57 protein-coding genes, 1 tRNA gene and 1 other RNA gene (1 of these 59 cut by a window edge) are annotated in these 56,834 nt (G+C 45.4%); 24 read left to right on the top strand and 35 right to left on the bottom strand.

Annotated features, from left to right (window positions below):
* Window positions 1-365: 365 nt before the first annotated feature.
* Window positions 366-788 carry an OsmC family protein gene (locus CBI31_RS05440; protein WP_088525385.1) on the top strand — a complete coding sequence of 141 codons (423 nt, stop codon included), beginning with the start codon at window positions 366-368 and terminating at the stop codon, window positions 786-788.
* Here CBI31_RS05440 and rnpB read toward each other — a convergent pair.
* From rnpB to CBI31_RS05505, 13 genes are all read right to left on the bottom strand, one after another.
* Window positions 789-1,095: RNase P RNA component class A (rnpB, locus tag CBI31_RS05445), an RNA gene on the bottom strand.
* 56 nt (window positions 1,096-1,151) lie between these two features.
* A complete protein-coding gene (gene pyrC, locus CBI31_RS05450) occupies window positions 1,152-2,207 on the bottom strand; it encodes a dihydroorotase (RefSeq protein ID WP_206075455.1) in 1,056 nt (351 codons plus the stop codon).
* Window positions 2,208-2,209: 2 nt separating this feature from the next.
* Window positions 2,210-3,550 (bottom strand): glycerate kinase type-2 family protein, encoded by a 1,341-nt coding sequence (locus tag CBI31_RS05455; RefSeq protein WP_088525387.1) that lies wholly within the window; start codon window positions 3,548-3,550, stop codon window positions 2,210-2,212.
* Between the two features lie 9 nt (window positions 3,551-3,559).
* Window positions 3,560-5,383, bottom strand: coding sequence for an ABCB family ABC transporter ATP-binding protein/permease (locus CBI31_RS05460; RefSeq protein WP_088525388.1), 1,824 nt, complete (start codon window positions 5,381-5,383; stop codon window positions 3,560-3,562).
* 9 nt (window positions 5,384-5,392) lie between these two features.
* Window positions 5,393-5,842: a dihydroneopterin triphosphate diphosphatase gene (gene nudB, locus CBI31_RS05465; protein ID WP_420812064.1), complete on the bottom strand. Its 450-nt coding sequence runs from the start codon at window positions 5,840-5,842 to the stop codon at window positions 5,393-5,395.
* A gap of 27 nt (window positions 5,843-5,869) precedes the next feature.
* Window positions 5,870-7,669: an aspartate--tRNA ligase gene (gene aspS / locus CBI31_RS05470; protein ID WP_088525390.1), complete on the bottom strand. Its 1,800-nt coding sequence runs from the start codon at window positions 7,667-7,669 to the stop codon at window positions 5,870-5,872.
* Between the two features lie 16 nt (window positions 7,670-7,685).
* Window positions 7,686-8,339 (bottom strand): DUF502 domain-containing protein, encoded by a 654-nt coding sequence (locus CBI31_RS05475; RefSeq protein ID WP_088525391.1) that lies wholly within the window; start codon window positions 8,337-8,339, stop codon window positions 7,686-7,688.
* A gap of 52 nt (window positions 8,340-8,391) precedes the next feature.
* Window positions 8,392-9,978, bottom strand: a complete 1,587-nt coding sequence (gene ubiB / locus CBI31_RS05480; protein WP_088525392.1) for a ubiquinone biosynthesis regulatory protein kinase UbiB — start codon at window positions 9,976-9,978, stop codon at window positions 8,392-8,394.
* Between the two features lie 3 nt (window positions 9,979-9,981).
* On the bottom strand, window positions 9,982-10,602 hold the full coding sequence (locus CBI31_RS05485) for a ubiquinone biosynthesis accessory factor UbiJ (RefSeq protein ID WP_088525393.1): 621 nt from the start codon (window positions 10,600-10,602) through the stop codon (window positions 9,982-9,984).
* A 53-nt stretch (window positions 10,603-10,655) separates the two neighbouring features.
* Window positions 10,656-11,567 (bottom strand): Tim44 domain-containing protein, encoded by a 912-nt coding sequence (locus CBI31_RS05490; RefSeq protein WP_088525394.1) that lies wholly within the window; start codon window positions 11,565-11,567, stop codon window positions 10,656-10,658.
* A 66-nt stretch (window positions 11,568-11,633) separates the two neighbouring features.
* Window positions 11,634-12,377 carry a bifunctional demethylmenaquinone methyltransferase/2-methoxy-6-polyprenyl-1,4-benzoquinol methylase UbiE gene (ubiE, locus tag CBI31_RS05495; RefSeq protein ID WP_088525395.1) on the bottom strand — a complete coding sequence of 248 codons (744 nt, stop codon included), beginning with the start codon at window positions 12,375-12,377 and terminating at the stop codon, window positions 11,634-11,636.
* Window positions 12,377-12,763, bottom strand: coding sequence for a gamma-butyrobetaine hydroxylase family protein (locus tag CBI31_RS05500; RefSeq protein WP_088525396.1), 387 nt, complete (start codon window positions 12,761-12,763; stop codon window positions 12,377-12,379). Before CBI31_RS05500 ends, ubiE begins: the two co-directional genes overlap by 1 nt.
* On the bottom strand, window positions 12,763-16,602 hold the full coding sequence (locus CBI31_RS05505; RefSeq protein ID WP_088525397.1) for a DUF3683 domain-containing protein: 3,840 nt from the start codon (window positions 16,600-16,602) through the stop codon (window positions 12,763-12,765). Before CBI31_RS05505 ends, CBI31_RS05500 begins: the two co-directional genes overlap by 1 nt.
* Window positions 16,603-16,736: 134 nt before the next feature.
* Here CBI31_RS05505 and ilvA point away from each other — a divergent pair, with 134 nt between their 5' ends.
* The 3 genes from ilvA to queF are packed head-to-tail and all read left to right on the top strand — an operon-like array spanning window position 16,737 to window position 20,021.
* A complete protein-coding gene (ilvA, locus tag CBI31_RS05510; RefSeq protein WP_088525398.1) occupies window positions 16,737-18,257 on the top strand; it encodes a threonine ammonia-lyase, biosynthetic in 1,521 nt (506 codons plus the stop codon).
* A gap of 15 nt (window positions 18,258-18,272) precedes the next feature.
* Window positions 18,273-19,181, top strand: a complete 909-nt coding sequence (locus CBI31_RS05515; RefSeq protein ID WP_088525399.1) for a 5'-nucleotidase — start codon at window positions 18,273-18,275, stop codon at window positions 19,179-19,181.
* 12 nt (window positions 19,182-19,193) lie between these two features.
* Window positions 19,194-20,021, top strand: coding sequence for an NADPH-dependent 7-cyano-7-deazaguanine reductase QueF (gene queF, locus CBI31_RS05520; RefSeq protein ID WP_088525400.1), 828 nt, complete (start codon window positions 19,194-19,196; stop codon window positions 20,019-20,021).
* A 72-nt stretch (window positions 20,022-20,093) separates the two neighbouring features.
* On the opposite strand, the gene ssb is transcribed toward queF, so the two are convergent.
* Window positions 20,094-20,549: a single-stranded DNA-binding protein gene (gene ssb / locus CBI31_RS05525; RefSeq protein ID WP_088525401.1), complete on the bottom strand. Its 456-nt coding sequence runs from the start codon at window positions 20,547-20,549 to the stop codon at window positions 20,094-20,096.
* Window positions 20,550-20,629: 80 nt separating this feature from the next.
* Window positions 20,630-21,814 carry an MFS transporter gene (locus CBI31_RS05530; protein WP_088525402.1) on the bottom strand — a complete coding sequence of 395 codons (1,185 nt, stop codon included), beginning with the start codon at window positions 21,812-21,814 and terminating at the stop codon, window positions 20,630-20,632.
* A 37-nt stretch (window positions 21,815-21,851) separates the two neighbouring features.
* Here CBI31_RS05530 and uvrA point away from each other — a divergent pair, with 37 nt between their 5' ends.
* Window positions 21,852-24,740, top strand: coding sequence for an excinuclease ABC subunit UvrA (gene uvrA / locus CBI31_RS05535; protein ID WP_088525403.1), 2,889 nt, complete (start codon window positions 21,852-21,854; stop codon window positions 24,738-24,740).
* A 24-nt stretch (window positions 24,741-24,764) separates the two neighbouring features.
* Here the strand turns inward: uvrA and CBI31_RS05540 are convergent, their stop codons facing one another.
* A complete protein-coding gene (locus CBI31_RS05540) occupies window positions 24,765-26,747 on the bottom strand; it encodes a monovalent cation:proton antiporter family protein (protein ID WP_088525404.1) in 1,983 nt (660 codons plus the stop codon).
* 11 nt (window positions 26,748-26,758) lie between these two features.
* Here CBI31_RS05540 and CBI31_RS05545 point away from each other — a divergent pair, with 11 nt between their 5' ends.
* The 9 genes from CBI31_RS05545 (at window position 26,759) to rapZ (ending at window position 33,202) form a co-directional block, all read left to right on the top strand.
* On the top strand, window positions 26,759-27,751 hold the full coding sequence (locus tag CBI31_RS05545; protein WP_088525405.1) for a KpsF/GutQ family sugar-phosphate isomerase: 993 nt from the start codon (window positions 26,759-26,761) through the stop codon (window positions 27,749-27,751).
* Between the two features lie 22 nt (window positions 27,752-27,773).
* Window positions 27,774-28,346, top strand: a complete 573-nt coding sequence (locus CBI31_RS05550) for a KdsC family phosphatase (RefSeq protein WP_088525872.1) — start codon at window positions 27,774-27,776, stop codon at window positions 28,344-28,346.
* A gap of 3 nt (window positions 28,347-28,349) precedes the next feature.
* The gene (gene lptC / locus CBI31_RS05555; protein ID WP_088525406.1) at window positions 28,350-28,991 is read left to right on the top strand and encodes an LPS export ABC transporter periplasmic protein LptC; all 642 of its coding nucleotides are present in this window, start codon (window positions 28,350-28,352) and stop codon (window positions 28,989-28,991) included.
* The gene (lptA, locus tag CBI31_RS05560; protein ID WP_088525407.1) at window positions 28,992-29,561 is read left to right on the top strand and encodes a lipopolysaccharide transport periplasmic protein LptA; all 570 of its coding nucleotides are present in this window, start codon (window positions 28,992-28,994) and stop codon (window positions 29,559-29,561) included.
* Window positions 29,558-30,325: an LPS export ABC transporter ATP-binding protein gene (lptB, locus tag CBI31_RS05565; protein WP_088525408.1), complete on the top strand. Its 768-nt coding sequence runs from the start codon at window positions 29,558-29,560 to the stop codon at window positions 30,323-30,325. Before lptA ends, lptB begins: the two co-directional genes overlap by 4 nt.
* Window positions 30,326-30,506: 181 nt before the next feature.
* Window positions 30,507-30,830, top strand: a complete 324-nt coding sequence (gene hpf, locus CBI31_RS05570; protein WP_088525409.1) for a ribosome hibernation-promoting factor, HPF/YfiA family — start codon at window positions 30,507-30,509, stop codon at window positions 30,828-30,830.
* Between the two features lie 33 nt (window positions 30,831-30,863).
* A complete protein-coding gene (locus CBI31_RS05575) occupies window positions 30,864-31,325 on the top strand; it encodes a PTS sugar transporter subunit IIA (protein WP_088525410.1) in 462 nt (153 codons plus the stop codon).
* Window positions 31,326-31,333: 8 nt separating this feature from the next.
* Window positions 31,334-32,308 carry an HPr(Ser) kinase/phosphatase gene (hprK, locus tag CBI31_RS05580; RefSeq protein ID WP_206075471.1) on the top strand — a complete coding sequence of 325 codons (975 nt, stop codon included), beginning with the start codon at window positions 31,334-31,336 and terminating at the stop codon, window positions 32,306-32,308.
* A 3-nt stretch (window positions 32,309-32,311) separates the two neighbouring features.
* The gene (gene rapZ, locus CBI31_RS05585; protein ID WP_088525412.1) at window positions 32,312-33,202 is read left to right on the top strand and encodes an RNase adapter RapZ; all 891 of its coding nucleotides are present in this window, start codon (window positions 32,312-32,314) and stop codon (window positions 33,200-33,202) included.
* On the opposite strand, the gene mutY is transcribed toward rapZ, so the two are convergent.
* The gene (mutY, locus tag CBI31_RS05590; protein ID WP_240553754.1) at window positions 33,147-34,277 is read right to left on the bottom strand and encodes an A/G-specific adenine glycosylase; all 1,131 of its coding nucleotides are present in this window, start codon (window positions 34,275-34,277) and stop codon (window positions 33,147-33,149) included. The genes rapZ and mutY overlap by 56 nt on opposite strands.
* Window positions 34,277-35,113 (bottom strand): bifunctional DNA-formamidopyrimidine glycosylase/DNA-(apurinic or apyrimidinic site) lyase, encoded by an 837-nt coding sequence (mutM, locus tag CBI31_RS05595; RefSeq protein WP_088525414.1) that lies wholly within the window; start codon window positions 35,111-35,113, stop codon window positions 34,277-34,279. The genes mutY and mutM overlap by 1 nt, the downstream gene beginning before the upstream one ends.
* Before the next feature lie 35 nt (window positions 35,114-35,148).
* Here mutM and CBI31_RS05600 point away from each other — a divergent pair, with 35 nt between their 5' ends.
* From CBI31_RS05600 to pth, 6 genes are all read left to right on the top strand, one after another.
* A complete protein-coding gene (locus CBI31_RS05600; protein ID WP_088525415.1) occupies window positions 35,149-36,636 on the top strand; it encodes a lipoprotein insertase outer membrane protein LolB in 1,488 nt (495 codons plus the stop codon).
* On the top strand, window positions 36,629-37,504 hold the full coding sequence (gene ispE / locus CBI31_RS05605) for a 4-(cytidine 5'-diphospho)-2-C-methyl-D-erythritol kinase (RefSeq protein ID WP_088525416.1): 876 nt from the start codon (window positions 36,629-36,631) through the stop codon (window positions 37,502-37,504). Before CBI31_RS05600 ends, ispE begins: the two co-directional genes overlap by 8 nt.
* Before the next feature lie 5 nt (window positions 37,505-37,509).
* Window positions 37,510-37,586, top strand: a tRNA-Gln gene (locus CBI31_RS05610).
* Between the two features lie 54 nt (window positions 37,587-37,640).
* Window positions 37,641-38,609 (top strand): ribose-phosphate pyrophosphokinase, encoded by a 969-nt coding sequence (locus tag CBI31_RS05615; protein WP_088525417.1) that lies wholly within the window; start codon window positions 37,641-37,643, stop codon window positions 38,607-38,609.
* Window positions 38,610-38,745: 136 nt separating this feature from the next.
* Window positions 38,746-39,408 (top strand): 50S ribosomal protein L25/general stress protein Ctc, encoded by a 663-nt coding sequence (locus tag CBI31_RS05620; protein WP_088525418.1) that lies wholly within the window; start codon window positions 38,746-38,748, stop codon window positions 39,406-39,408.
* A gap of 98 nt (window positions 39,409-39,506) precedes the next feature.
* A complete protein-coding gene (pth, locus tag CBI31_RS05625; protein WP_088525419.1) occupies window positions 39,507-40,097 on the top strand; it encodes an aminoacyl-tRNA hydrolase in 591 nt (196 codons plus the stop codon).
* Here the strand turns inward: pth and CBI31_RS05630 are convergent.
* Genes CBI31_RS05630 through CBI31_RS05650 form a run of 5 tightly spaced genes read right to left on the bottom strand, consistent with a single transcriptional unit; the run spans window position 40,094 to window position 44,224 of the window.
* Window positions 40,094-40,360 carry a YfhL family 4Fe-4S dicluster ferredoxin gene (locus CBI31_RS05630; protein WP_088525420.1) on the bottom strand — a complete coding sequence of 89 codons (267 nt, stop codon included), beginning with the start codon at window positions 40,358-40,360 and terminating at the stop codon, window positions 40,094-40,096. The genes pth and CBI31_RS05630 overlap by 4 nt on opposite strands.
* Window positions 40,361-40,375: 15 nt before the next feature.
* Entirely contained in the window at window positions 40,376-40,873 is a 498-nt protein-coding gene (gene coaD, locus CBI31_RS05635) for a pantetheine-phosphate adenylyltransferase (protein WP_088525421.1), read from the bottom strand.
* A gap of 36 nt (window positions 40,874-40,909) precedes the next feature.
* A complete protein-coding gene (gene rsmD, locus CBI31_RS05640) occupies window positions 40,910-41,527 on the bottom strand; it encodes a 16S rRNA (guanine(966)-N(2))-methyltransferase RsmD (protein WP_088525422.1) in 618 nt (205 codons plus the stop codon).
* Window positions 41,520-42,857, bottom strand: coding sequence for a M16 family metallopeptidase (locus tag CBI31_RS05645; RefSeq protein WP_088525423.1), 1,338 nt, complete (start codon window positions 42,855-42,857; stop codon window positions 41,520-41,522). Before CBI31_RS05645 ends, rsmD begins: the two co-directional genes overlap by 8 nt.
* The gene (locus tag CBI31_RS05650; RefSeq protein ID WP_088525424.1) at window positions 42,857-44,224 is read right to left on the bottom strand and encodes a M16 family metallopeptidase; all 1,368 of its coding nucleotides are present in this window, start codon (window positions 44,222-44,224) and stop codon (window positions 42,857-42,859) included. Before CBI31_RS05650 ends, CBI31_RS05645 begins: the two co-directional genes overlap by 1 nt.
* A gap of 64 nt (window positions 44,225-44,288) precedes the next feature.
* On the opposite strand from CBI31_RS05650, the gene ftsY reads away from it, so the two are divergent.
* Both ftsY and rpoH read left to right on the top strand, forming a co-directional pair.
* Entirely contained in the window at window positions 44,289-45,179 is an 891-nt protein-coding gene (gene ftsY / locus CBI31_RS05655) for a signal recognition particle-docking protein FtsY (RefSeq protein WP_088525425.1), read from the top strand.
* A gap of 92 nt (window positions 45,180-45,271) precedes the next feature.
* Window positions 45,272-46,201, top strand: a complete 930-nt coding sequence (gene rpoH / locus CBI31_RS05660) for an RNA polymerase sigma factor RpoH (RefSeq protein WP_088525426.1) — start codon at window positions 45,272-45,274, stop codon at window positions 46,199-46,201.
* A gap of 36 nt (window positions 46,202-46,237) precedes the next feature.
* Here rpoH and CBI31_RS05665 read toward each other — a convergent pair whose 3' ends face one another.
* The 5 genes from CBI31_RS05665 to CBI31_RS05685 are packed head-to-tail and all read right to left on the bottom strand — an operon-like array spanning window position 46,238 to window position 50,282.
* Window positions 46,238-46,828 carry an SCO family protein gene (locus CBI31_RS05665; RefSeq protein ID WP_088525427.1) on the bottom strand — a complete coding sequence of 197 codons (591 nt, stop codon included), beginning with the start codon at window positions 46,826-46,828 and terminating at the stop codon, window positions 46,238-46,240.
* Between the two features lies 1 nt (window position 46,829).
* Window positions 46,830-47,723 carry a heme o synthase gene (gene cyoE / locus CBI31_RS05670; RefSeq protein ID WP_088525428.1) on the bottom strand — a complete coding sequence of 298 codons (894 nt, stop codon included), beginning with the start codon at window positions 47,721-47,723 and terminating at the stop codon, window positions 46,830-46,832.
* Window positions 47,720-48,844 (bottom strand): COX15/CtaA family protein, encoded by a 1,125-nt coding sequence (locus tag CBI31_RS05675; RefSeq protein ID WP_088525429.1) that lies wholly within the window; start codon window positions 48,842-48,844, stop codon window positions 47,720-47,722. Before CBI31_RS05675 ends, cyoE begins: the two co-directional genes overlap by 4 nt.
* Window positions 48,844-49,500 carry a hypothetical protein gene (locus tag CBI31_RS05680; RefSeq protein ID WP_088525430.1) on the bottom strand — a complete coding sequence of 219 codons (657 nt, stop codon included), beginning with the start codon at window positions 49,498-49,500 and terminating at the stop codon, window positions 48,844-48,846. Before CBI31_RS05680 ends, CBI31_RS05675 begins: the two co-directional genes overlap by 1 nt.
* On the bottom strand, window positions 49,497-50,282 hold the full coding sequence (locus CBI31_RS05685) for an SURF1 family protein (protein ID WP_240553758.1): 786 nt from the start codon (window positions 50,280-50,282) through the stop codon (window positions 49,497-49,499). The genes CBI31_RS05680 and CBI31_RS05685 overlap by 4 nt, the downstream gene beginning before the upstream one ends.
* Window positions 50,283-50,306: 24 nt before the next feature.
* On the opposite strand from CBI31_RS05685, the gene CBI31_RS05690 reads away from it, so the two are divergent.
* The gene (locus CBI31_RS05690) at window positions 50,307-50,519 is read left to right on the top strand and encodes a twin transmembrane helix small protein (protein WP_088525431.1); all 213 of its coding nucleotides are present in this window, start codon (window positions 50,307-50,309) and stop codon (window positions 50,517-50,519) included.
* Window positions 50,520-50,587: 68 nt separating this feature from the next.
* Here the strand turns inward: CBI31_RS05690 and CBI31_RS05695 are convergent, their stop codons facing one another.
* The 7 genes from CBI31_RS05695 to CBI31_RS05720 all read right to left on the bottom strand — a co-directional run bounded on the left by CBI31_RS05695 (window position 50,588) and on the right by CBI31_RS05720 (window position 56,173).
* On the bottom strand, window positions 50,588-51,442 hold the full coding sequence (locus CBI31_RS05695) for a cytochrome c oxidase subunit 3 (RefSeq protein WP_088525432.1): 855 nt from the start codon (window positions 51,440-51,442) through the stop codon (window positions 50,588-50,590).
* A 29-nt stretch (window positions 51,443-51,471) separates the two neighbouring features.
* Complete coding sequence (locus CBI31_RS05700) at window positions 51,472-51,666, bottom strand: DUF2970 domain-containing protein (protein WP_088525433.1); 195 nt, start codon at window positions 51,664-51,666, stop codon at window positions 51,472-51,474.
* Entirely contained in the window at window positions 51,663-52,247 is a 585-nt protein-coding gene (locus tag CBI31_RS05705; RefSeq protein ID WP_088525434.1) for a cytochrome c oxidase assembly protein, read from the bottom strand. The genes CBI31_RS05700 and CBI31_RS05705 overlap by 4 nt, the downstream gene beginning before the upstream one ends.
* A gap of 14 nt (window positions 52,248-52,261) precedes the next feature.
* Window positions 52,262-52,408: a cytochrome oxidase small assembly protein gene (locus tag CBI31_RS10585; protein WP_338047332.1), complete on the bottom strand. Its 147-nt coding sequence runs from the start codon at window positions 52,406-52,408 to the stop codon at window positions 52,262-52,264.
* On the bottom strand, window positions 52,377-53,996 hold the full coding sequence (gene ctaD / locus CBI31_RS05710) for a cytochrome c oxidase subunit I (RefSeq protein WP_088525435.1): 1,620 nt from the start codon (window positions 53,994-53,996) through the stop codon (window positions 52,377-52,379). Before ctaD ends, CBI31_RS10585 begins: the two co-directional genes overlap by 32 nt.
* Window positions 53,997-54,036: 40 nt before the next feature.
* Window positions 54,037-55,194 carry a cytochrome c oxidase subunit II gene (gene coxB, locus CBI31_RS05715; RefSeq protein ID WP_088525436.1) on the bottom strand — a complete coding sequence of 386 codons (1,158 nt, stop codon included), beginning with the start codon at window positions 55,192-55,194 and terminating at the stop codon, window positions 54,037-54,039.
* A gap of 193 nt (window positions 55,195-55,387) precedes the next feature.
* Window positions 55,388-56,173: a class I SAM-dependent methyltransferase gene (locus tag CBI31_RS05720; RefSeq protein WP_240553760.1), complete on the bottom strand. Its 786-nt coding sequence runs from the start codon at window positions 56,171-56,173 to the stop codon at window positions 55,388-55,390.
* 23 nt (window positions 56,174-56,196) lie between these two features.
* Between CBI31_RS05720 and CBI31_RS05725 the strand changes: the two genes are divergently transcribed.
* On the top strand, window positions 56,197-56,834 hold the 5' portion of the coding sequence (locus CBI31_RS05725; RefSeq protein WP_088525437.1) for a ComF family protein. 112 nt of this gene lie beyond the right edge of the window; 638 of the gene's 750 nt are visible here — the first part of the coding sequence; the start codon lies at window positions 56,197-56,199; the stop codon falls past the right edge of the window.

Here is a 56,834-nt window from a genome sequence, read left to right on the forward strand (position 1 = left end):
CCTTGGCCCTGCTTATGTTTGCAAGCTCGCAGATTCTGAAATCTAACTGGTAAAACAATCACCGCTGACTAGTTCGGTAATTCAGTAAAGCCTTGAATTGTATCCTAAAAAAAGCCCAGGAACGAGTCCTGGGCTGGAATCCACCTTTGTTTGGGTGGAGGAGACACTGGGAGGTAAGTCATAGTCTTGTATAAGACTGACTGCCAATACGGTTATTGTATCGAGAACGATGGTGCGATGCAAGAAAATTGACCAAAATCAAGTTTTTGATGTTTTTTGGTCAAAGTCAGGCACTCACTAAAATCAATAGAAATTGGTAAACTATTGATAATATTGATTAATTTAGTAAGTTAGGGATCACTAATATGGAATGTCGAGTATCTTGGTTAGGTAATGGGGGAATGGCTTTTTCTGCTGAAACCGGCAGTGGTCACCTGGTCAATATGGACGGCGCCCCTGAAGCTGGGGGGAGAAACTTGGCGCCCAGACCAATGGAGCTTCTTTTAGCTGGAGCGGGGGGCTGCTCTGCATTTGATGTGGTTTTAATCCTACAGAGGTCTCGCCAGGCCGTCAGCGGCTGCGAGGTCACCCTTCAAGCAGAACGGGCCACAGAAGACCCTAAAGTCTTTACCAAGATCAATTTGCACTTTAAGATCAAAGGAAAAGATCTAGATCAGGGAAAGGTGGATCGTGCGGTGAAGCTTTCACATGAAAAGTACTGCTCAGCCACCATCATGCTAGCCAAAACAGCTGAACTGACTTACAGCATCGAAGTCATTTCGGAATAAGTGCAGAGTCAATCGATAAGCCGGATTCTGTCGCCTAGATTTGCATCTAGGGGCAATCATTCCTCTAGGCCGGCAGTTACCTGACGGCTCAAGCTCCCTACCCGCAGACTCAGCGGGACGCCTCATCGCCTGCTTACTTGGGATTGCTCCGGGTGGAGGTTACCGCGTTTCACCGTAACTAAATACGCTCGTCTCTGTGGCCCTATTCCTCACGTTGCCGTGGATGGCCGTTAGCCATCACCCTTCCCTATGGAGTCCGGACTTTCCTCCCCCTCAATAAAGAGGCGGCGATTGCCCAATTGACTCTGCGCCTGCAGTCTAACGCAGTCGGACTATTTTGGTTGAGGAATTAAAAGTTTTGGATCAAACAAGTGACCATGCAATCGTTTCACCGGCACGCAGCGGAACAATCGTGGCATCACCAAAAGCTAGCTCCTGTGGAATCCTTTGGGCTTGCTTCTTGAGGGTAATTTTTTTGCTATTGCGTGGCAAAGAATAAAAATCGGGGCCAAAAAAACTCGCAAAGCCCTCTAATTTATCTAACTTAGCAACACTTTCAAATGCTTCAGCATATAAACCCAAGACATTAAAGGCGCTGTAGCAACCTGCACAACCACAGGCTGCCTCCTTGTCTCCCTTAGCGTGAGGCGCACTATCGGTACCTAAAAAGAAGCGAGAATTACCGCTAGTGGCCGCCTCTAGGAGTGCAACACGATGCTCTTCGCGCTTGAGCACTGGCAAACAGTAATGATGAGGACGAATACCGCCAGAAAAAATCGCATTACGATTCATGAGTAAATGTTGTGGGGTAATCGTAGCCGCTATAGTATTTCCCGTTGCAACAGCGTCACGCACATAGTGCGCAGCTTGTTTGGTGGTGATATGTTCAAACACAATTTTGAGCTGCGGAAAATCTTTACGCAATGGCTCTAATATCTGATCAATAAAGACTGCTTCACGATCAAAGATATCGATCTCGGCATGAGTCACTTCGCCATGAACCAACAAAGGCATCCCAACATCCTGCATTGCCTCAAGCGCTTTGTAGCAATGCTTGATGTCAGTTACTCCAGCATCGCTATTCGTTGTGGCTCCAGCCGGATAAAGCTTAAAGCCGATAATTCCTTCAGACTTAGCCTTGCGCACTTCATCAGCTGAAGTATTGTCAGTCAGGTACAAAGTCATTAAAGGCTCGAAGTGATTGATGCCTAGGGATGTCAAATTAGCCTCTATCCGTGATCGGTAGGCCTTTGCCAATTCCACTGTAGTCACTGGCGGCTTTAAATTTGGCATGATGATGGCACGGGCAAATTGACGGACCGTGTCAGCCAATACATCCTTCATTAAAGCCCCATCTCGAATATGCAAATGCCAGTCATCTGGTTGGATGAGTTCAATTTGTGTTGGACTATTCGGCATGATTATTGATTGAGCAAAATGATACGGAAATCATTCACATTCGTAAGTGTAGGGCCAGTTTCTACTAAAGCACCCAATTCTGCAAAGAATCCATAGCAATCGTGAGAAAGCAAGAATGGCTCTGGAGCAATCCCTTTGGCGAGACTGCCTTTACGAACATCGCCTGTAAACCACGCGCCCGCATTTTTTTCACTACCGTCAATACCATCAGTATCTGCAGCTAAAGCTGCCAAATGGGGTAAGTCTTTCGACGCTGCAAAGAGTGAGAGTAGATACTCACTGCAACGACCTCCACGGCCTTTAATGCCTGCAGGAATAGTGACAGTACATTCTCCGCCAGAAATGATTGCCAGAGGCTTATCACCTTTAGCTAAATGCTCACGAGCTAGATCTGCTTGCGTACGCCCAACCGCTTGCGCTTCACCGGTAATCGTATCGCCTAGAACAATGGGCTCATAACCTTGGCTTCGAACATAATCTGCCGCAGCTTCCAAGCTTTTATAGGCAGTGGCAATCACATGATTTGCTACTTGAGCGTTCACCAAATCTGCATCTTTTAAAGTCTCTGGCTTTTTTCCCGCAAGGCCTTGCGCCAGATGATTGAGTACTGATGCTGGAATCTCATCCTCACCCAAACGATATTTTTCAAAGATAGCTAAGGCATCTTGATAAGTCGAATAATCAGCTGCACAAGGGCCACTGGCAATATCTGCTGGTGAATCACCGGTCACATCAGAGATCAGCAATGCTTCTACACGTGCCCCATGAGCAATGGCAACTCTTGCTAAATTGCCGCCCAAAATTGCAGATAAATGTTTGCGGACAATATTCATTTCCTCAATCGGGGCACCGCTTCGTAAGAGCGCTTCAGTAGTCTTGCGCATGTCATCGATAGAGATTCCCTCTTGAGGCAAAGTCAGTAGACTTGAACCGCCGCCAGAAACTAATGCAATCAATACGTCACCTGGTTCCAGCTCCTGAGTTAGCGCATAGATTGCTTTGGCGCCATCCATACCCGCTTGATCAGGCACTGGATGACCAGCTTCAATAATTTGAATATGAGCAGTAGGTGATGCATGACCGTAGCGGGTCAAGACTACGCCCTTTAGCTTTACTTGAGGCCAGTGTGTGCCTGCATAGGCCTCAAGTGCACTAGCCATAGAAGCGCTAGCCTTACCAGCACCCACTACCAAACATCTGCCCTTGGGCTCTTGTCCAGCAGGGAAAATCTTGGCTAAATATTGTGGAACGATAACCTGGGGATCAGCCACAGCCACAGCGGCTGCAAAGGCATTTTTTAGAATCTCTTGTATAGAAGTTGGTTGATTATTTTTTTGAGTCATCAAGCTATTCTAATCAAGAGCGGCACGTTCTTGCATTTGCCACATCTCGGCATATTTGCCTTGCGCTGCCAGCAACTCTAAATGGGTTCCCCGCTCGACGATTTGCCCATGCTCCATCACCAAAATTTGATCAGCATGAATAATGGTCGATAGCCTATGGGCAATGATGAGAGTAGTGCGATTTTTAGCCAAACTGAGCAATTCTTCCTGAAAAGCCCACTCAGTTTTGGAGTCTAAGGCGGAAGTAGCCTCATCAAAAATGAGCATCGCTGGCTTTTTCAACAAAGTTCGCGCAATCGCCACGCGCTGTTTCTCGCCTCCAGAGAGCTTTAAACCCCTCTCGCCGACTTGGGTATCGTAGCCATCTGGTAAGCGCTTGATAAAGCCATCAATTTGCGCAGCTCTTGCTGCCTCATACACCTCGTCGATAGAGGCAGAAGGATCGCCATAAGCTATGTTGTAACCAATAGTGTCATTAAATAAGACGGTATCTTGCGGAACGATACCAATTACCTTACGCAAACTGGCTTGAGTGACATCTTGAATATTTTGCCCATCAATCAAAATTTTTCCAGACTGCACATCATAAAAACGAAATAACAATCTGGCTAAGGTGCTCTTACCTGCACCACTTTGTCCAACCACAGCAGTGATTGTTCCCGCCGGAATATTAAAGCTTACATCATGAAGGATTTCTCGTTTGGCGTCATAGTGAAATGAAACGCTCTCAAAACCGACAGCAGGCCCATGACCATAATTTTCAATATGAAGTGGCTTAGCATTTGGTGTGTCTGCAATTTCTTTATCGGTGTTCAGCAAAGAAAACATGCGCTCCATGTCCGTTAGTGACTGTTTAATCTCGCGGTAAATCACGCCCAGAAAATTGAGCGGAATATACAACTGAATCATTAAGGCATTAACAAGTACGAGGTCTCCTAGCGTCATGCTGCCGTCAACAACACCGAGCGTAGCGCGCCACAAAATTAAGACTAAGCCAATAGCAATGATTGTTTGCTGGCCAAAATTAAGAACCGCTAAGGATTTTTGCGACTTAATGGCGGCAGCTTGATACCGCACTAAATTTTTGTCATAACGACTTGCTTCAAAAGCTTCGTTACCAAAATACTTCACGGTCTCAAAGTTTAATAAAGAATCAATTGCTTTCTGATTTGCCTTCGAATCCATGTCATTCATGGTCTTACGAAAATGAGAGCGCCACTCTGTTACTACTACAGTAAATACAATATAGAAAACCAAGGCGCATAAAGTAATTGCTGCAAACCAAATATCATATGAGTAAGCCAAATAACCCAACACCAAAATAAACTCAACAAGTGTCGGCAGGATGCTATAGAGTGAATAAGAAATTAGCGACTGAATACCGCGTGTACCACGCTCAATATCACGGCTTACTCCGCCAGTCTGTCTAGCCAGGTGAAAACTCAGCGCTAAAGAATGTAAATGTTCAAAGACTTGAAGAGCCACTTTACGGATAGCATTTTGGGTCACTCTAGCAAAGAGAAACTCGCGTAGTTCGGCAAACAAGGAAGCAGACATCCGTAGGAGCCCATAAGCCAAAATGAGTCCTACCGGAACCAGGAGCAAGGCTTGTGGAGAATCTGCCCGGACGTTTAAATCATCAATTAAGCGCTTGAGCAAAACAGGGATGCCTAGATTGGTAACCTTAGCAGCAACCAAGCAAGCCAGGGCAATCGCAACTCTAAATTTATATTCCAGTAGATAGGGAATTAAATCGCGAATGACCTTCCAATCGCTTCCCTGAGAAGGCTTGGAATCTCCTCCTGAATGATGGTGCCCTGATGAAGGTCTCATTACTTGATCTTATTCCTTATTCTCTGAGAACAATTTCAGAATTGCCTCACCATTGCTTGGAGAAAAACATTTCTTAGCTGCCTCTGCAAACGGTAACCATTGATATGCCACATGCTCTCTTGGGGAAAGCTTGACGGGGGTGTCGTCAGGAACTTGTAATGCAAACCAATGTTCAGTGTTTTTGGTAACGCCAGGCGCATAACGAAAACGCCAATCTGGATAAATTTCGTATTCAATTTGATGATGCATATTACGCAAAGCATCCATAGCTAACTGATCAACGGCAATGCCTGTTTCCTCAAATACCTCGCGGGCGGCTGCTAAGGCAAGATCCTCATTCAGTGCATCAAGACTGCCGGTCACAGATTGCCAGAAGTTATTTCTATCTGCGCGCTCTATTAATAAAACATCCCCATTCAATTTATAGATAACAACTAAAACCGAAATAGGAATTTTCAAGATGGGGATGGGTATTGCTTTGCTTGTTTAGGCAGCGGGAGCGGCTTGGCGTAAACGAATATGTAATTCACGCAATTGACGCTCATCTACTGGACTAGGGGCCTGTGTCAATAGGCATTGCGCACGTTGTGTTTTAGGAAAGGCAATCACATCACGAATCGACTCAGCACCCGTCATCATCGTCACAATACGATCCAAGCCAAATGCAATACCGCCATGTGGAGGTGCGCCATACTGAAGTGCATCCAATAAGAAGCCAAACTTAGCTTGCGCTTCTTCAGGGCCGATCTTCAAAGCGCGGAATACTTGACTTTGAACTGCTTCTTGGTGAATACGTACTGAACCACCACCAATTTCGCTACCGTTGAGCACCATGTCATATGCTTTTGCCAAACACTTACCCGGATCAGTCTCCAGATACTTCATATGTTCGTCTTTAGGACTTGTAAATGGATGATGGCAAGCAACCCAACGCGCTTCGCCTTCGTCGTAATCAAACATTGGGAAATCGACTACCCACAATGGTTTCCATCCTTCGGCAAAGAGACCATGCTCTTTACCCCAAGCAGAATGACCAATGCGTAGACGTAAATTACCAATTGCGTCATTCACCACTTTTTCTTTATCAGCGCCGAAGAAAATAATATCGCCATCTTTAGCGCCAGTACGTTTTAAGACGCCTTCAATGGCTGCGTCATGTAAATTCTTGACGATCGGAGATTGCAAACCATTACGACCTTCAGCAACCGAGTTCACCTTGATCCAAGCCAAACCTTTGGCACCATAGATGCTCACGAACTGGGTATAGTCATCAATCTCACTACGGCTAATCTCAGCACCACCAGGGACACATAAGCCCACTACACGACCGCCCTCTTGGTTAGCAGCGCCTGAGAAGACCTTGAAATCGACATCTTTCATCAAATCAGTCAACTCAGTGAACTCAAAGTTCACACGCAAATCTGGCTTATCCGATCCAAAGCGCGCCATACCCTCTGAATAAGGCATGGTTGGGAATGGATTAGGTAATTCAACGTTCATAGTCTTCTTGAAAATATGACGGATCATGTTTTCAAAGAGCTCCCGAATCTCTAGTTCGCTTAAGAAAGCTGTTTCACAGTCAATCTGAGTAAATTCAGGTTGGCGATCAGCACGCAAATCTTCATCACGAAAGCATTTAGTAATTTGGTAGTAACGATCAAAGCCAGCCACCATCAATAGTTGTTTAAATAACTGTGGAGATTGTGGCAAAGCAAAGAATTGGCCATCATGCACGCGGGAAGGGACCAAGTAATCACGGGCACCTTCTGGCGTACTCTTGGTCAACATCGGAGTTTCGATATCAATAAAGCCAGCCTCATCTAAATAGCGGCGACACTCCATTGCAACGTTGTAACGCAAACGCAAATTCTTTTGCATTTGTGGACGACGTAAATCTAAGACGCGATGAGTGAGGCGAGTTGTCTCAGATAAGTTCTCATCATCAATCTGAAATGGTGGGGTTACTGAGGCATTCAAGATCACAAGGCTATGACAAAGGATTTCTACTTTTCCGCTAGCTAGCTCATTATTTTCAGTTCCGGCTGGGCGTGCGCGCACAAGACCTTTAATCTGAATACAGAACTCACTTCGTACTTGCTCAGCTAAAGCAAACATCTCAGGGCGATCTGGGTCACATACTATCTGGACAAAACCTTCACGGTCACGCAAGTCAATAAAGATCACGCCTCCATGGTCACGGCGACGATTCACCCATCCAGCAAGAGTCACTTCTTTACCAATCAGTGAATCGGTTACCTGTCCACAGGTATGGCTTCGCATCGACATAACAATTTCCTATAAATCAGAGATGGCGTGGTGACTGTGATGTAGTCAATCCACTAGAACTATTGGGAGGCACAGAGCCCATTGAAACGATGTGTTTCAAAGCTTCCTCTACGCTCATCTCCAGTTCGATCGTTTGTGCGCGCGGCACAATCATGAAAAAACCAGAGGTAGGATTTGGAGTAGTGGGCAAGAATACGTTTACATAGTCCTCACCCAATTTAGTAGTCACTTCTCTTGCAGGCACACCCGTTTGAAAAGCGATTACCCAAGAATCAGCGTGAGGGTAGCGGATCAATAAAGCCTTACTAAAGGCCTGACCACTTCCAGAAAATAAAGTAGATGAAACCTGCTGAACACTGGAATAAATCGAACGCACAATCGGAATGCGATTAACAAACTTATCCCAAATCTTCAACCACCATTGACCGGCAAAACTAATCGCCAGTAATCCGGTAAACATAATGACTGCAATCACAATCAATATTCCAACACCCGGAAGGTCACGGAAATGCTGAAAATCTAATGCGGTCTCACTTGGAAGGACCACAATAATGGCGTGCATTACTGAGCCATATACGCTGTCGAGCAAACCTAAGCCCCACCCAATCACCCAAACGGTGATTGCTAGCGGTGCCCAAACCAGGATGCCTGCGATAAAGTATTTTTTCATGTGTTCTACCTAGCCCGCTATTTTAGCGGTTTAGAGCCCAAGCAAGCAAAGACTAGTAAATACCTAGGCTGATAATCAAAATTCCAGCCAAAAAACCACCGGCAAAGAGCAAGGCCCCTGCCACAAGACGGTGAGTACGCCTTTCTTCGAGTAAAAGGGCTTTTAGGACCTCTAGCTCGCCATTTTGATCTTTTGTTTGATTGCCGCCTTGAGTAAGGGCATCAGCAATCAAGCGAGGCAAAGTTGGCAGAATCTTGGCCCAAGTCGGCGCCTCTTCTTTAAGGCCATCAATTAAGCCCCGCCAACCCAACTGCTTACTAATCCACTTTTCCAGAATCGGCTTTGCAGTCTGCCAAAGATCGAGATCTGGATCCAGCTCACGGGCCAGGCCTTCGACATTCAATAAGGTCTTTGATAACAGGGACAGTTGCGGCTGGACTTCCACCTTAAAACGACGAGATGTTTGAAATAAGCGCACTAAAACAATGCCTAAGGAAATTTCTTTTAAAGGTCGATCAAAGTAAGGCTCGCAAACCGAGCGTACTGCACCTTCTAATTCTTCCACACGGGTATCGGCAGGTACCCAACCTGATTCAACATGCAACTCTGCAACCCGACGGTAATCGCGATTAAAGAAAGCCAAGAAATTAAGTGCTAAATAATTTTTATCGGATTCGCTCAGTGCACCAACAATGCCAAAGTCTAAAGAAATAAAGCGGCCAAATGTTTCTGGCTCAAGACTAATCATGATATTCCCGGGATGCATATCTGCATGGAAAAAACCATATTCAAATACTTGAGTAAAGAATATCTCTACGCCCTCTGCTGCTAATTTTTTGAAATCTACTCCAGCAGCACGTAATTCATCAAAACGTCCAATAGATATGCCATTCATCTTTTCCATCACGATGACATTGGTATGGCATAAATCCCAATACATTTCTGGAATCATCAGCTTATCTGAGTCAACAAAATATCTTCTTAACTGACTGGCATTTGCAGCCTCGCGCATGAGATCAAGTTCATCATGTAAATGCCTATCAAACTCAGCAACGTTCTCAGTGAGTTTTAAACGGCGACCATCAGAAGATAATTTTTCGATAACTTTTGCTAGGTCGTACATTAAAGCGATATCGCTCTCAATGATGGGAAGGATGCCTGGACGTAGTACTTTGATCGCAACTTCACGCCCACTCCATTCTGGATGCCTCTCGGTAGCACGTAAAACTCCAAAATGTACTTGTGCAACCGAGGCGCTCGCTACAGGTGTGGCATCAAAGCTGATGAAGACTTCTTCGATCGGCTGGTCAATTGCTTTCTCAATTAAGCGCCGCGACTCTTCATTTGAAAATGGCGGAACTTGGTCCTGAAGCTTTGCTAACTCATTGGCAATGTCTTCTGGCAATAAATCTCGACGGGTTGAAAGCACTTGTCCAAATTTCACAAAGATTGGACCAAGCGCTTCTAGCGTCAAACGAATGCGCTCACCTCTTGGCAAGCTGACACCAGGCGAGGTCCAACAAATAACCGTGAGAGCGCCCCTACTGATGCCTGGCTTGAGAATGTCCCGCAAGAGGGGCAATAAGCCATAGCGCCAAGCGGTAAAGAAAATAAAACAAAGACGAGCAATTCGACGCACGATTTATCTAGCCTTTTGCTCTAAGAGTTGAATGCGCTTTTCGATTCGATCCACTGATTCGCGCAGGTCATTTAATTCGGATTTGTGGGTCATAAAGTCGCGTTTATTTAAGAGTACTTTTCTTTCTTCACTGACATACTCAACAACATTGTCCAGCAAATCAGAGGCGGCAGAACGAGTGGCAGAGACAAATTTCTTACCTTGACTCACCGCAAAGTTTGCCGGCGCATCGCCGACTAAACGAGCTAAATCTTCTTCGTACTCCCAACGAAGCTGACCGGCTAAGCGGCCTATTAATTGAGCTAAGTCTGCATCACCAGTTAACTTAACAGCTTTAAAGGCTTGTTCACGCAAACTACCTGAACTGGCTGCTAAATCACTCAATGCTTTGCTTGAAACCTCTAAAGTCAAAGAAGGGCTATCAGCTTCTTTTAAGGCATTTAATAAACCAGCAGCAGAAATCTCAAAACCAAGATCGCCTAAGGGCAGCTGGAGCAAAATCGTTTTGCCAGCATGTTTAGCCAACTCCGCAGATGCCCACGGCTCACTCCCTAATACATGGTTGATCCCGCGGCAAGCAGCCCCAGCAGCAATGGTATGGGTAGAAGATAAATGCGTATTCATGAGTGTAAAAAACCCGCACAAGTGCGGGTTTTCCAATGGAAAGTACCTAGAGCTTAAACCAACTGCGAGATACCCGCTAGTACCCAGCCTCCTGGGCCCTCTACTGGCTTACTTAAATTCCAGATTTCGGAGAAGTCGCTTGCCGGAGCGCCTACTTGCTCCCGAATCATGCCACTGAACTGAATGCTACAGAAATAATGCGCATCCGCAGTCTCAATACCAATGAGCTGGGCATTAATCGTAACTACATCGGTTTGATTCGTGGTGTCGGTCCGACCTGCTAGATCCTGTTGAATGGTGGCGAACATATCCGGTGTCGTAAATTCACGCAAAGCAACAAGATCGCCCTGATCCCACGCTTTTTGCAAAGTAGAGAAGTACTGCTTTGCGTTCTCCAGAAAACTCCGCTCATCAAAGCCAGGTGGTAATGTTGATTGAAATGCCGACGGCTCAGCGCTCACGCCACCAAAAGCATTTGCTGCTGGCGTAAAGACGGGCTCATGTCTAGGAGACTGCTCAATACTAGTTCTCTGTAGACCACCCGCTGGAGCATTAGCAGTGCTACCTGCACCAGAAAACGCTGGAAGCAATTTACGAATCACAAACATGATGGCAAAGCCTGCCAACACAGCAATTAATAGTCCAGTAATCATGGAGGATGCTGCCTCTCCTAAACCGAAATGCGATAAGAGATAGCCAATACCCAAGCCAGCAGCTAAACCGCCTAAGAGGCCACCCATGCCACCAAAGCGACTAGGTGCTGGTGCCTGAGGAGCTGGAGCTGGAGCAGCTGGCTGAGCTTGCTGTGCAGGCTTTTGTGCTGGAGCAGCCTGCTTTTGCATTGGTGCGCTTGGCGCTTTTCCAACGCTCTTGCCATTACCCAAACGGGCAGCATCAACATGGCCAACAGTTGCAAATACCAAAGTAAGACTTAGTAGAACTGCTTTGAAAAAATGCTTATTCATCTTTATGACTCCCTCTAATAACTTCTGAACTACTTTATTTATAAGCGCTTAAAAGCTATATAACTGTCAGTATTTAACACCAATATGTAAGGCAACGATACCCCCAGTCATCCTGTGGGTTTCTACTTCATCAAAACCCACGCCCAGCATCATTTCTTTGAGGGTTTGCGCATCGGGGTGCATCCGGATGGATTCTGCCAAATAGCGATAGCTTTCTGAATCTTGTGCAATCTTATCGCCTAACCAAGGTAAGACCTTGAAAGAATAGGTGTCATAAACGGGCTGCAAAAATGCATCTGGCTTGGAGAACTCCAGCACTAGAACACGGCCACCTGGCTTAATCACGCGGCACATTTCACCAAGGGCAACTTCTTTATGGGTCATGTTGCGCAAACCAAATGCTACGGTGACAACATCAAAATGATTATTTGGAAACGGAATCTTTTCAGCATCAAACTGCACGCAAGGTAAAGCCATGCCGCGATCTAACAAGCGATCACGCCCCACACCCAACATCGACGCATTAATATCGCTTAACCAAACTTGAGCATCAGGATTGCTACCCCAATCTGCTGCTTTGGCAAAAGCTGCTGCAAGATCGCCCGTACCTCCAGCAATATCTAAAACTTTTTGTCCTGACCGCACATTTGCACGCGCAATCGTGATTTTTTTCCAGACACGATGCAAACCAAATGACATTAAGTCATTCATCACATCATATTTGCTTGCTACGGAATGAAATACCTCAGCAACCTTGCCGGCTTTTTCAGCCTCATCAACGCTTTGATAACCAAAGTGAGTTTTACTCATTAGTGACTTCCACAAGACTGGCCAGCTACATTCATTGGAGCATCACGATCAAGCCCTGCAGCTGCTAATTTATCCAAATGCTCTTTCCATAACTGCTCTTGATTCTCACAGAGGTACTGTAAGTAATCCCAAGAATAGAGACCTGAATCATGGCCATCAGAAAAGCTAGGCTTCAGAGCGTAATGCCCAACAGGCTCAAGATTGGCAATCAAAACATCACGCTTACCGGTTTGCAAAGTCTCCTGCCCTGGTCCATGACCCTGAACTTCTGCTGAAGGTGATAGCACTCTTAAAAACTCAAAAGGTAAACGATAGGAACTACCGTTCTCATAAGAGAGTTCAAGCACCTTGGATTGCTGATGTACTACAACATTATTAGGAATCATTAAACGAGAACCCTTTCAATACCACCCTGATTTGCTTTAGCAACATAATCTTGCATCCAATTTTCACCAAGTAATTTATTGGCCATCTCAACCACAATGTAATCAGCGGTAGTATCGCTATCTGAATCGAAACGGCTTAAGCCCTGCAAACAAGATGGGCAGCTTGTCAATACTTTGACATCGCCAGCAGGACTGTCCTTACGTAATTCATTCGCAGCCTTTTCCATCTCAATTTGCTTGCGAAAGCGAACCTGAGTCGAGATGTCTGGCCTTGTAACGGCCAAGGTTCCAGACTCACCACAACAACGATCATTCTTCAAAATAACTTCACCATCTTCTAGTTGAATCAATTCGTTTACAGTTTTCAAGGGGTCCTGTAGCTTCATTGGAGAATGGCAAGGATCGTGATACATATACTTCACCCCAGTTACTCCAGAGAGCTTGACGCCTTTTTCTGCCAAGTACTCATGAATATCAATAATGCGGCAACCTGGGAAGATCTGATCAAACTGATAGCCAGCCAACTGGTCATAGCAAGTTCCACAAGAAACTACGACGGTCTTGATATCCAAGTAATTCAAAGTATTCGCAACACGGTGAAATAACACGCGGTTATCCGTAATCATCTTGTCAGCTTTGTCAAAATCACCATTGCCACGCTGCGGATAGCCGCAACATAAATAACCTGGCGGTAATACCGTTTGTACACCAACGTTCCACAGCATTGCTTGCGTTGCTAAACCTACTTGTGAGAAGAGGCGTTCAGATCCACAGCCAGGGAAGTAAAACACAGTTTCGGTATCAGCAGAAGTTGTTTTTGGATCCCGAATAATTGGTACATAGTTTGCGTCTTCGATATCTAACAAAGCACGCGCCGTTTTTTTAGGCAGATTGCCTGGCATCTTCTTATTGACAAAGAAAATAACCTGCTCAGTAATGGTTGGCTTACCCACGGTTGCAGGGGGATGAGCAGTTTGCTTTTTAGCAAACTTACGCAAAACATCATTACCTAAGCGCTGTAACTTATAACCCCAACCAATCATAGCCGTACGAACCAGATTAATAGTCTCTGGACTGGTAGCATTCAAGAAAAGCATTGATGCTGCCGTACCTGGGTTAAAACGTTGCTGACCCATCTTACGCATGAGGTTGCGCATATTCATAGTCACATCGCCAAAATCGATGTTGACCGGGCAAGGGGTCAAGCATTTATGGCACACAGTACAGTGTGCCGCCACATCATCAAACATTTCCCAATGACGAATGGAAACACCACGACGGGTTTGCTCTTCGTACAAGAAGGCTTCTATTAATAATGAAGTAGCCAAAATTTTGTCGCGTGGGCTATACAGTAAATTAGCGCGTGGGACATGGGTTGCACAAACTGGCTTGCACTTACCGCAGCGCAAGCAATCCTTTACGCTGTCGGCAATCGCTCCGATATCACTTTGCTGCATGATGATGGACTCATGCCCCATTAAGCCAAAACTCGGTGTATAGGCCATGCTCAAATCCGCATGCGGCATGAGCTTACCTTTGTTGAAGCGCCCTTCAGGGTCAACACGATTCTTATAGCTCCGGAAATCTTTGAGTTCCGCTTCAGTTAAATACTCCAGTTTCGTAATACCAATACCGTGCTCACCAGAAATCACGCCATCTAAAGAGCGAGCCAATTTCATAATACGATCAACTGAGTGATGTGCATCTTGCAACATCTCATAATCATCTGAGTTCACTGGAATATTCGTATGTACATTGCCATCACCAGCATGCATATGTAGAGCGATGAATACTCGTTTGCGCAAAATAGTTTTATGAATTGCTTCAAGCTTAGTAAGAATGGGTTCGAATGCGAGGCCGCCAAAAATAATGCGTAATTCCGAACGCACCTCCTCTTTCCATGAGGCACGCAAACTGTAATTTTGTAGTTGTGGGAAATAGGTATCCATCTGCGTCAGCCAATCAGCCCAGCGAGTACGCACCTTAGTAATGAGGTCTAGAGCCTGCTGAACACGATCCCCCAGTATTTCTGCAGTAGGGATCTCATATGCTTCCTCGCTCTTACCTAATGGCAAAGCGTTTTTTTTCAAAAACGATTCAAGGCCATCAAGCACTTGTAATTTGTTCTTTAGAGACAATTCAATATTGATGCGATCAATGCCATCGGTGTACTCGCCCATCCGCGGCAATGGAATCACAACGTCTTCATTGATCTTAAATGCGTTGGTATGGCGAGCAATAGCTGCTGTACGGGCGCGATCTAACCAAAACTTTTTACGAGCCTCTGCACTGACTGCAACAAAGCCTTCGCCAACACGCAAGTTCGCCATCCGGACTACTTCACTAGTAGCTGCAGCTACTGCTGCTTCATCATCGCCAGCAATATCGCCAATTAAAACCATCTTGGGTAAGCTGTTGCGCTTAGATTTTGTGGAATAGCCAACCGCTTTTAAATAACGATCATCTAAATGCTCTAGCCCAGCTAGAATGGGGCCGCCCTGTTTGCTTAGGCCGTCTAAGTACGCTTTAATTTCCACAATACTCGGAATAGCCTCGCGTGCCTGCCCAAAGAATTCGAGGCAAACCGTACGTATGAACGCAGGCATGCGATGCAAAATCCAAGTTGCGCTAGTAATTAATCCGTCGCAACCTTCCTTCTGAATACCAGGTAAGCCAGATAAAAATTTATCTGTTACGTCTTTACCTAAGCCTTCTTTACGGAAACGCTTGCCTTCAACTTCTAATAATTCGGTTTTCAGAATGCGCTGGCCAGGCTCACTATTGCCATCAGACCATGTGAGTTGAAAGCGGACAGTGGCAACATCATGAATTTTGCCGAGGTTGTGCTCAAGACGCTCCACATCTAACCAATTACCTTGTGGATCAACCATGCGCCAGCTTGCAAGATTATCTAAAGCAGTTCCCCAAAGAACTGCTTTTTTTCCGCCAGCATTCATCGCGATATTGCCACCAATACAGCTTGCATCTGCAGAAGTAGGATCTACTGCAAATACAAGTCCGGCCCGTTCTGCAGCATCAGATACACGACGGGTTACAACTCCTGCGCCAGTAAAAATAGTGGGCACATCATGATCAAGACCAGGCAAACGCTTACTCTTTACAACATCTATTTGCTCGAGTTTCTCAGTATTAATCACCGCAGACATCGCATATAGAGGAATAGCGCCGCCGGTATAGCCAGTGCCGCCTCCCCGAGGAATGATCGTGAGACCTAATTCAACACAGGCTCTAACTAAGCCCGGAATTTCAGACTCGTAATCAGGCTTCAGAACAACCAATGGGTACTCCACCCGCCAGTCAGTTGCATCTGTCACATGTGCAGCACGTGATACACCATCAAAACAAATATTGTCACTAGCAGTGTGGCGTCCTAATTCCTTATTGGCACGCTTACGAATTTGCTCAACTTCTTTAAAACCGTTTTCAAAACTTTCAATCGCGCCATAAGCAGCACTTAATAAAATTTCTACTTGATCAGCTGAGTCACCACTATTCCGTTTTTTTACTTCGCCCAGACGATGCCATAAAGCATCGATCAATTGTTTGCGTCGATCAGGGCTATCTAATAAATCATCCTGCAAGAATGGATTGCGTTGAACTACCCAAATATCACCCAAGATTTCAAACAACATCCGTGCAGAGCGGCCAGTTCGTCGGACGCCACGCAAATCATTCAGAACGCGCCATGACTCCTCGCCCAACAAGCGAATAACAATCTCTCGATCAGAAAAGGAGGTGTAGTTATAGGGAATTTCACGAAGACGGGGGGAATCCGCCTCAGCGTCCAACAACTGGTTCAAAGCTAGTGGGGCATTCATAGCGACATATTTGGTAAATAAGCATTTTAATTGAGCGAACCTGATAGTGGCAGGAAAAGGTGAAAGTCGCTCCCCAAAGAGATAAAACCTTGCAAATCTAAGGGCTTAGGAGCCATCCGTGGTACGCTCATCGGATGGCAACGAACTATTTAAAGAAAATTTTATCGGCTCGCGTCTATGACGTAGCCAGAGAAACTGAGCTACAGCTCGCGCCTGAGCTCACCAAACGTTTGGGCAATCATGTTCTCTTAAAAAGAGAGGATAACCAACCAGTTTTCTCATTCAAACTCCGTGGTGCCTATAACAAGATGGCTCATTTATCCCCGGAAGCCATAAAACGCGGGGTAATTGCCGCTTCCGCAGGAAACCATGCCCAAGGGGTGGCTCTCTCAGCAGCCAAAATGAAATGTAAAGCCGTCATCGTGATGCCGGTAACTACGCCTAGCCTAAAAATTGATGCAGTGAGGGCCAGGGGCGGCTCTTGGGTAGAAATCATCCTGCATGGTGAGTCTTATAGTGATGCCTTCAAGCACTCAGAACTCTTGGGCAAAAAACGGGGTCTGACTTTTGTCCACCCATTTGATGACCCTGATGTCATTGCCGGTCAAGGAACAATCGCGCAAGAAATTTTTTCACAACACCAAGAACCAATCGATGCAATTTTTGTTGCCATCGGTGGTGGTGGCTTAATTTCTGGTATCGGCGAATACACCAAAGCAGTTAGCCCAAAGACTAAAGTCATTGGTGTACAAGCTTCCGACTCCGATGCTATGAATCAATCTCTCAAAGCAGGCAAACGTATCGAAATGAAAGATGTTGGTCTTTTTTCAGATGGTACTGCGGTGAAATTGGTTGGCAAAGAAACTTTCCGTATTTGTAAAAAGGTAGTTGACGAAATCGTCACTGTTGATACTGATGAAATCTGCGCAGCCATTAACGATGTCTTTACTGATACCCGCAGCATCCTTGAGCCTGCTGGCGCACTAGCAATTGCAGGGATGAAGAAGTATGTTCAGAAAAAGCGTATCCAGAAGAAAACACTTGTAGCAGTTGCTTGTGGCGCCAATATGAACTTTAGTCGTCTACGCTTTGTAGCAGAACGTGCAGATGTTGGTGAGTTTCGTGAAGCAGTATTTGCTGTGACTATTCCTGAAGAGCGAGGATCGTTTAAGCGTTTCTGCCAATTACTCGGCAAGCGTAACGTGACAGAATTTAACTATCGCATTGGCGATCAAAGCGAAGCGCATATTTTTGTTGGTGTCAGCACTCAAAAAGCGGGCGACAGCGAAGCAATTTCAAAACATTTCCGTAAAGCGAAGTTTGCAACGATTGACTTAACGCATGATGAGCTGGCGAAGTCTCACCTACGTCATATGGTGGGTGGTCACTCTGTACTTGCTAAAGATGAATTACTTTACCGCTTTGAGTTTCCAGAACGTCCGGGGGCTCTAATGAAATTCTTAACCAGCATGGCACCAAACTGGAATATTAGCTTGTTCCATTACCGTAACCATGGTGCGGACTACGGCCGCATTCTAGTAGGTATACAGGTCCCCAAAAATGAGCAAAAGAAATTCCAAGTATTTTTAGAGAAATTAGCCTATCCGCATTGGGATGAAAGCAATAACCCTGCTTATCGTCTTTTCCTGAAATGAAACTGAATACGTAAGATGTCATATACGCTCACCGGAAAACTTGTCGTTGCGATTTCTTCGCGCGCCCTGTTTGATTTTGAAGAAGAGAATCGCATCTTCGAATCGGCCGATGACAGCGCCTACATGAAGTTACAACTTGAGCGCCTAAGTGAGGCAGCTCAAAAAGGTGTGGCATTTCCCTTGGTCAAAAAACTTCTTGCCTTTAATGACGAGGGTATGCAACGCGTTGAGGTGGTAATCCTCTCCCGCAATGATCCAGTCAGCGGCTTAAGAGTATTCCGCTCTGCAGAACACCATGGCTTACATCTTGAACGAGGTGTATTTACAAGAGGTCGTCCTCCATATCACTACCTACGCTCATTGCACGCTAATCTTTTCTTATCTGCCAATGAAGATGATGTGCGAGCCACCATTGATGCAGGCTTCCCAGCAGCACGCGTCTATCCAGAATCAAGCAAAACAGCAGAATCACATCCAAATGAGATTCGTATTGCATTTGACGGAGATGCAGTACTTTTTTCAGATGAGGCAGAGCAGGTTTTCCAGAAAAAAGGTCTTGAGGCTTTTGTAGATCATGAAAGCAAGAAGGTCGATATTCCACTGCCGCCAGGGCCCTTCAAACCCTTACTGGAAGCACTTCATAGTCTGCAACGCTCCACTAGCGAGAACGGTATGAGGATTCGTACTGCCTTGGTTACTGCACGCTCCGCTCCTGCACATGAACGCGCCATTCGGACTCTGATGGCATGGGGCATTGATGTAGATGAAGCAATGTTCCTCGGTGGTTTATCAAAGAGTGAGTTCTTAAGAGAATTCGAGCCAGACTTCTTCTTCGATGATCAAACTGGTCATTGCCAATCAGCAGCATCTGTTGCGCCTACTGGCCATGTGGTATCAGGTGTATCGAACAAACCTAAGAAGTAAGCAAATATATTAATGGCAACAATATCTCTTGGACAAGCAACTCAATATCCAGATCAATATGATCCGAGCTTGCTCTTTCCGATTCCTAGAATTGAGAACCGCAAAAAACTAGGCCTTCAAGAAGGTCGAGTATTGCCTTTCGTTGGTGTTGATATTTGGAATGCTTTTGAACTCAGCTGGCTCAATAAAAAAGGTAAGCCTCAAATAGCATTAGCAGAGTTTCAAATTCCTACGGGCTCCCCTAATATGGTTGAGTCTAAGTCCTTCAAGCTTTATCTCAATAGCCTAAATAGTACTCGCTTCGAAGATGAGAATGAAGTCAAAGAAAGGCTCACCACTGATTTATCAGCAATCGCTGGCAGTAAGATCACAACCCGCATCAACCCAACTGAACTAATTGCTAAAAAAGGTATGCAAGAAATGGGAGGCATCCTAATGGATCGCCTGGATATTGAAATAGATCCGAATCTCCCTGCAGACCCAAGCCTGCTTGGAGTCAATGAATCATTTGGGCCAATTGAACAGTGCTTAGTTTCCCATTTACTGAAATCGAACTGTCCCGTAACAGGGCAGCCAGACTGGGCTAGCGTGCAGATTCGTTATCAAGGGCGCCCAATTCTTGAGGAAGGTTTATTACGCTACCTCATTGGCTTCAGACAATTAGGAGAGTTTCATGAGCACTGTGTTGAAACGATCTTCACCGACATCAAGCGCCAGTGCAAACCGGAAAAACTCTCTGTCTATGCGCGCTACACAAGACGGGGTGGACTCGATATCAATCCATTTAGAACGGATCACAACTCACCGTGGCCTGAAAATATTCGGCACGCACGCCAATAAAATACGAGTAGGTAAATAAAAACCCCTTCTAGGAATTCCTAGAAGGGGTTTTTGCTATTACGGTTTTACTATTTAAAACGGAATATCGTCATCCATTGCACCGAGTGATGCGGCATTAGATGATGCTGGAGCAGACTGCTCAGCCGGCTTTGAACGAGCATAGCTCTCGCCACCATCACCACTTCCACTTACTGGCTTACCACCAAGCATTTGCATTGTTTCTGCAACGATCTCAGTAGAATACTTTTCTTGCCCACTGGCATCCGTCCATTTACGTGTTCGTAAACGGCCTTCACAATAAACTTGGGAACCTTTTTTGAGGTATTGACCGGCGATTTCTGCGAGCTTACCAAAGAACGCAACACGATGCCATTCTGTGGTTTCTTTCATTTCACCAGTTTGCTTATCTTTGTAGCGATCAGATGTTGCTACTGAAATGTTTGTAACGGCATCGCCGCTTGGCATGTAACGTGTTTCTGGATCGCGCCCTACGTTACCTACGATGATGACTTTATTTACCGAAGCCATGTTGTCTCCCGAAGAAAAATACTGCTGTTATTGCTGCTCGAAATGTACTGCTCGTTTTAATTTAATCAATAGTGCTACGGCTATGTCTTTAGGGCTACATCCTTTGAGTCTGTTGCTCTCGCCGGCATTTCACCCATCGACCAAGCGATTATAAGCCAGCAAACTAAGAGGACTGTGCCGGCTGCAAAGACCGATAAATCACCATGGCTATCCATCAACCAACCCCCTAATAAGGCACCAGAAAAGAGACCAATGGATTGGGTTGTGTTGTAAACCCCTAAAGCCGTTCCCTTCGACTCTTTTGCATAACGCGTCACTAATGAAGGTTGTAAAGCCTCTAGTAAGTTAAAGCCTACGAAATAAATCAGTAATGCGACTGTGATTAGCGTCACAGTTGAGGCTTGAGTAAAGATAATTTCGGCAATAATCAGAAGAATGATGGCGATTAATAAGACAAGTCGTATGCGCTGTTTTTTCTCGCCATAAATTAAAAGTGGCACCATAAAGACAAAAGAAAGCAGCACGACTGAGAGATAAATTTGCCAATGTGAAGCTAGCGGAAATCCAGCCTGCTCTAATAAGCGCGGTACTACTAAAAACATTGCCACTTGAGTGGCGTTTAATACAAATACTCCAATATTGAGACGCATCAGCTCTGGCCGTAGAAACACCACTTTGAGTGAATCTTGTTGCACAGGAACTTGAGGTTTGTTATCTGGTAATACAAAATAGGTCACAACCATTGCTATCACGCCTAAGATTGCGAGCACCACAAACATTCCGCTCAAAGTAATCATGCGGTACAGAGGAGCAGCAACAACCAAGGAAATAGCAAAAGATAGAGAAATGCTGGCACCAACCAAAGCCATGGCTTGACTACGTACTTGTTCCCGGGTTAGATCGGCAACCCAAGCAGAAACAGCCGCAGAAATGGCTCCAGCACCCATAACGCCTCTACCAATCGAGATCCACAGCAAATCATCTTTAGAGGCGCAAATTAAGGCTCCAGCAACAAATAAGGATAGGCCCCATAAAACGACTGTTTTTCTACCAATTCGGTCGGAAAGTCTGCCCAAGGGAATATGGAAGCAAGCCTGAACAATATTGAAAATTCCCAATGCCAGCCCAATAAAGAAGGCTTGTTCGCCCCCAGGCAAGTCTTTGGCATGAATGCTAAAGACAGGCAAAAGCAAGAAAAGGCCCAGCATACGCAGGCCAAAGATGCCTGCCAAGGCTAGAGAGGAGCGAAGTTCAGAAGGATTCATGGGAAAGAGCTATATTAACAAGTTACGCTAAAAAATCATGACTAACGAAATTAAAATCCGCGGTGCCCGCACCCATAACCTCAAAAATATCAATCTAGACATCCCTAGAGAGAAACTTGTCGTCCTGACTGGCCTATCTGGTTCAGGTAAAAGCTCGTTGGCTTTTGACACGCTCTATGCCGAAGGTCAGCGTCGCTATGTCGAATCGCTCTCTGCCTACGCGCGGCAGTTTTTGCAGCTCATGGAAAAGCCAGATGTCGACACCATAGAAGGTTTATCACCTGCAATTTCGATTGAACAAAAAGCAACTAGCCATAACCCACGCTCAACTGTGGGAACTGTTACTGAAATTCATGATTACCTACGCCTGCTGTTCGCACGAGCAGGTACACCCCATTGCCCCGACCATGATCTTCCATTAGAAGCGCAAAGTGTTTCGCAAATGGTAGACACCGTGCTGTCCATGCCAGAAGATACAAAATTAATGATTCTGGCGCCGGTTGTCAGCGAACGCAAAGGCGAGTTTGTAGATCTCTTTCAAGACCTGCAGGCTCAAGGCTTTGTGCGCTTTCGAGTGCGCTCTGGTGGTGGCACGGCCAATGCCGCAAAAGCAGCAATCTTTGAAGTAGATCAATTACCCACGCTGAAAAAAAACGATAAGCACTCCATTGAGGTAGTAGTGGATCGCATTAAAGTGCGCCCTGATATTCAGCAGCGTCTTGCGGAATCTTTTGAGACAGCTCTGCGACTAGCAGATGGCAAAGCCATGATTGTCGATATGGATAGTGGTAAAGAAATGATTTTCTCAAGCAAGTTTGCTTGCCCAGTTTGCTCATACTCCCTTCAAGAACTGGAGCCACGCCTCTTCTCATTTAATAATCCAATGGGTGCTTGCCCATCATGTGATGGCCTTGGTCATCAATCCTTTTTTGATCCAAAACGGATCGTTGCCCATCCAGATTTATCCCTGGCTTCTGGTGCGATCAAAGGCTGGGACCGTCGCAATCAGTTTTACTTCAAGTTACTGCAGACCTTGGCTAAGCACGGTGGCTTTGATGTGGAGAAGCCTTTTGAAACACTCTCTAAGAAACAGCAAGACCTCATCCTGCTGGGCTCAGGCGATGTGACTATTCCTTTTGAGTACATCAACGAGCGTGGAAAAAACACGACGCGAGAGCACGCCTTTGAAGGCATCATTGCCAACTTTGAGCGTCGCTATCGTGAAACAGACTCCATGACTGTGCGTGAAGAGTTATCGCGCTATCAAAATGTACAAACTTGTCCAGTATGTAATGGCACCCGCTTACGTAAGGAAGCGCGTTTTGTCAAAGTCGGCGAGAAAAAACAATCACGTGCTATCTACGAGATCAGCGCATTACCCCTCAAAGAAGCAAAAGAGTATTTCGAAGCTCTAGAACTCAAAGGGGCTAAACGAGAAATTGCTGACAAGATTGTTAAAGAGATTAGTGCACGCCTACGCTTCTTAAATGATGTAGGACTTGACTATCTTTCTCTTGAACGTAGCGCGGACACCCTTTCTGGCGGTGAAGCGCAGCGTATTCGCCTTGCAAGCCAGATTGGCTCTGGCTTAACCGGAGTCATGTACGTTCTAGATGAACCATCTATTGGACTACATCAACGTGATAACGATCGTTTGATTGGCACACTCAAGCACTTACGCGATCTTGGTAATAGCGTCTTAGTCGTTGAGCATGATGAGGATATGATTCGGGCGTCTGACTGGGTCATCGACATTGGTCCTGGTGCCGGCGTGCATGGTGGCGAGATTGTGGCTCAAGGCACTCCTGCTGAAGTTGAAGCAAATCTGAATTCTTTAACTGGTGCCTATCTTTCTGGTCGCGAAGCCATTGCAGTTCCAGAAAAACGCATTCCAGTTAATGATCGATTCTTAGAAATTCTCGGCGCACGTGGCAATAACTTGCAATCTGTGCACGCCAAAATTCCTGTAGGGCTACTGACTTGTGTTACTGGTGTTTCAGGGTCTGGTAAATCCACATTGATTAATGACACCTTGCATCATGCGGTGGCACAGCACCTTTATGGCTCTAACGCAGAACCAGCAGCACACGATTCAATGAAGGGCTTAGAACATTTTGACAAAGTCATTAGCGTAGATCAGTCACCGATTGGCAGAACACCGCGCTCTAACCCAGCAACCTATACAGGGCTATTTACACCGATTAGAGAACTCTTTGCAGGTGTTCCAGCGTCACGTGAGCGTGGCTATGAAGCTGGCCGCTTCTCTTTTAACGTTAAGGGTGGTCGCTGTGACTCTTGTGAAGGGGATGGTGTACTGAAAGTAGAAATGCACTTCTTGCCAGACGTGTATGTGCCTTGTGATGTTTGTCATGGCAAGCGTTACAACCGCGAAACTTTAGACATTCGCTACAAGGGTAAGAACATTCATGAAGTTCTGTCGATGACCATCGAACAAGCACATAAATTCTTTGAGGCTGTTCCGATTGTTAAACGTAAACTCAAAACTCTGCTTGATGTTGGCTTAGGTTATGTCAAGCTTGGGCAGAGTGCTACCACCCTATCTGGCGGTGAGGCACAACGTGTCAAGCTCTCACTTGAGCTCTCTAAACGCGATACCGGTAGAACCCTATATATCCTGGATGAACCGACTACTGGTTTACATTTTCATGATATCCAGCTATTGCTTACAGTAATTCAGACATTGAAAAAGCAAGGCAACACTATCGTCATCATTGAGCACAACTTTGATGTGATCAAGACTGCCGACTGGATTATTGATTTAGGACCTAAGGGTGGTGCTGGTGGTGGGCAAATTATCGCTACCGGAACACCAGAAGATGTGGCTAAAAATGCAGCCAGCTTTACTGGTCATTATTTAGCACCATTACTAACGCGCAAGTCTGTTGCAGCTAAAAAGAAAAAATAATATCGGCTGAAGTAGTGATTGATATCAGAGTAATTTAGCTTCAGCCAAATCAGTCGCTTCTGAATTGCCTGAGATCACTAAAATATCATTCGCCTCAAGCTTCAGTTCGGGAGCAAGTGTAAGCTGCACATAATCAGCGCTTGCTGTTTTTCGACGGACAGCCTGAACACTGACTCCCTCATTTTCAAGATCAAGAGCGCCAAGGGTTTTACCAACAGCTTGGGAGTGCGGTAATAGCGTAATCGCATGCAAACGCCAAGACTCGTTTGACCCAAAGTCATCATCTGCAGAGCCCCGGAAATAACCCCTCAATAAGCTATAGCGCTCTTCACGAGCAGTAGTAATTCGTCTGACCACCTTGCGCATCGGTACGCCCATGATTAGTAAGACATGAGAAGCAATCATGAGGCTACCCTCAATGAGCTCCGGAATGACTTCAGTAGCACCAGCGGCCTGTAATTTAGCAATATCAGCATCATCCCTAGTACGAACCAATATCGTCATGCCTGGACGCAAGTGCTCTACTTGTCTTAGGACGCGTATGCTTGCCGCAGTATCTGCATAGGTAATGACTACCGCTTTTGCTCGAGAGAGGCCGGCAGCAATCAAATAGTTCTCACGACTAGCATCGCCATAAACAACGTTATCACCAGCAGCAGCCGCTTCTTTAACGCGATCAGGATCCAAATCCAAAGCAATGTAAGGAATCTTTTCTTGATCTAGCATCCTTGCCAAACTTTGGCCTGAGCGACCAAAACCACAAATCACAACATGGTTTTCATTGCGCACACTCTTTGCTGCCACCCGGGTCAAAGCGAGTGATTGCAATAGCCATTCATTACTAGAGAAGCGCATTGCAATACGATCGCTATATTCAATTAAGAAAGGCGCACAGAACATCGAGATCAGCATTGCTGCTAACACTGCCTGACTCAAAGTGGGATCAATTAAATCTAAGCCATCAATTTGAGTTAGCAAAACAAAACCAAATTCGCCTGCCTGAGCCAGACATAAGCCGGTTCGAATGGAGATCCCAGTGCTAGAACCAAATGCTTTAGAGAGTAAAGCAATGAGGCCGAATTTGAATACCAGCGGGCCTATTAGCAAGGCCAAAACTAAGATCCATTGCTCTCGAATGACATTGAAATCGAGCAGCATACCAATCGTAATAAAGAAAAGTCCAAGCAAGACATCGCGGAAAGGTTTGATGTCTTCCTCAACTTGGTGGCGATAGGGTGTCTCGGCAATCAACATGCCCGCCAAAAATGCGCCGAGCGCTAAAGACAAACCGAAGTGCTCAGTCAAGCCCGCCATGCCCAAAACAATTAATAAAAGATTGAGCATGAATAATTCTTGAGAGCGCAACTTGGCAACTAACTTGAACCAGCGGCTCATCAGTGTTTGACCGATAAAGAAAATCAACACTAATGCAATCATGATCTTGACTGATGCAGCAGTAAGTGCAACAAATAAGTCTGTAGGATTTTTTCCAAGCGATGGCAGCAAGATCAACAAGAAGACGACTGCTAAATCTTGAAATAGCAAAATACCAATCACATTACGACCGTGCTCTGTCTCTAACTCAGCCCGATCAGAAATCAATTTAATTACGATGGCAGTCGAAGACATTGCTAAAGCGCCGCCCAAAGCAATTGCCGCATGCCAAGAGATGGGATAAATCCAGTTCATCAGCAAACTAGCTGGAACTGCCAAAAGTATGGTCAAAATTACCTGGCTAGCGCCAAGACCAAATACGATCTTGCGCATTGCCCTCAGCTTATTGAGGTTAAATTCCAGGCCGATTGAAAACATCAAGAAAACAACCCCAAATTCAGCCAAATACTTTACCGTGGCAGAGTCGCTTGCTAGACCAAGGGCATTAGGGCCAATCAGGACACCAATGGCTAAATAGCCCAAAATAGGGGGTAAGCCAAAATAGCGGAAAATAACCACTCCGGCCACACCAGAGGCCAAGAGAATGAGAGTTAATTGAAGGGCTGACGGCATATACTTACCCGATGATAGCTAAGACTCGAGAACGAACCCTAAAGCTTGCACGCGATACCCTCACTATTGAGGCTGCCGCACTGCAAACGATGCGCGACCGCCTTGAAGGGCCTAATGCTGATGCCCTTGTGCTGGCGGTTGAACTACTCCATGGCTGCAAAGGCAGAATTGTGGTGTCTGGCATCGGTAAATCTGGTCACATTGCACGCAAAATTGCTGCCACCTTTGCCTCTACTGGTTCCCCTGCTTTCTTTGTTCACCCAGCTGAGGCCAGTCATGGTGACTTAGGAATGGTAACTCGGGATGATGTTTTTGTAGCACTCTCAAATTCTGGTGAGACCGATGAACTACTAACCATTGTTCCCATCATCAAGCGTACTGGGGCAAAACTGATTGCATTAACTGGTGCACCGAATTCATCTCTTGCAAAACTGGCTGATGCACACATAGACACTAGCGTTGAAAAAGAAGCTTGTCCACTCAATCTTGCACCAACAACGAGCACTACCGCAGCATTAGCAATGGGAGATGCCTTAGCAGTTGCCTTGTTAGATGCAAGAGGATTTGAAGCGGAGGATTTCATCCGCTCGCATCCAGGTGGCAGACTTGGTCGTAAACAACTTATGCATGTCAGCGAAGTGATGCGCAGCTTTGATGGCACACCAAAAATTTCCGTTGAAGCTTCATTACAAGATGCTTTGCTAGAGATGACCTCTAAGCGGATGGGTATGGTTGTTGTCTTAGATCAAGACAACAAAGTATTTGGCATTTTGACCGATGGCGATCTACGCCGCCTGTTAGAAAAGAAAACTAATCTTGATGGCATCACCTTAAAAAGTGCCACCACACCTGGGCCCCGCACCATTCCACCTGAGCTTCTTGCAGAAGAGGCAATTGAGATGATGGAGAAACATCGCATTAATCATTTGGTTGTCAGCAATAGCAATGGGCAACTATTAGGCGCACTCAATCTGCATGATTTGTTTGCAGCAAAAGTTATTTAATCTTTCATCTAATTTAATTACGATGCCGAGCGCTTTTACTCCACACAATACGAATCCTCTAGCTCAATACCCACAAGCCTGGGAGCGTGCTAGCAGAGTCAAGCTCTTGGTTCTAGATGTCGATGGTGTCTTAACCAATGGGCAAGTATGGATGGGTGCCGATGGCAAAGAGTCTCTGAAAGCGTTTGATATTCAGGATGGCCTGGGCATTAAATTACTAGAGCAATGCGGAATACCAACTGCCATCATCACCGGCAGAAATTCAAAAATGGTCTTAGCGCGCTGCGAAGAATTAGGCATTAAACACCTCCACATGGGCGTAGAAAACAAAGCCATTGCCTTGGCCCAGGTGATCAAAACCTTAGATCTTTCTCTCTCAGACTGTGCTGTCATGGGTGATGACTGGCCGGATTTACAAATGATGAAAAATGCTGGCTTTAGGATTTGTCCTGCTCAAGCTCATGAAGCAGTGAAAGAATCTGCCCATTTCGTAACGATTCATCACGGTGGAGATAGGGCTGTACGAGAAGTATGCGATCTGATTCTGAAGGCGCAAAACCACTACGACGAATTACTGAATAAAGCACGTAACTAGGTAATGCAATTCAATTCCCAAAAAATCAAGATTGGCCTTGCACGCACTCTGTTGCGACTCATGCCATTGATTCTGATGATTGCTTTAACACTAGCAACTTTTTGGCTGGTACAAAAAAATACCCCGCCTGAAAAATCTGCGCTTGAGCGTGCAAGACTGCATGAACCCGATTACACGATCAACGATGGTGCTCTATCCGCGCTCAATGAGCTTGGCAATACTAAATATCGAATCTTAGGCAAGAAGGTGATTCACTATGACGATGATGCCTCGATTGATATTCTGACCCCGCGCATGCGCTTCTTTCAGGCAGGTAAAGCACCGGTGACCGTGAAATCAGATACTGGTCACCTTGATGGCGATCTTACAGTTTTGGATCTCATTAATAACGCATCGATCTTTCGACCCGCACAGGCCGCCACAGCAATAGAGCCAGCAACTCTTCGTATGCTGGCATCCTCGAGTTATTTCAAAGTCCTGATTAATGATGACATCATTGAAACCGATAAGCCCATTACCCTTGAGCAGGGTATGTCTGTAATTAATTCAACTGAAGGCGGGATTTTTAATAACATCGAGCAAAGCATGACTCTTTCAGGTCATGTAAAAGGGCGTATTGAACGAGCGCCGCGAGGTAATCAGTAAATGATCACTAAAATCAGCCGCTTGCTTCTGTCTATTGCTTCTGTTCTTGTGCTTGGTTTGGGTCTCGTTGGTTTTGTTCATGCAGAAAAAGCAGATCAAGATAAACCCATCATCCTCGAAGCGGAAAAAGTTTCAGTGAATGATGTTAAGCAAATTTATGATCTCAATGGCCAAGTGCTGATAACCAAAGGTAGTATTTTAGTAACTGGTGAAGATGGGCATATTCAAGTAGATCCTGAAGGATACGAGTTTGTTGACGTTAAAGGTACACCAGAAGCTACGGCTAGCTTTAGACAACGTCGCGAAGGACCTGCGGATGAATTCATGCAAGGCTTAGCGACTCAGGTTATCTACAATGCTAAAACTGAAGTTCTCACATTAACTGGTGATGCTAAGCTCAAGCGCCTACTCAATATGCAAATGCTAGACCAATTGCGCGGCTGGAAAATTGAATATGATGATGTAAAGCAGTACTATCGAGTTACGCCCCCTAAAGACGCAAAGCCAGACGATCTCCCTCTGGCTAGAGCAATTCTTTCACCAAGACGAAAAGCCACCTTAGAGAAATGACAACGGATTTAGCTCAACCCAATAGCCCAGCAACTCTGAGTGCGCACCATTTACAAAAACGTTATGGCTCTAGGACAGTAGTTCGAGATGTTTCTATCGAAGTGAAATGTGGCGAAGTGGTTGGCTTGCTTGGACCCAATGGTGCCGGTAAAACAACCTCGTTTTATATGATTGTCGGTTTAGTTCCGCTTGACGCAGGCAGTATTATTTTGGATGGTGCCGATATCACCCGCCTACCCATCCATCAGCGCGCTCGCATGGGTTTGTCTTATCTTCCTCAAGAAGCGTCTGTTTTTAGAAAACTCAATGTTGCTGAGAATATCCAGGCAGTCCTAGAACTTCAGGCGCAAGGTGGTAAGCCGCTGACTAAAGCCGAAATTGCCGACCGTCTCGATGAGCTCTTGGGTGAGCTACAAATTGGCCATCTGCGCAATAACCCCGCTCTATCCCTATCTGGTGGTGAGCGTCGTCGAGTGGAGATTGCTAGAGCTTTAGCCTCCCAGCCCAAATTCATCTTGCTAGATGAGCCATTTGCAGGCGTTGACCCTATTGCCGTTGGGGAAATTCAGCGCATCGTACGTTTCTTAAGAGACCGCCAGATTGGCGTTCTCATCACAGACCATAATGTTCGGGAAACCCTGGGTATATGTGATCACGCCTACATCATTAGCGAAGGCAGCGTGCTGGCAGAAGGCGAGCCAGACCAAATTATCCAAAATGATGCCGTCCGTAGAGTCTACTTGGGTGAAAACTTTAGGATGTAAGCTGGGCGGCCTTCTGGGCCATTTAACTAATAAAGATGGCTTTCCCTCTTGGTTTTCAGCAAATTCGCTGATACGCTGGAGGTTCATGAAGTTCCCTTCCAAAAATACCGTTCAAACGATTTCAGGGGCTTGCTGCGCACCCCAGGCATGAGCATGCGCACGCGTATATAAGGAGATGCTGATGAATTTGAAAATTAATAGCCGCCATCTGGAAGTAACCCCAGCCATGCGTGCCCACCTTGAAGCTGGAATGGCCAAAATTCGTAAGCACTTTGACCATGTCATTGATGCATCTGCCTTTCTTGTAGTTGATAACGCCAAAGAAAAGGAACTTCGTCAGAGCGCTGAAATTACCATTCACCTGAAAGGCAAGGAATTATTTGCCGAGGCGCACAATTCCGACCTTTACCACGCGATGGATGCCGTAGTCGATAAGTTAGAACGCCAGGTTGTAAAACACAAAGAAAAGATCCAGGATCACCACCACGATAAGCGATTTGAGTGATATTAACAGTCAGGACACCTATAATCAATTCTAATGAATGCCCTGACCAATCTTTTCACCCCTGACTGCATTGCATTAAATCACCCTGCCAATAGCAGAGCTGATGCATTTGCAGCAGCTGGGGACCTCTTCTTTAAAAAAGTAGGTATTAATGCGGCTTCCGTCGTAGAGTTTTTGAACGCACGTGAAGATTTAGGATCGACCGCACTTGGTGCTGGTGTTGCAATTCCTCATGGACGCGTTAAAGGCCTCAAGCAACCAAGCGCCGCTTTTATAAAACTCAAAAATCCGATTGAGTTCGCCGCACCCGATGGTGAGCCTGTATCCATTCTGATTTTTTTATTGGTTCCTGAAAAAGCTACTCAACAACATTTAGAAATTCTGTCTTCTATTGCACAACTGCTATCTGATGCGGACAATCGTCAATTTCTGTCGTCTGCCAACGATCCAGTGAAGGTATGCGAATTATTACAAGAGTGGGATGTAACAAAATGACACAGCCCTTGCTCCTCGAAGGAGTAACTGCACAGCAGATTTTTGATGACAATGTTGCAGATCTCAAGCTTTCCTGGATTGGCGGACTAGAAGGCGCAGATCGCACCTTCCCGGCGGAGGCAGTCAAAGCAGCTGCAGCTAGCTCAGACTTAGTGGGGCACTTAAATCTCATTCACCCAAGTCGCATCCAAATCTTTGGTGAACAAGAGGTTGACTATCATGCAGCCCTCGAGCCCGAACAAAAGCAAGAGCAAATCGCTAACTTAATTTCTAAAACGCCTCCCTGTGTCATCGTAGCCGATGGTAAATCAGCTGATTCAGATTTGCAGCTCTACTGTCAACGCACTTCCACCCCTTTATTTACTACCCCCATCTCTGCAGCAGAAGTGATTGATCATTTGCGGATCTATCTCACCAAAATTGGTGCGCCTCAAATCACAATGCATGGTGTTTTTATGGATATCCTGGGCCTAGGTGTATTGCTAACTGGTGAATCAGGTTTAGGTAAAAGTGAATTGGGTCTTGAGCTGATTTCTCGTGGCCATGGCTTGGTGGCAGATGATGCTGTTGATTTTGCTCGCCTTGGTTCAGACTATATCGAAGGACGTTGCCCGGTTATCCTGCGCAACTTACTTGAAGTTCGTGGCTTAGGCCTGCTGGATATTCGTACCATCTTTGGTGAAACTGCCGTACGTCGCAAGCTCAAGCTCCGTCTCATTGTTCAGCTAGTTCGCAGAACGGATGGAGAGTTTGAAAGATTACCTCTTGAAGCTCAACACATTGATGTTCTAGGGGTTCCGATTCGTACAGTAAAAATTCAGGTTGCTGCAGGACGTAACTTAGCGGTCCTAGTTGAAGCTGCTGTTCGTAATACAATTTTGCAATTACGTGGTATCGATACCTTAAAAGAATTCATGGAACGTCAACGCATTCAAATGAATACTGAAGCCGATTCAGTCAAATCTCAGGGTCGCTTACTCTAAGCTATGCAAATTAATCTGATTACCGGAATCTCTGGCTCGGGTAAATCAGTCGCCTTGAGGGCTTTTGAAGATGCAGGCTATGACTGTGTAGATAACCTGCCAGTCACCCTCCTTGAGAATTTGATTGTCACCCTCGAAAAAGAAAAGAGTGAGCGTGTAGCAGTAGCAATTGATGCACGTCGCGGCGAATCCATTGCTGAACTGCCCTCCATTCTCGAGAACTTGCGTCGCAATCATCAAGTCAGAATTGTTTTCTTAAACGCTAACACCAATACCTTAGTGCAGCGCTTTTCAGAAACCCGCAGACGCCATCCCTTATCAACGAATGCCCAACCATCACAATCTGCAACACTCATTGAGGCGATTGATAGAGAGCGCAACCTGCTTGAACCACTTCGCACCCAGGCGCATAGTATTGATACTAGTAATTTGCCAGCGCATGCCCTGCGCTCCTGGATTAGCGATCTTCTCAAAGATAAGCCATTAGGGCTATCCGTGATTTTTGAATCCTTTGGTTTCAAAAAGGGAGTTCCCAGTGAATCTGACATAGTGTTTGATGTGCGCTGCCTACCCAATCCTTATTACGATAAGGATCTAAGGCCACTAACTGGTAAAGACAAGCCGGTTAAAGAGTTCCTTGAGAAAATCCCTGAAGTAGTTAGCATGGAAGGTGACATTATTCAGTTTATTGATAAATGGTTACCGCACTACATTGCAGATGGTCGTAGCTATTTAACGGTGTCAATTGGATGTACCGGTGGACAACATCGCTCAGTCTATTTAGTTAATCGTATTAGCGAACACTTTCGTGCACAAAAAGATTTGGCTGCTCTGCAACTTAGTTTTTTAGACCGTCATCGCGAGCTAGACTCAATCCCAACAGTAAAACTTTAATTGGTTGTGGCAAGCCATATCGCCCTAACTGACTAAGGTGTACCCACTTCAAATCAGAGCTCGAGAACTCTACTGCGCTCGCAGAGTTTAATTCCCAAATCTGTATCCATAAACGACGGTGGGTGAAGATATGTTTAATTTGATTACCCTGCTTTAGTCCCTTTAAAGATTTAGCCAAGCTAGCACTATTTTCTTCGGGCAGGATTATAGAAAGCAGTGCCTTAGTACCTCCCATTGGCTTTGGAACTGTTTTAGTTTTTGGCCTCCAGGGTGACTCCGGCAAAGACCATAGCCCACCCCAAATTGCCTTACTGGGTCGCTTTTGTAAAAGTACAAAATTGCCTGATCTGACCAATAACATATCGCAATCAAACTCTGGTGACTTTGCTTTTGCTGCCTTTTGAGGTAAAGCTAGAACTTGATCACTTAAGTTCGCCTGGCAATCCTTTGCAAAGGGGCATTTTTTCTCTACGCCCATGCATACTGGTTTACGGGATGTACACCAAGTGGCTCCAAAGTCCATCAAGGCCTGTGTATACACCGGTATATTTTTTGATTCATTAGGCAATAAATCATTAGCTAGCTGCCATAGGCGATCATTCACTGCTTTATCTTGTATTGCGCCATCAACAGCAAATAAGCGCGCCAGAATTCTTTTGACATTTGCATCTAGTATTGGCGCCCTTTCATGAAAAGCAAAAGCGGCAATCGCTCCTGCTGTTGATCGACCAATCCCCTTTAGCTGCTCAAGCAAAACTGGATCGCTCGGAAACTTTCCAGAAAATTCCTGCATTACTTGCTTTGCGCATGCGTGCAAGTTTCGAGCACGTGAGTAATAACCCAAGCCCGCCCATTCAGCTAATACTTCATCAATATCAACTGCCGCTAATTTTTTGACAGTCGGAAAGCGTTTCATAAAGCGCGGATAGCGCTCCAAAACTGTAGCAACTTGAGTTTGTTGCAGCATGATTTCAGAAACCCAAACTGCATATGGGTCACGATTACCTTGCCATGGCAAACCTGAGCGGCCGCTGACCCCATGCCAAGCAATCAGCTTTTTTGCAAAAGCATTCATTATCGTTTTTGACATTGGGGGCAGAAATAGGTGGAGCGCTGCCCCTGGACAATTTGTGTAATCGGCGTTTTGCAAACCTTACAGGGCAAGCCTTTGCGGTCATAAACTTTCGTTTGCACCATGAAGTGACCGGGATCACCTTCGCTATTTACAAAATCTTTCAAGCTACTACCGCCAGCAGCAATCGCATTTTTCAGAATGAGTCTGACTGCATTTGCTAAACGAGCACACTGGGGCTTGCTTAACTTACCAGCGGCTTTTGCAGGATGAATGCCCGCCTCAAATAAACTTTCTGAGCAATAAATATTACCGACGCCCACTACGGCCTGACCAGCCAGTAAAAATTGCTTCACCGCAACACTGCGCTTACGTGAGGCTTTATAAAGAATATCTGCCCCAAGCTCACCTGCAAACTCAGCTGAAAAAGGCTCAACGCCTAACTTTTGTAAAAGGGTATTTTTCTCAAGCGGGCCTTTTGTATTGGCGTGCCATAAAACTGCGCCAAATTTTCTGGGGTCGTGTAATCGCAGACTCAGCTTGCCAAATTCAAAAGTGACACGATCATGAGGCTTCAAACAGTCAGTGCTTGGCAGAATCCGCAAGGTTCCAGTCATACCTAAATGGATAAGTAAATGACCGGTATCCATTTCCAGGAGGAGATATTTGCCGCGCCTTGTAATCGACTGAACCTTCTGCCCTGTCAAAATCTTAGGCAATTTAGTAGGCACGGGCCAACGCAAGCGCCCATCCAGCACTTTGACGGCGCTGACCTTCTGCCCCTCAAGGTGGGGGGCAATTCCTAATCTGGTGACTTCTACTTCTGGAAGTTCTGGCATCAATGGATTGTAGATTCGCAGATTAGAATGTGCTTATGAGCAAATTCATACGCAAGCCCCTTTTGCAGGGCTTATTCCTTTTGGTCGCATCTAGCGGCTTAGTCTTTTCTGGCCAAACCCAGGCCCAAATAGATGGCTTAAAGACTGGTGAAGGGGTATTTGAGGTGCTTGCCTCAGAGATAGCCCTCCAAAGGGGCGAGGCTGGGCTGGCTTACAACACCTATCTGGAAATGGCCCGGCAGTACAAAGACCCCCGTCTGGCTCAAAGAGCAATGGAAATCGCTATTAGCGGAGGCTCGCCCGATTTAGCGCTTCAGGCTGCAAAAACATGGGATGAGCTATCGCCAAGCTCAGAAACCAAACCTAAGGAGGTACTCATTACTCTCCTCGTTTTGAGTAATCGCTGGCCTGATACGGTGAAACCAGCAATTTCTTTGCTACGGAAACAAACTCCAGCGCAACAAGAAAATACTTTATTGCAACTACAAGCATTGCTTGCTAAAGCAAAAGATGAAACGGAAGCATTACGAGCTTTCTATGAGATTGCATCTACTGTCAAAGTGCCACTAAAAGATCCAGGTCTGCTTTACACCTATGCGATGTCTGCAGAAAAATATGGGCGCAACGATGTGATGGAAAAAACTTTGCGTGAAATTTTACGTAAACGTCCAAACGATGCCAACTCTCTGAATGCTTTAGGTTACTCTTTAGCTGATCGCAACATCAAACTTCCTGAAGCGTTTGCACTGATTAGTAAAGCACATGAACTATCCCCAAAAGATGCTTTCATTTTAGATAGCTTGGGCTGGGTGAACTTTAGGCTGGGGAAAAATGCTTTGGCATTAGAGCAACTGCAGCAGGCATTTGCGATGAAGCCTGAGGCTGATATTGCCGCTCATACTGGCGAAGTCTTATGGATTATGAATCGTCGCCCTGAGGCAGAAGAGGTATGGTCCAAAGGACAAAAATTAGACGCCAATAATCCGACCCTCAAAGAAACTTTAAAACGCTTCAAACCAGACTGGTCTACCCCAGAAAAACCTCCTCAAGGCTCATGGGATGGCCGTTTCGCAGTAAAAGTCATCGGTATTACTGACTCGCAAAATCAAGGTGGCTCAGGTGGCTTTACTTTGACTCAAGATGCGCTCAAGGATATCTTGGAAATTCGAAATCCTATTGGTGGCTCTATTGCAAAAATAACGATCAATCCTGGTGAGGCAACTTTAGAGCGCGATGGTCAGGTCGTCACCGCAATTGATGCAGACACATTAATACAAAATACTCTGGGCTTGCCCTTGCCTGCGCGTGGCCTATCAAATTGGCTCAGAGGTGAAGTGAGACCGGGTAGCGAAGCTAGCATTGATAGAAATGCCAAAGGTCAAGTGAGCAAAATTAATCAGGATGGTTGGGAATTAGCTTATACCTGGGGTAAGAACATGCGCCTAGATAAACTCACGATGACGCGTAATTCTAATATTGGATCGATTGATATTCGTTTGGTTTTTGACCATCCCAATGAGTAAGTCAATCTTGGTGCTGCGATCACCAGCAAAGCTCAATCTTTTTCTTCATATCGTTGGACGCCGTACCGATGGCTATCACCTACTTCAATCTGTTTTTCAACTGATTGATTGGTGCGATACCGTCACTTTAAAAATCATTCCAGAAAATGAAGTGCGCCGAATCAACCCAATCCCTGGCGTATCGCCGGAACAAGATTTGGTTGTACGTGCTGCAAAACTATTAAAAAACTTTTGCAAGTTTGAGGGCGGGGTTGAAATTAGTCTTCAAAAAGAAATTCCGATGGGCGCTGGATTAGGTGGCGGCTCTTCTGATGCAGCAAGTACCTTGATCGGACTTAATACGCTCTGGAATCTCGAATTAGACCAGGCAACTTTAGCGAGCTTAGGCCTGCAACTGGGTGCAGATGTGCCTTTCTTTATCTATGGACAAAATGCTTTTGTAGAGGGAATAGGCGAAAAATTTCAAGGAATTGAGTTGGAAAAGCGTGATTTTTTGGTGATTTTTCCCCGGCAGGGAATCGCCACTGCAAGCATTTTTCAAGCCCCAGAATTGACCCGAGATCACGCTCAGATTACAATTGATGGCTTTCTTGCGTCACCATGGTCCGATTTATCAAACGATTGTCAGGCTGTAGCGATGCGGATTTGCCCTGAAGTGAAGCAAGCTTTGGATTGGATTAGCCGCGCAGTACCGGGCTCAAAGCCCCGTATGTCGGGCTCTGGAAGTAGCGTTTTTGCCGTCTTAGACCCTAAGACCGATCCCGCAAAACTAGAAAATCTTTTACAAACTCTTCCACAGGGATGGATAGGTCGGATTGTTGGGGGCTTAAATAAAAATCCCGCTTACAATTTGATTTCTTCAGAATGAGCTGTAGGGGAATCGCCAAGCTGGTTAAGGCACTGGATTTTGATTCCAGCATGCGAAGGTTCGAATCCTTCTTCCCCTGCCAAATACTGTAGAAACGATAAAGATAATCTTTTGACCCGACAAAGCCCTTGATCCTATGACTACCCCGACCCACTCAGATTTACTGACCCTTTTCACAGGCAATGCAAATCCCATTTTGGCAGAGGCTGTTGCCAAAGAGCTCAAACTCAATATGGGCAAAGCTTTCGTAGGTCGTTTCTCAGATGGTGAGATTCAAGTCGAGATTCAAGAAAACGTCCGCGGTAAAAATGTTGTCGTGATTCAATCTACCTGTGCTCCAACGAACGACAACTTAATGGAGCTCATGATCATGATTGATGCTCTTAAGCGTGCGTCAGCTGGTCGTATCACTGCCGTGATTCCTTACTTTGGTTATGCCCGCCAAGACCGTCGCCCTCGCTCTGCCAGGGTTGCAATCTCGGCACGCATCATCGCCAATATGCTGCAGTCGGTTGCTGGTATTGAGCGCGTGCTCACCATGGATCTCCATGCCGATCAGATCCAAGGCTTCTTTGATATTCCAGTAGACAATATTTATGCCTCACCAGTGCTCTTGGCTGACCTAGAAGCGCAGAAGACGCAAAAAGATCTCATCATCGTCTCTCCAGATATTGGCGGTGTTGTTCGCGCTCGCGCAATGGCAAAACAACTCGGTACTGATTTAGCAATTATTGATAAACGTCGTCCTAAAGCAAACGTTTCTGAAGTAATGCATCTGATTGGTGAAGTCGAAGGTCGTCATTGCGTCATCATGGATGACATCATTGATACCGGTGGGACCCTCTGTAAAGCAGCTGAGGCGCTCAAAGAGCGTGGCGCTAAGGGTGTTACTGCCTACTGTACTCATGCAGTCCTATCGGGCGGTGCAGTCGCTCGTATAGCCGCCTCTGAACTCGATGAATTGGTCGTGACCGATACCATTCCATTGACTCCTGAGGCCATGAAAGTGACCAAAATTCGTCAATTGACAGTAGCCCCCCTTTTAGCCGAAACCCTTTCCCGCATTAGCAAGGGCGACTCGGTCATGTCGATGTTTGCCGAATAGGCCAAAAATCCCCGTTTTACCGCGTTTTTTGGCAATTTTGAGGGGTTTGTAGGCAAAAACTTCCTTTCCCACGATATAATCGAAGGCTTTTCTGTTTGGTCGCGAACGGAAATTAACCTTAACTAGGGAATTTAATATGAAAGTAGTAGCCTTTGAAAGAAGCGTACAGGGAACGGGTGCGAGCCGCCGTCTGCGCAATTCCGGAAAAACTCCGGGAATCGTTTACGGTAGTAAAGATGCAGCCGCTGTTATCGAGTTAGACCACAACGCACTGTTTCATGCTCTCCGTAAAGAAGCATTTCACTCATCCATCTTGGATTTGGAAATCGGCGGAAAAACACAAAAAGTGTTGTTACGTGATTACCAAATGCATCCATTTAAGCCATTGGTATTACACATTGACTTTCAGCGCGTATCTGCGACTGAGAAAGTTCATATGCGCGTTCCATTGCACTTCACCAATGCTGAGACTTCAGCTGCCGTGAAATTGCAAGGCGCTGTTATTAGCCACATCCTCAATGATCTGGAAATTTCTTGCTTGCCAGCAGACTTGCCAGGCTTCCTTGAGGTGGACTTGAGCAAAATTGAAGTAGGTCACTCTATTCACGCTAAAGACGTTGTACTACCAAAAGGCGTTAGCTTGGTATTGCATGTTGAACAAGAGAATCCAGTGATTGCAAACGCACGTATTCCAGCCGTTAAAGCTGCTGAGACTGAAGAAGTTGCTCCTTCAGCTGCTCCTGCAGCTGACGCTGCTGCAGCTGCAGCTCCAGCTGCTAAGGACAAAGAAAAGTCTTAATTTGCTTAAGCTACACTGCTTGCATTCAGAAAGCCCGCGCAAGCGGGCTTTCTTTTTTACTTTTTGTAGAAAAGTCTTGAAGACTTTAAACTCCCACCATGACTAAATTAATTGTTGGGCTAGGCAATCCTGGAGACGAGCACGAAGAAGATCGGCATAACGCTGGCTTTTGGTTTGTTGATGCCTTAGCAAAACAATTCAATGTCCGTTTTGAGTCTGAAAAACGTTTTCATGGAAAAATTGCAAAAGCAAAATGGGAAAGTGAAGATCTCTTTCTTCTTAAGCCTAGTACTTATATGAACCTCAGCGGTCAAGCAGTGGGTGCTCTGTGTCGCTTTCATAAAATCACACCTGCAGATATTTTGGTGGTTCAAGATGAGCTCGATCTAAAGCCGGGGACTGCCCGGATTAAGTTGGGCGGCGGCACTGGCGGCCACAACGGCTTAAAAGACATTCAAGCGCACTTAGGAACGCAAGACTACTGGCGTCTTCGCTTAGGCATCGGTCATCCACGAGATGTGGCTGGTGATGGTCGCATGATGGATGTGGCAGATTATGTATTACGTAGACCGCAACAGGCAGAACAAAAGCTGATTCATACCAGTATTGAAAATAGCCTACAGATCTTGCCGCTATTTATGAAGGGCGATACTCAAACTGCCATGCTGGAGCTGCACTCCAAAGGCTAAACAGCATTTGTTTTTTTGCTTGCAGTTAACAGCTTGTACTTCGCCATGAGCTGCTCTTGAGATTCCGTATATTGAGGATGAAATGGAATGCAATCTACTGGGCAAACTTGGCGGCACTGAGGGGCATCATAGTGTCCAACACACTCTGTGCATTTATCAGGATTGATCTCGTAAATCTCAAGTCCCATATAAATCGCATCATTAGGACACTCGGGCTCGCACACATCACAGTTGATGCATTCGTCCGTAATCATTAAGGCCATATGTACGCGCTAACCTTACTTTTTAGCCTGGCCATTACTCGCCATCTTCTTGACCAACCACTTCTCAACAGATGGGAAAACAAACTTACTGACATCACCGCCCATAGAGGCAATTTCACGCACAAAGGTGCCCGAAATAAATTGATATTGATCGGAGGGGGTTAAGAAAAGGGTTTCAACATCAGGCAGGAGATAACGATTCATGCCAGCCATCTGGAATTCATATTCAAAGTCAGAAACTGCCCGCAAGCCGCGGACAATCACTCGCGCATTGTGCTCACGTGCAAAATCTTTTAATAAACCGTCAAAGCCAACTACTTTGACATTGGGGTAATGACTCAGAACTTCGGTAGCAATATCAATGCGCTCTTCTAATGAAAAGAAGGGGTGCTTGCTACGACTAGAGGCAACGCCCACAATCAGCTTATCAAAAATGCTGGATGCACGACGCACTAAATCCTCGTGACCACGAGTAAAGGGATCAAATGTTCCTGGGTATACAGCGACAGTCATAACTCTCCTAAGGCTTTATCAGCTATAGGCAAGAGTTTAGCCTCTTCTACCCCGAAATAGACAGGCTTTTACCTGGCCTGCCTCTAAGTATTTTCCACAATGCCAGTCTGGGAGTAGGGCCTCTATCTCATCGCGAGCACGACTGGAGGGAAATTCGACATAAATGCCACCCCCGCTGGAATCATCACAAACCCGGCCAGCCTCAATTAGAGTTTGATCCAATAAACCCTGCTCCTGAAACGGGGGGTCGATAAAAATTAAGTTGCTTGAGTGATTTGCCTGTTGCTTAAGATATTCAAGACTATCTCTGTGCAAAATTCCTACCTCGCCACTAACGGGTGAAGACTGTAGCAAAGCAAAATTACTCACTAAACTTGCATGGGCTTTTTTATCTTTTTCCAATAGAACTACCAACTCAGCGCCGCGAGAGGCTGCCTCAAAACCCAGCACACCAGTTCCAGCAAATAGATCTAGACAATGCAACCCTGTTAAATCCTGGCCAAGCCAGTTAAATAGGGTTTCTCTAATACGATCAGTTGTTGGGCGTAATCCAGGCAAATCTAAAACGGTTAATAAGCGACTTCTCCAAACGCCTCCGATGATGCGCACCTTTTTGGGCGGCTCTGCCTTTAAAGTCTTGGTGGACTTATTTATTTTTTTCCCCTAACACCACAATCTTCATTCGATCCATTGCTAGATATTTTCGAAAAGCAGCGCTCACTTGCTCTAAAGTAACTGCTTCTACTTGCTTAGTCCAAACCTCCATCGTATCGAGCGGCAAATCATTCCATGCGATTGATGACACGTTATCTAATAATTTTCGATTGTTATCAATCCGTAATGGATAACCGTTAACTAAGTTAGATTTGGCAGCAAGTAGCTCAGCTTGCGATGGGCCATCAGCAATAAATTTTCCAATCGTTGAACTCATGACCTCTAGTGCCAAAACAGCCTGATCATTCTTGGTCTGAAGACCGGCCTTGAAAATACCGGTATCTTTACCAGGCGCAAAGTAACTAGAGACGCTGTAGGCAAGCCCACGCTTCTCGCGCACCTCTGACATTAAACGAGATACAAAGCCACCACCACCTAATATGTAATTACCAACCAAAAGGGGGAAGTAATCGGGATTGCTTCGAGTTACCGCCGTCATACCCATAGCGATATGTGCCTGCTGGGAATCAAACGGAATCTGGATTTCACGTTGGTCTAGCGGCTCTACTGGGGAGCGCTGTAACTCTGGCAACTTAGCAATAGGATTCCCAGACTGGGGAATCTTTTGCAGTAGGGTCTGCATGATTTCATTAGCCTGGACTCGATCGACATCACCGACAATGCTCACAATCATGCGATCACTGCGATAAAACTGCTGATGAAATTGTGTTAAATCCTTTGCTCTGACTGCAGCCACTGATTTAACAGTTGGGGTATTTCCAAGGGGATAATTGCCATAGATAGCTTTTGCAAAACGACGTTCTAGTACAAACTCTGGCTTTGTTTCAGCTTCAAGCAAATTGGTAATCGTCCTTTGCTTTTCTCGTTCAACTATTTTTGTGTCATAGGTAGGGGAACTTAACATTGCCGCAGCTAATTTCACTGCTCGGTCTCGCAAATCTTTTCTGCTTAAGCTACGAATGCGCAAAATGGCGCGTTCGCCACCAACAGATAGGCCGATATTGGCACCTAAATCTGCGATCTCATCGGCAATCTGAGCCTCACTCAGAATGCCTTGATCACCTCTCAAACCATAATTCATGAGGCCTGCTGCCATATCGGCTAGACCGCTCTTGCCCGATGGGTCAAAGCGATCGCCAGCATCAATACTGACTTCAATATCAACCATGGGCAGCGCTTTAGTTTGAACTAAATATCCCTTGCTACCTTTAAAGCTATCTAGCTTCTCAATCGGCAAAATGGCATGGGCGGCAGTAAAGAAGCCAAATGTCAGTAAGCAAATCAAAATACTTTTTTTGAGAGCATTCATTATTTGCTCTCCTTGCTGACTTCAGATTTGCGGGACTGAGGATCTAACACGGCAATTGTTAAACCGGTATCCACCAAATATTTTTGAGCAACTGCTTGAACCTGGTCAGGCGTAATTGTTTGCATCTTCTCCAACATGTAATCAATGTCTCTCCAAGAAAATCCTGCCATCTCGGTGGTACCAATTTCCATTGCCTGACCAAAAATAGAATCACGCTTATAAATTTGATCAGACAGAATGCGCACCTTGATGCGCTTAAGTTCAGACTCTAATATCCCTTTTTGCTTTAATTCATTCAAGGCTTTACGAATACTGGCTTGGGCTTGAGTAACAGTCTTACCCTTGGCCATAGAAACGCTAATCAAAAATAATTCTGGTCCACGAGAAATCATGTCGTAGCCAACACCAACATCGTTGACCACTTTTTCCTGCTTAACTAGAACTCTATTGAGGCGGGCGTTGTCATAACCATCGAGCACAGCAGTCAGAAGCTCTAGAGCGTAGGGCTCAGGATCATCCAGCTTGCCAGGCTCTAAGCGCGGCACTTTCCAAGCCATGGCCAATTGGGCACTATCGGCTGCAGCCTTCACCTGTACTTGCTTGATTCCTTTTTGGGGCGGCTCAACTTGCGGCTTGCGTGCTGGCAACTCTTTCATAGCAATTGCGCCGTAGTACTTTTCAACTGTCTTCAGAATTTGCTTGGGATCGACATCACCACTAATCACTACGGTTGCATTATTTGGCGCATACCAGTTGCGATACCAGTCACGCGCATCGGAGGCCTTCATATTTTGCAAATCATTCATCCAGCCAACTATCGGGTGCCGATAAGGCGAGCTCATATAAGCAGTGGCCATGAGTGATTCATTTAAGAGGCTGCTGGGATTATCTTCAGTACGTAAGCGGCGCTCTTCCATAACTACCTGAATCTCTTTTAAGAACTCCGCATCATCAAAATTGAGATTTGACATGCGATCTGCCTCAAGTCTAATCACCTCATCTAGCTTCGATTTTTCAACTTGTTGAAAGTAGGCAGTGTAATCACGGGAAGTAAATGCATTCTCGCGCCCGCCAACGGCGGCGACCAATCGCGAGAACTCTCCAGACTTCACCGTATGAGTCCCCTTAAACATCATGTGTTCGAGAACGTGAGCGACCCCAGTGCGACCGTTCACCTCATCCATCGAGCCTGCGCGATACCAAACCATATGAGCAACAGTAGGCGCGCGATGATCGTCGCGAACAATCAGCTTTAATCCATTACTGAGCAAAAATTCGTGAGTATCAGCAGAATTGCTACTAGCGGCCCAAGATAATGGGGTGCAGAGTAAGAATAAAAAGCAAATTCGGAGTAAATTGGAACGCATGTACTAAATCACCATATCCCAAAAAATTAAATTGATAAGATGCAAGGTTTAAATTGTATCGATTATGTTCGGCTTACGTAAAACCCTCGGATCCCTTTTTAAATCAAGTAAAACAGATGAGGCTTGGTTTGATACTTTGGAAGAGTCACTGATTCAAAGTGATGTAGGCCTACCTACGACTGAACAATTGATACTTAAGCTTCGTAAGGCAGCTAAATCCGAAAAAGCTTCAAGCCCTGAAGAACTCCAAGCGCTTCTGATTGAAGAAGTAAGCGCACTTTTACAGGCCTTAGAGCCCTTACCAAATCCACTCTTTGATTCTAGTAAATCCAACATCCCAGAAGTATGGTTGGTAGTAGGGGTAAACGGCGCTGGTAAGACGACAACGATTGGCAAGCTTTGCAGACTCTTTCAGTCTCAAGGTAAATCTGTTCTCTTGGCCGCAGGAGATACCTTTAGGGCTGCCGCACGAAATCAATTGCAAGAATGGGGGGGTCGTAATCAAGTAGAGGTGATTAGCCAAAAAGGTGGCGATGCTGCTGCGGTTGCTCATGATGCTGTCCACTCAGCTATGTCGCGTAAAAGCGATATCTTGATTATTGATACTGCAGGACGACTTGCCACTCAGGATCACCTGATGGAAGAGCTAAAGAAGGTGAAACGGGTCATTGGCAAAGTATTACCTGGGGCACCTCACCACACCTTACTGGTGCTTGACGGCAATACCGGTCAAAATGGTTTGAGCCAAGTGAAGGCTTTTCATGCAGCCTTGGGTCTTACTGGAATCATCGTTACCAAGCTAGATGGCACTGCCAAGGGCGGCGTTATCTGCGCCCTGGCACATACCCTCCAAGATGGCCCAAAACCAGCCATATTGGCTCTTGGCAAAGGTGAGGGGATTGATGATTTAGCCCCATTCACAGCCTGGCAATATTCATCTGAATTATTCAATTAAATCAGTATTTTACGGAATATTTAAACCATTAGCACTCTCTTGACAGGAGTGCTAAAATAGAAGTCTATTAACACCTCTTATTTGCAAAAAAAATGGTTCTAAAGAAATCTGACAATCTGAATATGCAAAGACTGCCTGTAGCCCAGGCTGCATCTGCGTCTGCATTTCCGATGTTGCCATCCTTAGGGGTAGGCACTCTTGATTCCTATATTGCGTACGTGAATCGCGTACCAATGCTCAGTGCCGCAGAAGAGTTACATCTTGCGCAGGAATTTCGTCGGACTGAAAACGTCGATGCTGCTAAAACTTTGGTGCTCTCCCATTTGCGCCTCGTAGTTTCTGTGGCGCGCCAATATCTTGGCTATGGCATTCCACATGCTGACTTAATTCAAGAAGGGAACATCGGCTTGATGAAAGCCGTTAAACGCTACGACCCAAACAATGGCGCACGCTTAGTGTCTTATGCAATCCATTGGATCAAAGCTGAGATTCATGAGTACATTCTGAAGAATTGGCGCTTAGTCAAAATGGCGACCACTAAAGCACAACGCAAATTGTTCTTTAACTTACGCAGCAACAAACCTACTTTGAGTGCCCTCACTCCAGGTGAAATCAATGCTTTAGCTAAAGCGCTTGATGTTAAAGACTCTGATGTTAAAGAAATGGAAATGCGTCTTGCTGGTGGTGATGTTGCCCTTGAAGGTGATGACACCAATGAAGATGCAGCCTATGCACCAATTCAATGGCTTGCTGATAACACCCAAGAGCCTACAGAACGCATTGCTAGCAATGAGAGCGATGCGCTCCAAGGCCCTAAACTTGATCAAGCCTTGATGGCCTTAGATGAGCGTAGCCGCAACATTGTTCAGTCACGCTGGCTCGCAATGGATGCTGATGGTAAGGGCACAAAAACCTTACACGATCTTGCCGATGAATACGGTATCTCAGCTGAACGCGTCCGTCAAATTGAGACAGCAGCTCTCAAGAAGATGCGCGGCATGCTGCAATCTGAAGCGGCTTAAATAACTTAAGCTGCTCTAGCCCTCAGTAGCACTCTATTACTTTAAGAGCTCTTTCAAATCATGCGCCAAGGTCTCCGGACCTTGAGCATGCTTGATGTATAAACGCAATCGACCCTCCGGATCAAATGCATAGCTACCTGCTGTGTGATCTATCGTATAAGAACCAGGGCTGATGCCTGGAACCTTCTTGTAATAAATCTTGAAGTCTTTGGCGACCTTCTCTAAAGCAACATCATCCTCAGGGCGAAGTCCTAAAAAGCGCGGATCAAATGCCGGAACATACTGCTTCAAAATCGCAGCAGTATCTCGCTGGGGATCGACAGTCACAAAAAGTACCTGCACCTTATCTGATTTAGACCCCAAGATGGTCATCACTTGCTGCATCTCAGTCAAAGTGGTTGGACAAACATCAGGGCACTGTGTATAGCCAAAGAACATCACCACTACTTTGCCCTTAAAGTCTGCTAGGGTTCTTGCCTTACCATCCGGATCTACCAAGCTAAAGTCTTTGCCAAAGGCCGTACTACCAGTGATATCAATATTCTTGAATTCTGGCTTTGGACTGCAAGCTGTCAAAATCAACAACAAAGCAGCAATACAACAAGTACGCAAAAGGGAGATATTCATCTTAGAGGAAGTAGTGATCTATGAGCAGCGCTGCAAACAGCAAAGACAAATAGGTAATTGAAAAGCGGAAAGTTTTTTTAGCCAAGGCATCGCTATAAGAAATAAATAAAGCAATGGCATAAGCTAAAAATATTAATCCAAGAATAGTGGCCGAGAAGAGATACACCATGCCACTCATACCGTAGATATAGGGTAGTAGAGTCGCTGCGATCAATATCAGGGTATACAAAAGAATGTTGAGTACTGTAAAGCGTTCACCATGCGTTACTGGCAGCATCGGTAAACCTGACTGCACATAGTCCTCACGACGATACAGGGCCAAGGCCCAAAAGTGGGGAGGTGTCCAGACAAAAATAATCAATACTAAGAGCCAGGCTTCAGCAGGCACTGTATTGGTTACGGCCGCCCATCCAAGCGCTGGTGGCATTGCTCCAGAGAGACCACCGATCACAATATTCTGGGGTGTAGCTGGCTTTAACAGCCAGGTGTAAATCACTGCATACCCGACAAAAGTTGCTAAAGTTAGCCACATTGTTAACGGGTTGCAAAAGTTCCACAAAATAATCATACCGAGCGAACCCAGAATGATTGAGAAAACAATAATCTGAAATCGAGTTACTTCACCGGTTGCTGATGGACGCCAAGAGGTACGTCTCATCTTTGCGTCCACTGCTTGCTCAATTAAACAGTTCACAGCAAACGCTGCACCCGCCAATAACCAAATACCAACAAATCCACCAAATAGAACGGGATAAGGAACCATCCCTGGTGTAGCCAAGAACATGCCGATCAAGGCACAAAAAACGGCAAGTTGAGTCACTCTGGGTTTAGTTAAAACCCAGTATTGGCGCCAACGCGGCATTTCCGCAGGCGTAAATGTTTTGGGTGTACTCATAACTTTGCCATCTTTTTTTGAATAGGTTGGCGCCAAGATGACCAATAACTCATTCTGACTAAACAGAATACTAAAGCCGCTGAGCCAGCGGTATGCAATAAAGCCGCTAATAATGGCCACTGAAATACGACGTTTGATATTCCAGTAATGATTTGTAGTAAGAGTATCGCTAGTAAAAGTTTTGCGTAGCGGCTAAGTCCAGATAATACTGGGGTTGCTAACTGCAAAGCCTTCAGGCTCAATGCACCTAGGACTATCAAGACTGTAAGAGCAAACAGACGATGTGCCCAATGAATGGTTTGCAAGGCCGTTGGAGAAATAAATTCACCTTGAGCATTAAGGCCCAATTGACGCCAAAGCGTAAAGCCTTCGCCCCAGTTAGTTTCTGGCCACACACTGCCTAGGCATGTTGGAAAATCAGGACAAGCTAGTACGGCGTAATTAGTGCTAACCCAAGCGCCTAAAAAGATTTGGATAGTAAGCACTACAAAAGCAACGAGTAATAGTTGAGCCGGTAAAGGACGTATACGCAGAGTATGAACAGAGGCGCTCTGCTCCCAAGTCTGCTGAGCGTAGACAGTTAAGCAGGCCAATAAAAATAAGGCGAGCATTAAATGAATCGTCACAATGATGGGCTGTAATTTCAAGGTTACGGTCCAAGCACCAAATGCTCCCTGAATACATACCAGTAAGAGCAATCCTAAGCTATAAAACAAAGGGAATTTTCCTAAGGACTTCAGTTTGCTAAAAGCCACACCTACTTGCACCAAAATTAAGGCGCCCACTGTCATTGCGAGATAGCGATGAATCATTTCTATCCAAGCCTTGATCACTGTGACAGGCCCAGTAGGCATTGCAGTTTCAGCTTGCGCAATTTCTCCAAGAGCATGAAAAGGATTAGAGGCGCCATAGCAACCAGGCCAATCAGGACAACCAAGGCCCGAGTCTGTCAGGCGGGTAAATGCGCCGAACACAATGAGATCGAAGGTCATAAAGACCAACACCCAATTGAGTTTTTGGAAAAAACTATACCCTGGTCTTGTCCAAAGATAAGCCAATGGCAGACAAGCAAAAATAATTGCGATGGCCGCTAACTCTAAGAACAAAACAAAAGTAGGCATTACAGTTTTTCGCCCTTGTGATTTAACTTCAAGAGTTTTTCTAAATCCTTTTTGATGAAAGCAAATTCCTTAGGGGAATTAGTAACTGGGAAATACATCATCTTGGCTGGACTTGGATCAATCAACTGAATTTGTTGACCGCCGCCCTCTTTATTAAGCCAAGCCTCAAAATCCGTCTTCAGCTTAGGGTCTCTTGGTAGTGCAACAATCTTGAACCCAGCAACTTGCTCGTCATAGGCCTTTGCCACTTCAGGGTCAACAGGCTTACCATCGGTATTGATCCAAAGTAGCTGAACACGCTTATTTTCTCTACCCATGGCAACCTTCACTTGTCGCATTAGAAAAAATGCTTCAATACATTTTTCATCCTTAATTTGACATTCGCCTGCTGGTCGCGCAATCAGTAAAGTCCACTTGCCTTGAAGCGGAACATCTAGCCATGCAGAATTGAATTCTTGGGCTGGGTAAACCAAAGTTCCAAAGTTCGTCTTGCCCCAGTCAGGCTTAATTACGTAATACGCCAAATATGAAGCGATCACAGGCGTAGCACATGCCAGTAAAAGCAAGAGCATTTGTATGCGTCCGCGACGAGTCTGCGCATTGATTGCTACCGAATCAGTCTGCGAAGCTGGAATTAATAACTCTTTATCACTCACTCTTGATCCCCATTCACATCCTGCCGCCAATACTGCCGCAGGCCAGTAATTAGCCAAAATAAGAAACCACAAACTGCTAAAGCAAACCACTGGAATGCATAAGCATAATGGCGATCGACTCCAGTCGTCAGTGGAGCCCACTCACGCAATAAGCCATCATCATTACCAGTATCTATCTCTCGCAAAATAAAAGGGCTTTGCACCCAAGCACGCAACTTACCCTCGGCTCGTAAATCAAAATTTTGCTCAATGCGAGGCCTGTTCGTATCAATGATGGCCTGGCCTTCCCCTAAGGCATAGACCTTACCGGGATGAGCGAACACAATACCTTCAATCGTGACCACCTTAGTTGGCGTTTTCACTGGCGGCAAAGACTCTCTGTTCTGGCTATTGCGTGGCGCCCAACCCCGATTAATCCATAGAATCTCATCACGCCCCTCAAGCTGCAATGGCATCAGGAGATAAAAACCAGACTGTGAGGTATTACTTCCAGTTGGAGGAATAGGTCTTGGTCGGTTATCCAACCAAATAGCCGCCTGCGGTATATATTGCCCACGAGCAATCATGCGGCGCTCACTCGCATCCTCTAAGCTTAAAGGGCCATCATTCGCAGTCAAAATTGGCATCTGTTGCCGTGCCAATAAATTAGCAGCTAAAGTAATCTTGCTCTCTGCCCTATTCAGCTGCCAAATGCCAGCAGCACAAGCAATTGCAACAACCAACAAGGCTGATACAGTAGCAACTATGCGCTTAGCAATGAGTGTAGTAAAAAGCGTATTCAAGAGATTTCAATATAAGGATTTAAGATGAAGTGGATTATTCCGATTGTCCTACTAATGATTGTTGCTAGCTTAGGGTCAGCCTTGTATTACATGATGAAAGGTAGGGGTAATAGCTCCAAAATGGTGTACTCACTCATGCTACGTATTGGGCTATCAATTACGCTATTTGCTGGAATTCTCCTGGCCTATTACTTTGGCCTAATTGAAGCTACTGGCATTAAAGTGGGCACAAACTAAAGCCTACTTCATCAGAATAGAGCGCCTAAAAATCAATCGGGGCTTGAGGCCCCGATTTTTGATTCAACTTACATCCAGTACACAGCGATATAAAGGCCGAGCCAGACAACGTCCACAAAGTGCCAGTACCAAGCAGCACCTTCAAATGCGAAATGATTCGTAGAAGTAAAGTCGCCACGAATCATGCGACGCAAAACAATCGCTAGCATCGTACCTCCAAGGAATACATGGAAGCCATGGAAACCAGTCAACATGAAAAAGGTTGATCCGTAAATGCCGGATGTCAATTTTAAGTTGAGCTCATGGTAAGCATGGTAGTACTCGTAAACCTGAAAGCCCAAGAAGATAAAGCCCAAACCAACCGTTGCGGCCAAGGCAATGATTGCCTTCTTCATGTGGTTTTCAACAAGTGCATGATGCGAAATCGTGATCGTCACACCAGAGCTCAGCAACAGTAAAGTGTTGATAGTTGGAATTGGCCATGGACCCATGGTGGTAAATTTTTCTACCAAGCCAGCAGGGCCATCATTAGGCCAAGCTGCTGCGAAGTTAGGCCAGAGTAATTTGCTTTCTACATCGCCCAACCAAGGCATCGCAATATTGCGCGCATAAAACAATGCAGAAAAGAAAGCGGCAAAGAACATAATCTCAGAGAAGATGAACCAAGCCATCGACCAACGATAAGAAACATCTACGTTGACACCATTCTTCCCAGAGTTTGACTCAGCAATCGTATCGCCAAACCAGTTATAGAGCACGAATAAAATCCATGCAACACCAATCAAACTCAAAGCGCCGCCCCAAGAGGTTTGATTTACCCAGCCAGACATACCCGCGCCAAAGGCGATTAAGCCGACTGCTGCCATAGCAGGATGTCTAGATAGCGCTGGGACAAAATAGTATGGGGTTGAATTGGATGACATCTTATTCTTTCTACTCAATCAAAAAATAATCAATGGGATACAACTAGTTTCACTATCAACAGCAGGATGGCCATAAAAATCAAGGCACCAACAACACCCGCAATGATAATGTGCACAAAACTTAGTGAAGCTACATCTTCTTGCAAACCTGCCTTTTTACGCACCCCCAAAAAGCCCCACATAACGGCCTTCATAGACTGCATAAAACTACTTTTTTTCTTCATAACACTACCTTCGATTTAGGCGCCGGAGGCGTACCACCCAACCCCAACTCAAAGAAGGTATATGACAAGGTGATTGTTTTCACATCATCAGGCAAGCCTGCGTCAATCACAAACACTACTGGCATCTTCTTAGTTTCGTTTACTGCTAGCGTTTGTTCCTGAAAACAAAAACACTCTAATTTAGTAAAAAACTCAGTCGCACTTTTAGGCGCATAACTCGGTATTGCTTGAGCCCGTACTGTGCGGCCAAGATTGTTTGTCACTTCATACACAATCTCAGTCATTTCACCAGGATGAACTTCCAAAAAATTCTTCACCGGCTTAAAAGTAAAAGGCCCGCGGCTATTGGAATCAAATTCAATTGTCACCGTACGGGCATAGTTCACTTGTGTATTACCAACTCGATTAGGGCTAAAGGCTCGTACACCGTAATCATTCTTGCTAGTGACAACATTAATTCCAGTGACCTCACACAAGGCCTTATACATCGGAACTAAGGCGTAACCAAAACCAAACATCATCACTGCTGCGATTAAGAGCTTTAATAAAATCTGACGATTTAAAGTTTGAGTAGTAACCATCGCAATGAACGGGATTAACCCATCCAACTCCGTTTAATCACAATTCCAATAAAAAAGACTAGAACAATGCTCAGAAGCACAAACCCCAATCTACGATTACTCGCGACTAGGGCTTGTTTTGCTGAAGAATTAAATTCCTGCTTCACGCATCTGCTCTGCACTAGGCGGAGTCTCAAAAGTATGATGTGGCGCTGGTGAAGGTATTGTCCACTCCAAGCCTTTAGCGCCTTCCCATGGATTCATTGCTGCTTTTTGGCCCTTGCCACGATAAGCAGGCATCACTACGAAGAGTAAGAAATACACTTGTGACAAGCCAAAGCCCAAGGCACCAATCGATGCAATTGCATTGAAGTCAGCAAACTGGGTTGGGTAATCTGCATAACGACGCGGCATACCAGCCAAGCCTAAGAAGTGCATTGGGAAGAAGGTCAAGTTAAAGAAAATCATGGAAGACCAGAAGTGGATCTTGCCGCGAGCTTCACTAGCCATATAGCCGGTCCACTTAGGACACCAGTAGTAAAAACCAGCAAACATAGCAAACAATGAGCCTGCTACCAAAACATAGTGAAAGTGCGCTACAACATAGTAAGTATCTTGAACGCCAATATCAATTGGGGCCATCGCTAAAATTAATCCAGTAAAGCCACCCATTGTGAACACGAAAATAAAGCCGATCGCCCACAACATTGGGGTTTCAAAGGTCAGAGAACCTTTCCACATCGTTGCAACCCAGTTGAAAATCTTGACGCCAGTTGGCACAGCAATCAACATCGTTGCATACATGAAAAACAGCTGACCAGTTACAGGCATACCAGTTGCAAACATATGGTGAGCCCAAACGATAAATGACAAGATCGCAATAGACGATGTTGCATAAACCATAGAGCTGTAACCAAACAACGTTTTTCTGGAGAAGACGGGAACGATTTCACTGACGATTCCAAATGCTGGAAGAATCATGATGTAAACCTCTGGATGACCGAAGAACCAGAAAATATGCTGGAACATTACTGGGTCACCGCCACCGACAGCAGAGAAGAATGAGGTACCAAAGTGACGGTCGGTTAAGACCATGGTGATTGCGCCAGCCAATACAGGCATCACAGCGATCAACAGGTAAGCAGTAATTAACCAAGTCCAACAGAACATTGGCATCTTCATCAAAGTCATGCCAGGAGCACGCATGTTCAAGATGGTCACGATGATATTGATCGAGCCCATGATAGAAGAGGCGCCTAATAAATGGAGAGCAAAAATTGCCATATCCATTCCGGGACCCATCTGCAAACTCAATGGAGCATAGATTGTCCAGCCGCCTGATGGAGCGCCACCAGGTACAAGGAATGAGCCAAATAACAAGATTGCAGCCACTGGCAAAATCCAGAAGCTAAAGTTATTCATACGAGCAAATGCCATGTCGGATGCGCCGATTTGTAAAGGCACCATCCAGTTAGCAAAACCAACGAAGGCTGGCATGATCGCACCGAAAACCATCACCAAGCCATGCATGGTAGTTAATTGATTAAAGAATTCTGGGCGGAAGAACTGCAAGCCTGGTTGGAATAATTCCAGACGAATTCCCAAAGCCATCACGCCGCCAGCTAATAAGCTAACAAACGAGAAAATCAAATACATCGTACCGATGTCTTTGTGGTTGGTTGCGAACAACCAACGGCGCCAACCATGTGGCGTGTGATCATCATGCGCGTGATCGTGTGCGTGGTCTATGGTAGTAGAGACTGTGCTCATGGATTACTCCGGTTTCGTTTTATCTGTATTAATGAATGGATTACTTGCCGCCACGTGCGGTAATAATTTCTTGGGTCTGAATGACTTCACCCGTCTTATTACCCCATGCGTTACGTGTATAAGTCATGACTGCAGCGATATCACCATCAGGAATTACGCCAGCCCACTTCGGCATTGCGCCCTTACCGTTAATGAGAATGTTGTATTGGCCTGCTTTTGGCCCTAAGACCATTTTGCTGCCATCCAATGCTGGGAATGCGCCTGCACCCTTGCCGTTAGGCTGATGACAAGCAGCGCAGTTAGCTGCATACACTTTTGCACCGCGCTCTTTCTGCTCGTCCATGGTGTAAACCTTAGATGGATCTTCGCCAGCGCCACCCATTTCTTTTTTCTTTTCAGCAACCCAAGCCGTGTAGTCCTCTTGTGAAACGACTCTCACAACAATAGGCATAAAGGCATGCTGTGCTCCGCACAACTCAGAACATTGGCCACGGAATGTGCCAATCGTTTCAGCCCTAAACCAGGTATCACGTACAAATCCTGGGATTGCATCTTGCTTTACGCCAAACGCTGGAATAGTCCAAGCATGAATCACATCATTAGCAGTGGTAATCAAACGAATTTTCTTACCAACAGGGACAACCATTTCGTTATCCACTTCCATCAAATACGTATTTGATTTTGGTGCGAGATTGTTAATTGCTTCGCGCGAAGTTGACAGGGTTGATAAGAAGCTAATGCCCTCACCTTCACCCTTGATGTAGTCATATCCCCATTTCCACTGATAACCAGTAGTTTTAATGGTGATATCTGAATTCGTTGTATCTTTCATTGCCACAACTGTTTTAGTTGCGGGTAATGCCATGCCAATGACAATCAAGAGCGGAATGACAGTCCAAATAATCTCAACTGTTGTGCTCTCATGGAAAGAGGCTGATTTGTGACCCAATGATTTGCGATGCTTCAAAATTGAATAAAACATCACCCCAAATACGCCGACGAAAATCACTGCACAGATCACCAACATCATCCAATGCAACCAGTGGATTTCTTGCATGATTTTGGTGGCAGGTGCTGGAAAGTTCAGCTGATATAAAGCCGGTCCGCCAGGCATATTTTCTGCTGCCTGTGCAAAAGCAGTACCAAAGGCTGCTACTAAATAGAGCGAAGCCCTAGTGACTTTTCCAAATAAATTCATCTTATTCTCTGTTTATTGTCTTGAGCAAAGTGCTTAAATACCCCACCAAATGCTCAAAAAAGCGGTTTTAAGCCATTACGTACTGCGATGATTATAGGGTTAATTGTGCACAACAACAAATCTAGATAAGTTAGCCTCATTCAATCTTGACAATGCTTAAAATGATAGTAAGCACTTACACTTAAGCAGGATATTACCTAGTCTTGCGTCCAATTTGATTTGCATCGATATAGGCGACATTATCCTGAGCCTTGCTGAGCTGCTTTCCAATGACCCATGCGTGCCCATAAACCACCTCTAAAGTCATTTTTTGGGGCAAAACACCTTGGTTAGGGACTCTAGAATCTGACATTTGAAGTAATTTCAGCGCCTCAAGATCAAGAAGCAATAGTGCATTGGATTGGTAATCAAGGGTAATAAATTCCATATCCATGACAGGATCAGAAAAACGTTCTCCTAAAAGAGCATCCCCCATGTCGTGCATATCCCAAGGGCTTAATAAATTCTTTGATTTAACGAGGCCGGGCTCAAGGGCACGGAACTCCTTTCCAGTATCGGGCCCCAAATAACTGAATGTAATCAGGCCGCCCTCTCGTAAGACACGCCAACACTCACGCAAAAAATGTCGTGGATCGGCCAAGTCCTGCAATAAGAGATTACTCAATACCAAATCAACAGAATTGTCAGGAAGATTAAATTTACCTTTTGCCAGGTAATGAGCTAAGGGATTTGTATTTCCCCGAAATAAAGAGCGCCAATGCGATATTACTTTTGAGCGCCACATTTCAAATCTTGCAATGCCATCTTCTGTAAGGCTATGAATATTGGCATGGGGATAGCGTTTTGCAAAAAATGAAAAATGTTTTCCCGGAAAGTCTGGAACGATTAATATATCTTTTACATCAAGCTTGACGATAGCAAGCTTTTGCAACATACGATCTGCAATTTCGTCTTGTAACCATCTGATTGGGTGGGTCATTCGCTCAGTATACTCAGCGCCCCATGCGATTTCTAGAGAAGATTTTTCAATCCATTAATAGCCAAGTTTTACCAAGCGCTTGTATCGCATGCGAACGCTATCAACAGCATTCTATTTGTGCACACTGCTTGCAATCTTTAAATGTTAATGGCCTATTCAATTATGAATGCTGCTATCAATGTGGCATCACTCTGAATGCCGGAGAGCTCAAAGAACGGCGCTGTGAACAATGCCATCTTCACCCCCCGTATTTTGATGAGACCTATTGCCTAGATCACTATGAAGGAGCACTACAAAATGCGCTCCATCAACTGAAATATCAAAAGCGTTTGGCCTATGCGCATGGGCTTGCAAATACATGGAATCATCTTTTTTCAATACCACTCAAAAATATCCGAGCAAACTATCTTCTTCCTGTACCACTAAGCACTCAAAAATTATCTGTGCGGGGCTTTAATCAAAGCTGGGAAATTGCACGCAAAATGACTTGCAATCCAAGCATTCAGAAATTGCCTTACGCGCTAAGACGTCATCATCATGAATTTCAACAGGCAGGAGGCAGGCTTGCTGCACGGCATTTAGCAATTGCGGGTATGTTTTATATAAACGATCAGTTTATGGAAGTTCTGCGAGGCCAAAGCATCATCGTTTTTGATGACGT

Source organism: Polynucleobacter campilacus (assembly GCF_002206625.1).
Classification (GTDB): domain Bacteria; phylum Pseudomonadota; class Gammaproteobacteria; order Burkholderiales; family Burkholderiaceae; genus Polynucleobacter; species Polynucleobacter campilacus.

What these genes read in the sequence shown, in the direction of transcription:
- CBI31_RS05440 (WP_088525385.1), top strand. Translation starts at nt 366, where the DNA reads ATGGAATGTCGAGTATCTTGGTTAGGTAATGGGGGAATGGCTTTTTCT.
- pyrC (WP_206075455.1), bottom strand. Translation starts at nt 2,207, where the DNA reads ATGCCGAATAGTCCAACACAAATTGAACTCATCCAACCAGATGACTGG.
- CBI31_RS05455 (WP_088525387.1), bottom strand. Translation starts at nt 3,550, where the DNA reads ATGACTCAAAAAAATAATCAACCAACTTCTATACAAGAGATTCTAAAA.
- CBI31_RS05460 (WP_088525388.1), bottom strand. Translation starts at nt 5,383, where the DNA reads ATGAGACCTTCATCAGGGCACCATCATTCAGGAGGAGATTCCAAGCCT.
- aspS (WP_088525390.1), bottom strand. Translation starts at nt 7,669, where the DNA reads ATGTCGATGCGAAGCCATACCTGTGGACAGGTAACCGATTCACTGATT.
- CBI31_RS05475 (WP_088525391.1), bottom strand. Translation starts at nt 8,339, where the DNA reads ATGAAAAAATACTTTATCGCAGGCATCCTGGTTTGGGCACCGCTAGCA.
- CBI31_RS05485 (WP_088525393.1), bottom strand. Translation starts at nt 10,602, where the DNA reads ATGAATACGCATTTATCTTCTACCCATACCATTGCTGCTGGGGCTGCT.
- CBI31_RS05490 (WP_088525394.1), bottom strand. Translation starts at nt 11,567, where the DNA reads ATGAATAAGCATTTTTTCAAAGCAGTTCTACTAAGTCTTACTTTGGTA.
- ubiE (WP_088525395.1), bottom strand. Translation starts at nt 12,377, where the DNA reads ATGAGTAAAACTCACTTTGGTTATCAAAGCGTTGATGAGGCTGAAAAA.
- CBI31_RS05500 (WP_088525396.1), bottom strand. Translation starts at nt 12,763, where the DNA reads ATGATTCCTAATAATGTTGTAGTACATCAGCAATCCAAGGTGCTTGAA.
- CBI31_RS05505 (WP_088525397.1), bottom strand. Translation starts at nt 16,602, where the DNA reads ATGAATGCCCCACTAGCTTTGAACCAGTTGTTGGACGCTGAGGCGGAT.
- ilvA (WP_088525398.1), top strand. Translation starts at nt 16,737, where the DNA reads ATGGCAACGAACTATTTAAAGAAAATTTTATCGGCTCGCGTCTATGAC.
- CBI31_RS05515 (WP_088525399.1), top strand. Translation starts at nt 18,273, where the DNA reads ATGTCATATACGCTCACCGGAAAACTTGTCGTTGCGATTTCTTCGCGC.
- queF (WP_088525400.1), top strand. Translation starts at nt 19,194, where the DNA reads ATGGCAACAATATCTCTTGGACAAGCAACTCAATATCCAGATCAATAT.
- ssb (WP_088525401.1), bottom strand. Translation starts at nt 20,549, where the DNA reads ATGGCTTCGGTAAATAAAGTCATCATCGTAGGTAACGTAGGGCGCGAT.
- CBI31_RS05530 (WP_088525402.1), bottom strand. Translation starts at nt 21,814, where the DNA reads ATGAATCCTTCTGAACTTCGCTCCTCTCTAGCCTTGGCAGGCATCTTT.
- uvrA (WP_088525403.1), top strand. Translation starts at nt 21,852, where the DNA reads ATGACTAACGAAATTAAAATCCGCGGTGCCCGCACCCATAACCTCAAA.
- CBI31_RS05540 (WP_088525404.1), bottom strand. Translation starts at nt 26,747, where the DNA reads ATGCCGTCAGCCCTTCAATTAACTCTCATTCTCTTGGCCTCTGGTGTG.
- CBI31_RS05545 (WP_088525405.1), top strand. Translation starts at nt 26,759, where the DNA reads ATGATAGCTAAGACTCGAGAACGAACCCTAAAGCTTGCACGCGATACC.
- CBI31_RS05550 (WP_088525872.1), top strand. Translation starts at nt 27,774, where the DNA reads ATGCCGAGCGCTTTTACTCCACACAATACGAATCCTCTAGCTCAATAC.
- lptC (WP_088525406.1), top strand. Translation starts at nt 28,350, where the DNA reads ATGCAATTCAATTCCCAAAAAATCAAGATTGGCCTTGCACGCACTCTG.
- lptA (WP_088525407.1), top strand. Translation starts at nt 28,992, where the DNA reads ATGATCACTAAAATCAGCCGCTTGCTTCTGTCTATTGCTTCTGTTCTT.
- lptB (WP_088525408.1), top strand. Translation starts at nt 29,558, where the DNA reads ATGACAACGGATTTAGCTCAACCCAATAGCCCAGCAACTCTGAGTGCG.
- hpf (WP_088525409.1), top strand. Translation starts at nt 30,507, where the DNA reads ATGAATTTGAAAATTAATAGCCGCCATCTGGAAGTAACCCCAGCCATG.
- CBI31_RS05575 (WP_088525410.1), top strand. Translation starts at nt 30,864, where the DNA reads ATGAATGCCCTGACCAATCTTTTCACCCCTGACTGCATTGCATTAAAT.
- rapZ (WP_088525412.1), top strand. Translation starts at nt 32,312, where the DNA reads ATGCAAATTAATCTGATTACCGGAATCTCTGGCTCGGGTAAATCAGTC.
- mutY (WP_240553754.1), bottom strand. Translation starts at nt 34,277, where the DNA reads ATGAATGCTTTTGCAAAAAAGCTGATTGCTTGGCATGGGGTCAGCGGC.
- mutM (WP_088525414.1), bottom strand. Translation starts at nt 35,113, where the DNA reads ATGCCAGAACTTCCAGAAGTAGAAGTCACCAGATTAGGAATTGCCCCC.
- CBI31_RS05600 (WP_088525415.1), top strand. Translation starts at nt 35,149, where the DNA reads ATGAGCAAATTCATACGCAAGCCCCTTTTGCAGGGCTTATTCCTTTTG.
- ispE (WP_088525416.1), top strand. Translation starts at nt 36,629, where the DNA reads ATGAGTAAGTCAATCTTGGTGCTGCGATCACCAGCAAAGCTCAATCTT.
- CBI31_RS05615 (WP_088525417.1), top strand. Translation starts at nt 37,641, where the DNA reads ATGACTACCCCGACCCACTCAGATTTACTGACCCTTTTCACAGGCAAT.
- CBI31_RS05620 (WP_088525418.1), top strand. Translation starts at nt 38,746, where the DNA reads ATGAAAGTAGTAGCCTTTGAAAGAAGCGTACAGGGAACGGGTGCGAGC.
- pth (WP_088525419.1), top strand. Translation starts at nt 39,507, where the DNA reads ATGACTAAATTAATTGTTGGGCTAGGCAATCCTGGAGACGAGCACGAA.
- CBI31_RS05630 (WP_088525420.1), bottom strand. Translation starts at nt 40,360, where the DNA reads ATGGCCTTAATGATTACGGACGAATGCATCAACTGTGATGTGTGCGAG.
- coaD (WP_088525421.1), bottom strand. Translation starts at nt 40,873, where the DNA reads ATGACTGTCGCTGTATACCCAGGAACATTTGATCCCTTTACTCGTGGT.
- CBI31_RS05645 (WP_088525423.1), bottom strand. Translation starts at nt 42,857, where the DNA reads ATGAATGCTCTCAAAAAAAGTATTTTGATTTGCTTACTGACATTTGGC.
- CBI31_RS05650 (WP_088525424.1), bottom strand. Translation starts at nt 44,224, where the DNA reads ATGCGTTCCAATTTACTCCGAATTTGCTTTTTATTCTTACTCTGCACC.
- ftsY (WP_088525425.1), top strand. Translation starts at nt 44,289, where the DNA reads ATGTTCGGCTTACGTAAAACCCTCGGATCCCTTTTTAAATCAAGTAAA.
- rpoH (WP_088525426.1), top strand. Translation starts at nt 45,272, where the DNA reads ATGGTTCTAAAGAAATCTGACAATCTGAATATGCAAAGACTGCCTGTA.
- CBI31_RS05665 (WP_088525427.1), bottom strand. Translation starts at nt 46,828, where the DNA reads ATGAATATCTCCCTTTTGCGTACTTGTTGTATTGCTGCTTTGTTGTTG.
- cyoE (WP_088525428.1), bottom strand. Translation starts at nt 47,723, where the DNA reads ATGAGTACACCCAAAACATTTACGCCTGCGGAAATGCCGCGTTGGCGC.
- CBI31_RS05675 (WP_088525429.1), bottom strand. Translation starts at nt 48,844, where the DNA reads ATGCCTACTTTTGTTTTGTTCTTAGAGTTAGCGGCCATCGCAATTATT.
- CBI31_RS05690 (WP_088525431.1), top strand. Translation starts at nt 50,307, where the DNA reads ATGAAGTGGATTATTCCGATTGTCCTACTAATGATTGTTGCTAGCTTA.
- CBI31_RS05695 (WP_088525432.1), bottom strand. Translation starts at nt 51,442, where the DNA reads ATGTCATCCAATTCAACCCCATACTATTTTGTCCCAGCGCTATCTAGA.
- CBI31_RS05700 (WP_088525433.1), bottom strand. Translation starts at nt 51,666, where the DNA reads ATGAAGAAAAAAAGTAGTTTTATGCAGTCTATGAAGGCCGTTATGTGG.
- CBI31_RS05705 (WP_088525434.1), bottom strand. Translation starts at nt 52,247, where the DNA reads ATGGTTACTACTCAAACTTTAAATCGTCAGATTTTATTAAAGCTCTTA.
- ctaD (WP_088525435.1), bottom strand. Translation starts at nt 53,996, where the DNA reads ATGAGCACAGTCTCTACTACCATAGACCACGCACACGATCACGCGCAT.
- coxB (WP_088525436.1), bottom strand. Translation starts at nt 55,194, where the DNA reads ATGAATTTATTTGGAAAAGTCACTAGGGCTTCGCTCTATTTAGTAGCA.
- CBI31_RS05720 (WP_240553760.1), bottom strand. Translation starts at nt 56,173, where the DNA reads ATGACCCACCCAATCAGATGGTTACAAGACGAAATTGCAGATCGTATG.